The sequence below is a fragment of the Streptomyces sp. NPDC056361 genome, assembly GCF_042262805.1.
Lineage (GTDB): Bacteria > Actinomycetota > Actinomycetes > Streptomycetales > Streptomycetaceae > Streptomyces.
In genome coordinates this window covers 1-55,128 of sequence record NZ_JBHJQI010000006.1, presented here as the reverse complement: position 1 = coordinate 55,128, position 55,128 = coordinate 1, and the positions used below count along the sequence as shown (strand labels likewise).

Genomic DNA, 55,128 nt, shown 5'->3' with positions numbered 1-55,128 from the left:
TGGAGCCCGAGTTGTAGTCCTGGACGTGCAGCAGGGTGAGGTCGTCGCGGAGGGCGTGGATGACGGGCAGGTAGGCGCCGGCGCGGGGGTCCTGGCCGCCCCAGGGGCCGGAGCCGTAGTACTGGTAGCCGAGCTGGACGAAGAAGGTCTCCGGGGCCATGGTCAGGACGAACTTGGCGCCGTACTTGGCCTTGAGGGTCTTGACCGCCTGGATCAGGTTGACGATGACGGGGCTGGTCGGGTTCCTGAAGTCGGTGTCGCCGGTCTGGAGCGAGAGCGAGTGTCCCTCGAAGTCGATGTCGAGGCCGTCGAGGCCGTACTCGTCGATGATCTTCGAGACGGAGGAGACGAAGGTGTCGCGGGCGGCGGTGGTGGAGAGCTGGACCTGGCCGTTCTGGCCGCCGATGGAGATGAGGACCTTCTTGCCGGCGGCCTGCTTGGCCTTGACGGCGGCCTTGAACTCGGCGGCCGACTCGACGTTCGGGCACTCGGTGGCGGAGCAGAGGCTGAAGCGGATGTCGCCCGAGGTCACCGAGGTCGGTTCGCCGAAGGCGAGGTTGATGACGTCCCAGGAGTCGGGGACGTCGGCCATGCGGGTGTAGCCGGAGCCGTTGGCGAAGCTGGCGTGGAGGTAGCCGACGAGGGCGTGGGCGGGCAGGCCGCCGCCCCCTCCGCCGCCGCCGGAGGTCGTGGTGGCGGTGACGGCCGCGGACTTCGGTGACTCGCCGGCGGCGTTCACGGCGGTGACCTGGAAGGTGTACGGGGTGGAGGCGGTGAGTCCGGTCGCGGTGGCCGAGGTGCCGGCGACGGTCTGGACCTTGGTGGCGCCCTGGTAGACGTTGTACGAGGTGGCGCCGGAGACCGCGGCCCAGGTCAGCGGCACGGTGGTGGAGGTCGGGGAGCCTGCCGCGAGACCGGTGGGGGCGGTCGGGAGCTGGACGGGGTCGCCGCCGGGGCCGTACAGGGAGAGGTCGTCGGCCTGGTAGGCGGGGGTGCCGTACCAGCCGTGCGTGTAGATCGTCACCGAGGTGGTGGCGGCGCCGGTGGTGAAGGTGGTGGCGAGGCGCTGCCAGTCGGGGGCGGAGCCGGTCCAGGTGGAGACGTCGGTGGTGCCGGTGCCGGTGGCGCCGAGGTAGACGTAGCTGCCGCGGACCCAACCGCTGAGCGTGTACGAGGAGTTGGGCTTGACGGTGACGGTCTGGGAGCAGCGGGCGTTGTCGCTGCCGGCCGGGGTGGCCTGGAGCGCCTTCGTCCCGCCGTGGACGGGCGAGGAGACGGCGGCTCCGCTGCCCGCCGTGCAGGTCCAGCCGTCGAGGCCGGCCTCGAAGCCGCCGTTGCGGGCGAGTTCGGTGTCGGCGGCCTGGGCGGCGGGGGTGAGCGCCATGAGCCCGCCGGCGGCGAGGGCGCCCGCCAGTAGCAGGGTGAGGGGTCTGGTGCGGTCCACAACTGCCTCCGGGGGTGGGGGAATCGAGGTGGGAGCGCGCCACAGCATGGTCCAGACCAATCAAGTGGTCAAGACCTCTGCTCGTCGTTCGTTCGCGCCGGACGGTCCCCGAACTCCCTTTCACTCGCGCCGGATCCGCGCCCGAAGCAACGTTTCGCCCAGGTCGGACCGCACCCGAAGCGCCGCCCGTCCGCGTCAGATCGCGCCGGCCCCCCCTTCACCCCTGGCGAGCTGCCCCGCCGCCTCGTGCATCGCCAGCTCCAGGAGCGAGGCGTCGTTGAGGGTGCCCACGCCGTCCGGGGTGACCAGCCAGCGCACTCCGCCGGTCGACCGACCGGGGTAAGGGACCACGATCCAGGTGCCGGTGCCGGCACTGCGCACCCCGGTGCCGATCCAGCGGGCGGCGGTGCCCGCGGGGACGAAGAAGCCGATCCGGGATTCGCCGAAGTCGGCCAGGACGGGCCCCGGCCGGTCCACGAGGCGGGTCAGCACGTCGAGGGTGGGGTAGCCGAGTTCCGCCGGGAGGATCAGCACGTCCCAGCGCCGACCGGCGGGCAGCAGCGCGACCCCGTGCGGGTTGCGTTCCCACTCCCACCGGCAGGCGTCGGGATCGGGTGCGACCGAGGCCAGCCACTCCACCGCATTCTTGGCACCAGAAGCCCCCGTACCGGTCATCACAACGATCTCCTCTCCGTGTGGACGCGGTGTCCACACGGAGAGAGCGGGTACGGGGGCTCCTCTTACGCGGGTTCGGCTACCCGTCGGTTGTGACCTGCGTCACATGTCGGGCTCAGCTGTCGAAGCCGAGGCCCAGCCGGTCCATCGCCTTCAGCCACAGGTTGCGCCGACCGGCGTTCTCGTCGGCGCGGGCCAGCGCCCACTTGGTGATGCCGATGCCGGCCCAGGCGATCGGCTCGGGCGGGAACGGCAGGGGCTTGGAGCGGACCATGTCCAGCTCGGTGCGCTCGGTGCGCTCCTCCGCGAGCAGGTCGAGCATCACGTCCCCGCCGAAGCGGGTGGCGCCGACGCCGAGGCCGGTGAAGCCGGCCGCGTACGCCACCTTCCCCTGGTACGCCGTACCGAAGAAGGCGGAGAAGCGCGAGCAGGTGTCGATCGCGCCGCCCCAGGCGTGGCTGAAGCGGAGCCCCTCCAGCTGCGGGAAGCAGCGGAAGAAGTGCTCGGCGAGCTTGAGGTACGTCTCCGGACGGTGGTCCATGTCGGCGTTGAGCTTGCCGCCGAAGGGGTAGATCGCGTCGTAGCCGCCCCAGAGGATGCGGTTGTCGGCGGTGATCCGGAAGTAGTGGAACTGGTTGGCGGAGTCGCCGAGGCCCTGCCGGTTCTTCCAGCCGACGGAGGCGAGCTGCTCGGGGCTGAGCGGCTCGGTCATCAGCGCGTAGTCGTAGACCGGGACGGTGAACGGCCGGACGCGCTTGACCAGCGACGGGAAGACGTTGGTGCCGAGCGCGACCTTCCCGGCGACGACACGGCCGTACGGGGTGCGCACGCCCATGCCGGCGCCGAAGGAGACCAGCTCCAGACCGGGGGTGTTCTCGAAGATCCGCACGCCCAGGTCGAGGCAGGCGCGCTTCAGGCCCCAGGCCAGCTTCGCCGGGTTGAGCATGGCGACGCCGCGGCGGTCCCAGAGGCCGCCGAGGAAGGTCGGCGAGTCGACCTCGGCCCGGACGGCGTCCCGGTCGAGGAGTTCGAGGCCGTCCGCGAGTCCGAGCCGGTCGATCTCCGCGTACATCTCGGCGAGTTCCTCGACCTGGTGCGGCTCGGTGGCCACGTCGATCTCGCCGGTGCGCTCGAAGTCGCAGTCCAGGGAGTAGCGGGCGACCGCCTCCTCGATGCCGTCGAGGTTGCGCTCGCCGAGCTCCTCCAGCTTCGGCAGCTCGCCCGGCCAGCGGGCGAGCCCGTTGCCGAAGCCGTGGGTCAGGGAGGCGGCGCAGAAGCCTCCGTTGCGGCCCGAGGCGGCCCAGCCCACCTCGCGGCCTTCGATCAGTACGACATCCCGGGCGGGGTCGCGCTCCTTGGCGAGGAGCGCGGTCCACAGTCCGCTGTATCCGCCGCCGACCACGAGGAGATCGCACTTCTCGGTGCCGGTGAGGGCGGGCAGGGCGCCGGGCTTGCCGGGGTCTTCCAGCCAGAAGGGGACGGGCTGGGCGTCGGAGAGAGATTGTGCAGCGAGACGCATGGCGACTGGGGCCATGGTTTCCAACTCCTTCGGTGCCTGAGCGGCCTTCGCTCAGGCTGTTGCTGTTTTCTTGCGCCGGTTCGCGATGATCTGCCCGGCCACGACCATCAGTACCGCGAGGACGAACATCGCGGTGCCGATGACGTTGATCTGAACGGGGGTTCCGCGCTGCGCCGAGCCCCAGACGAACATGGGGAAGGTGACGGTGTCGGGACCCGCGTTGAAGTTGGTGATGATGAAGTCGTCGAACGAGAGCGCGAAGGCGAGCAACGCGCCGGCGGCGATGCCGGGTGCGGCGATCGGCAGGGTCACGCGCAGGAAGGTCTGGGCGGGGCCCGCGTAGAGGTCCCGCGCCGCTTCCTCCAGGCGGGGGTCCATGGACATGACCCGGGCCTTGACCGCCGTCACGACGAACGACAGGCAGAACATGATGTGGGCGATCAGGACCGTCCAGAAGCCCAGCTCGATCCCCATGTTGAGGAAGAGGGTGAGCAGCGAGGCGGCCATGACGACCTCGGGCATCGCCATCGGCAGGAAGATCAGCGAGTTGATCGCGCCGCGCGCCCGGAAGCGGTAGCGGACCAGCGCGAAGGCGATCATCGTGCCGAGGACGACCGCGCCGATCGTCGCCCAGGCGGCGAGCTGGAGCGAGAGCGAGAGCGACTCGCACATGTCGGCGACGCCGCAGGGGTCCTTCCAGGCGTCGAGCGAGAACCGCTGCCAGGAGTAGTTGAAGCGCCCGTTCGGCTTGTTGAACGAGAACACCATGACCACGATGTTCGGGACGATCATGTAGGCGAGCGTGAACAGGCCCGCCAGGACGACGAGGTTCTTTCGGAGCCAGCGCATCAGACCAGGTCCTCCGTTCCCGCCTTGCGGATGTAGAGGCTGACGATCACCAGGACGATCGCCATGAGGATGAAGGAGAGCGCGGCCGCCGTCGGGTAGTCGAGGACGCGGAGGAACTGCGACTGGATGACGTTTCCGATCATCTTGGTGTCGGTCGAGCCGAGCAGTTCGGCGTTGACGTAGTCGCCGCTCGCCGGGATGAAGGTGAGCAGGGTGCCGGAGACGACGCCGGGCATCGACAGCGGGAAGGTCACCTTGCGGAAGGTGGTGGACGGGGACGCGTACAGGTCCTGCGCTGCCTCGTGCAGCCGGCCGTCGATCCGCTCCAGGGAGGTGTAGAGGGGCAGGATCATGAACGGCAGGTAGTTGTACGTGAGGCCGCAGACCACCGCCATGGGCGTGGCGAGCACCCGCTCGCCGTCGGTCCAGCCGAGCCAGCTGGTCACGTCGAGGACGTGCAGGGCGTTCAGCAGGTCCACGACGACGCTGTCGTCGGCCAGGATCGTCTTCCACGCGAGCGTCCTGATGAGGAAGCTGGTGAAGAAGGGTGCGATGACGAGGACGAGGAGCAGGTTGCGCCAGCGGCCCGCCTTGAAGGCGATGAGGTACGCGAGCGGGTAGCCGAGCAGCAGGCAGAGCAGGGTCGCGGTGCCCGCGTACAGCACCGAGCGCAGGAGCTGCGGCCAGTACTCCGTGAAGGCGTCCACATAGGTCTGGAAGTGCCAGGTGACCTTGAAGCCCGCTTCCAGGCTGCCCTCCTGGACGGAGGTGGAGGCCTGGTAGACCATCGGCAGCGCGAAGAAGACGAGCAGCCAGACGATGCCGGGGAGCAGCAGCAGGTACGGGACGAGCCGCTTGCGGGTCGAAGGCTTGCGCAGAACCGGTTCCTCTATCGGAGGCGCTTCCTTCGTCAGCGTGGGAGTGCTCATCCGGCGTCCTCCACCGTCTCCACGCCCGCGTCGATGTCCTGCGTCGCGTCGAGCCCGAAGGTGTGGGCCGGGTTCCAGTGCAGGACGACCTCGGCGCCGGGGACCAGGCGGGTGTCGCGCTCGATGTTCTGCTCGTAGACCTGGAGTTCCGCGCCCGCCGGCGAGTTCACCACGTACTGGGTGGAGACGCCGATGAAGGAGGAGTCGGCGATCCGGCCGGTGACCCGGTTGCGGCCGTCGGAGATCGAGCCCGCGTCGTCGGCGTGCGCGAGCGAGATCTTCTCGGGGCGGACGCCGACGAGGACCTTGCCGCCCTGGCGGACGGCGGAGGTACAGCGGTCGCCGGGGATCCGGAGCTTGCCGCCGCCGGCCGTGGCGAGCACGTCCGAGCCGGTCTCCAGGACCTCGGCCTCGATGAGGTTGGAGGTGCCGAGGAAGTTGGCGACGAAGGTGGTCTGCGGGTTCTCGTACAGGTCGGCGGGGGCGCCGAGCTGCTCGACCCGGCCGCCGTTCATGACCGCGACCTGGTCGGCCATGGTCATGGCCTCCTCCTGGTCGTGGGTGACGTGGACGAACGTGATGCCGACCTCGGTCTGGATCCGCTTGAGCTCCAGCTGCATCTGACGGCGCAGCTTGAGGTCGAGGGCGCCGAGCGGCTCGTCGAGGAGCAGCACCTGCGGGTGGTTGATGAGCGCGCGGGCCACGGCGACGCGCTGCTGCTGGCCGCCGGAGAGCTGGTGCGGCTTGTGGTGGGCCTTGTCGCCGAGCTGGACGAGCTCCAGCATGTCGTCGACCTGCTTCTTCACCGACTTGATGCCGCGGCGGCGCAGGCCGAAGGCGATGTTCTCGGTGATGTCCATGTGCGGGAAGAGCGCGTAGGACTGGAAGACGGTGTTGACCGGCCGCTTGTACGGCGGGAGGTCGGTGACGTTCGTGTCGCCGAGGAAGACGGTGCCGGTGCTCGGGTCCTCCAGGCCGGCGATCATGCGCAGTGTGGTGGTCTTGCCGCAGCCGGAGGCGCCGAGGAGGGCGAAGAAGGAGCCCTGCGGGACGGTGAGGTCCAGCGGGTGGACGGCGGTGAACGAGCCGTACGACTTGCTGATCCCGGTGAGACGGACGTCGCCGCCGCCAGTGTTCTTTCCGGTGTGAGCAGTCTTGTCAGTCATGGGTTGCGGTCCCAGGGGAGTGAGAGAGGTGGACGACGTCGGGCTCAGGCGCCGATGAGCTTGGCGAACTTCTCCTCGTACGCCGTCTCCTCCGCGCTGGTGAGCGAGCGGAAGGCGTGCGACTTCTTGGCCATGGCCTTGTCCGGGAGGATCAGCGTGTTGTTCGCGAGCTCGGGGTCGATCTTGGAGAGCTCGTCCTTCACCCCGTCGACGGGGCAGACGTAGTTGATGTACGCGGCGAGCTGGGCGGCGACGGGGAGCTCGTAGTAGTAGTCGATGAGCTTCTCGGCGTTCGCCTTGTGCCGGGACTGCGCGGGGACGAGCAGGTTGTCGCTGGAGGTGATGTATCCGGCGGACGGGATGGCGTAGCGGATGTCCGGGTTGTCGGCCTGGAGCTGGATGACGTCGCCGGCCCAGGCGAGGCAGGCAGCCAGGTCGCCCTTGTCCAGGTCGGAGGTGTAGTCGTTGCCCGTGAAACGGCGGATCTGCTTCTTGTCGACGCCCTTCTGGAGGCGTCCGATCGCCGCGTCGTAGTCGGCGTCCGTGAACTTCCCCGGGTCCTTGCCGAGGTCGAGCAGGGTCATGCCGACGGAGTCGCGCATCTCCGTGAGGAAGCCGACCCGGCCCTTGAGGGACGGGTCGTCCAGGAGCTGGGTGACCGAGTCGACCTTCTTGCCGCCGGTCGCCTTGATGTTGTACGCGATGACGGTGGAGATGCCGGTCCACGGGTACGAGTAGGCGCGGCCCGGGTCCCAGTCGGGGCTGCGGAACTGGGTGGAGAGGTTCGCGTACGCGTGGGGCAGGTTCGAGGCGTCGAGCTTCTGCGCCCAGCCGAGCCGGATCATCCGGGCGGCGAGCCAGTCGGTGACGCAGATCAGGTCGCGGCCGGTGTCCTGGCCGGCCGCGAGCTGTGGCTTGAGCTTGCCGAAGAACTCGACGTTGTCGTTGATGTCCTCGGTGTACTTGACCTTGATCCCGGTGCGCTTCGCGAACGCCTCCAGGGTCGGGCGGGACTTCTCGTCCTCGCTGACGTCCATGTACTCGGTCCAGTTGGAGAAGGCGACGGTCTTCTCCTTGGCCGACACGTCGATGGACGCGGCGCCCTGGCCTTCCCGCTTGGCCGGCGGGATCCCGCAGGCGCTCAGGCCGGCGAGGCCGCCGACGGTGAGCGCGCCGACGCCACCCGCGCGCAGCATCGATCGACGGCTGAGGGCGCCCCGGCCGTTCGTCATGCTGCGCCGTATCGCCGCCAGCTGCGCTGCGGACAGGCTGTCGGGCTCGTACTGCTCCATGCGCTGTGCCCTTTCGGGATGGGTGGGCCGCTGGTCGGGCGGCGAGCTGCTATCGGTCCCCGAAGATCGTGCGGTGCCAATCCTTGGCCGCCACCGCCGTGTTGTCGAACATCACGTGCTTGACCTGCGTGTACTCCTCGAAGGAGTACACCGACATGTCCTTTCCGTAGCCGGATGCCTTGGTGCCCCCGTGGGGCATCTCGCTGATGATCGGGATGTGGTCGTTGACCCACACGCAGCCCGCCTTGATCTCCCGCGTGGCGCGGTTGGCGCGGTAGACGTCGCGGCTCCAGGCGGAGGCGGCGAGGCCGTACGGGGTGTCGTTGGCGAGCCGGATGCCCTCGTCGTCGCCGTCGAAGGGCAGGGCCACCAGGACCGGACCGAAGATCTCCGACTGCACGACCTCGCTGTCCTGCGCGGCGCCGGTGATCAGGGTCGGACGATAGTACGCACCGTCCTTGAGGTCGCCACCAGGGGCTTCGCCGCCGGTGACGACCGTGGCGTAGCCGCGGGCGCGCTCGACGAAGGCGGCGACGCTGTCGCGGTGGCGGTGGCTGACGAGCGGGCCGAGGTCGGTGTCCGCCGCGAAGGGGTCGCCGACGCGGACGGTCTCCATCAGTTCGGCGACCCGGGCGACGAAGGCGTCGAAGAGCGGGCGCTGGACGTACGCGCGGGTGGCGGCGGTGCAGTCCTGGCCGCTGTTGATGAGGGAGGCGGCGACGGCGCCGTGGGCGGCGGCCTCCAGGTCGGCGTCGTCGAAGACGACGAAGGGGGCCTTGCCGCCGAGTTCGAGGTGGAGCCGCTTGACGGTGGCGGTGGCGACCTCGGCGACGCGCTTGCCGACCGGCGTGGAGCCGGTGAAGGAGGTCATGACCACGTCGGGGTGGCCGACGAGGTGCTCGCCGACGACCCGCCCGGAGCCGCTGACGATGTTGATCACACCGTCGGGGATGCCGGCCTCCTTCGCCGCCTGCGCGAACATCAGCGAGGTCAGCGGGGTGAGCTCGGCGGGCTTGAGGACGATCGTGTTGCCGGCCGCGACGGCCGGGAGGATCTTCCAGGCCGCCATCTGGAGCGGGTAGTTCCAGGGGGCGATGGAGCCGATGACGCCGATCGCCTCGCGCCGGATGTACGAGGTGTGGTCGCCGTCGTACTCGGCGGCCGACTGGCCCTGGAGGTGGCGGGCGGCGCCGGCGAAGAACGCGGTGTTGTCGATCGTGCCGGGCACGTCGAACTCGGTGGTGAGCTTCAGCGGCTTGCCGCACTGGAGCGACTCGACCCGCGCGATGTCGTCCGCCCATTCGGCGAGGACGCCGGCGAGGCGGTGCAGCGCGTCGGAGCGCTCGCCCGGGGTGGCGCCCGACCAGCCGGGGAAGGCCGCCTTGGCGGCGGCGACGGCGTCGTCCACGTCGGCCGTGGACGCGAGCGCGTAGGTGTACACGCTGGCCCCGGTCGCCGGGTCGATCACGCTGTGTTCCTGACCGGAGGTTCCGGCCCGGAGCCGCCCGCCGATGTACTGTGCGCCGTCCGCGAAGCGGTCCGTCACCTGGAAGCGGTTGCCCATGACGCTCTCCGTTGTCCCAGCTCGAATTGAGTGCCGATCCTGACATGGGGAAAGTGCCTCAACAAGTGATTCCGTTGTTGCCTTTTGGTTACGCGACGGAATCGGTGGACCATGTGTCGAGGCAGCCGGAAAATCTCCGTACGGAATGTCCGTGGCGGCTGCCACACTCGCATGCATGAACAAGATCGACGAGCTGACACAGCAGGTCAACAGGGGTGACCGTCCGAAGTGGCTGCTCTTCTGGGGCCACCGCCCCCACCCGGACGGGCGCCTTTCCGCGAGCTGCCTGAGCCAGTGGTGGCCGGCCCCCTTCACGGTCGACGGAACGGCGTACGCGACGGCCGAGCACTGGATGATGGCGGCCAAGGCGCGCCTCTTCGGCGACGCCGACGCCGAGCGCGCCGCGCTGACCGCCCGTACCCCCGCGGAGGCCAAGAAGGCGGGCCGGCTCGTCCGGGGCTTCGACGACGCCGTGTGGGAGCGGGAGCGGCTCGGGATCGTCGTCGAGGGCAGCGTCCACAAGTTCTCCTCGAACGAGGCCCTGCGCGCGTACCTCCTGGGCACCGGCGACCGGGTCCTGGTGGAGGCCAGCCCGGTGGACCGCATCTGGGGCATCGGACTGGCCGCCGACGACCCCGGCGCCCACGACCCGGCCCGCTGGCGCGGCCTGAACCTCCTGGGCTTCGCCCTGATGGAGGCCCGGGACCGGCTGCACGGCGCCTGACCCGCGAAGGTCGCCGGGGGCACGCGCGACGGGCACCGGGCGCACGGAAGGGTTCCGCGGGCACACGCACAACGCCCGGGCGCACGCACGGCGCCCGGGCACGCGCGACGGGCGCCGCACGCGCGAAGGCCCCGTACCTCGGTGAGGTGCGGGGCCTTCGCGTGCCGTACGGGCTCGGCTCAGCGCTCGATCTCGAGCACCAGGCTCGACGAGAACGGGTCGTCGGTGCCGGAGTCGTCGTAGGACGAGGAGTCCTGGGCGATGGCCCAGATGATGAAGCCGAGGAAGACGGCGCTCACCACGGTGCCGATGGAGCCGAGCACGATGCCGGCGATGGCCATGCCCCGGTTCGTCGCCTCGCCCCGGTTGACCTTCTTCAGGCCTATGACGCCGAAGATCAGCGCGAGGATGCCGAGGATCATGCCCAGGCCGTACATGCAGAATCCGGCCACCGCGATGATGCCGAGCACCATCGCGGTCGTCCCCATGCCGTTGGACGGCGACTGCTGCCAGCCCTGCTGGCCGTACCCCGAGCCGTAGCCCGGGTACCCGTAGCCCGACACCGCCGGGGCCGTCGGCGCGACCGGCTGCGGGGCCGGGGCCGCCGGGTAGCCGTACGCGCCGGGCGTGGCCGGCGGGTAGCCGTAGGCGTCGGGCGTGGCCGCGGGGCCACCCGGGGCGACCGGCGGCGGCGGGACGTCGCCGCCGGGGCCGGTGGCGGCCGGCATCGACGTGACCGTCATCTGGTCGTGCACGGGCGGTGGCGTCGGCGTAGGCGTAGGCGACTTGCTCAGTTCCACCCCGTCGCGGTTCGGCGGAGCCCACGGGTCCGCCGGGTCGTACCCGCCCTGCGGCTGGTCTCGGTTGTCAGACATGGGCCTCCCCCATCGTGGTCACGCCATGCTACGACCTCCACCCTGCGGGGGACCCGCCCGGCCTACGATGATCCGATGACCGATCTCCACCCCTTCATCGCCGGCCTTCCCAAGGCCGAACTGCACGTCCACCACGTGGGCTCCGCCTCGCCGCGGATCGTCGCCGAACTCGCCGCCCGGCACCCCGACTCCAAGGTCCCCACGGACCCGGAGGCGCTGACCGACTACTTCACGTTCACGGACTTCGCCCACTTCATCGACGTCTACCTGTCCGTCGTCGACCTGGTCCGCACCCCCGAGGACGTCCGGCTGCTGACCTTCGAGGTCGCCCGGGACATGGCCCGGCAGAACATCCGGTACGCCGAGCTCACCATCACCCCCTACTCCTCCACCCGCCGCGGCATCGACGAGCGCGCCTTCATGGCGGCGATCGAGGACGCCCGCAAGGCGGCCGAGGTCGAGTTCGGCACGGTCCTGCGCTGGTGCTTCGACATCCCCGGCGAGGCCGGCCTCGCCTCCGCCGAGGAGACCGCGCGGCTCGCGACGACCGACGGGCTGCGCCCCGAGGGCCTGGTCTCCTTCGGCCTCGGCGGCCCGGAGATCGGCGTGCCGCGCCCGCAGTTCAAGCCGTACTTCGACCTGGCCCGCGCGGCCGGCCTGCACTCCGTCCCCCACGCGGGCGAGACGACGGGACCGGAGACGGTCTGGGACGCGATCCGCGACCTGGGCGCCGAGCGCATCGGCCACGGCACCAGCTCCGTGAAGGACCCCGAGCTCCTGGCGTACCTCGCCGAGCACCGGATCGCCCTGGAGGTGTGCCCGACGTCGAACATCGCGACCCGGGCCGTCGCCACCCTGGAGGAGCACCCGATCCGGCAGATGGTCGACGCCGGCGTCCTCGTCACGGTCAACAGCGACGACCCGCCGATGTTCGGCACGGACCTCAACAACGAGTACGCCGTCGCCGCCCGCCTCCTCGGCCTCGACGAGCGCGGTGTCGCCGCCCTCGCCAAGAACGCGGTCGAGGCCTCCTTCCTCGACACGGCCGGCAAGGCCCGGATCGCCGCCGAGATCGACACGTACACGAACGACTGGCTGGCGCGCTGACGGCGACGAGAATGGGGCCATGCGCTCCGTCACTGCCGTAGGCCATCGCGGCGACCCGTACCGCGTCCGTGAGAACACGCTCTCCTCGATCGCCTCGGCGATCGAGCGGGGGGCGGACGCCGTCGAGATCGACGTCCGGCTGACCGAGGACGGCGTGCCCGTCCTCCTCCACGACGACACCCTGAAGCGCCTGTGGGGCCACGACCGGCCCCTCGCCGCGCTCTCGTACGAGCAGGTGCGCGAGCTGACGCACGACGGGGTGCCGACCCTGCGCGAGGCGCTGCTCGCCGCCGGGGACCACCGGCTGATGCTGGACCTGCCGGGCGGGAACGAGGACTCGGTCCGCCGGATCGTCGGCACGGTCCGCGAGTGCGGCGCCGGTGAGCGGGTGTACTACTGCGCGGGGGCCGTCGCCATGCTCCAGGTGCGGGCCGCCGACCCGGCCGCCGAGATCGCCCTGACCTGGACGACGCTCGCGCCGCCCCGGCCGGTGCTGCTCGACGCGGTGCGACCCAGGTGGCTCAACTACCGCTTCGGACTGGTGAGTCGGGAGCTCAGCGAGCGGGTCCACCGGGACGGGCTGCTGGTCTCCTCCTGGACGGCGGACACCCGGCGCAGCATGCGTAAGCTGATCTTGAACGGGGTCGACTCCATCACCACGAACCGCGTCGACGCCCTCGCCGCCGTCCTGCGAAAGGCCTCCGCGTGAACGACCGAGAGAACGACCGCGCGAACGACCGCGTGATCGACCGCGTGATCGACCGCGCGAACGACCGAGCCCGAACCGTCGCCGCCCCCGGCCCCGGCTCCCGGGCGTGCGCCGTGAGTGCCGAGCGGTAATGGGCATACGGGGGGATCTGAGGAACCACTGGGAGCGCACCCGGAGTTGGGGTGCGGCGAACCCGTGGGCGGTGGACATCGGGATCGCGCTCCTGGTGCAGGCGGCGATGACGATGCCGTTCGTGGTGCCGCGCGGGCCCGAACTCGAACCGGCGACCTGGCCCGCGTACGGCCTGACGGCGCTCACCGTGCTGCCGCTGGTCTGGCGGCGGCGCGCGCCGCTCGCCGTCCTGCTCGCGATCCTGGCGGCCAGCGCGCTGTACAAGCTGGCCCTGGAGGGACCGGGTCAGCCGCTGCCGTACACCGGGCTCGTCAGCGTCTACACCATCGCCGCGCTCGCGCCGGCCTGGCAGCGGCTGACGACGGCGGCGCTGCTGGTGGTCGCGGTGCCGGCCTCGGTGTGGCTCAACACCCAGTCGGCGCGCGAACTGACCTTCTCGCTCTTCGTGTTCGGCGCCGCGTACGTCTTCGGGCGGCTCCAGGACGCCCGGCAGCGGGCCCACCGGATCGAGGCCGAGCAGGCCGCCGCACGCGAACGGGCCCGGATCGCACGGGAGATGCACGACATCCTGTCGCACGCGGTGAGCCTGATGATCGTGCAGGCCGAGGCCGGTCCGGTGGCGGTGCGGGCGGCGCCCGCGCGCGCCGAGGCCGCGTTCGAGGCGATCTCGGAGACCGGCCGCGAGGCGATGGCCCAGCTGCGCCACATGCTGGGGCTGCTGCGCGAGGGCGACGAGGGCGCGGCCCCCAGGGAGCCGCAGCCGGACCTCGGCGGCATCCCCGACCTGGTGGAACGGGTGCGGGCCAGCGGCCTCGCCGTCGGGTACGAGACGGAGGGCGGGGTGCGGGCGCTGCCGGCGGCGACCGGCGCGAGCGCGTACCGGATCGTCCAGGAGGCGCTGACGAACGTGGTCAAGCACGCCCAGGCCCGCGCGGCGGACGTCCGGCTGGCCTACGGGGACGGCGTCCTGCGCGTCACGGTGACGGACGACGGCCGCGGCCCCCGGCCCGGGTCCGGCGGGCACGGGCTCGTCGGCATCAGGGAGCGGGCCGCCGCGCACGGCGGGACGGCGGCGATGGGCCCGGGCCCGGGCGGCCGGGGCTTCGAGGTGCGGGTCCTGCTGCCCGTGCCCCCGGGAACGGACACGGTGGAGGTGGGGAGATGACGATCCGGGTGGTGGTCGCGGACGACCAGGAACTGGTCCGGAGCGGCTTCGCGATGATCCTGGACGCGCAGCCGGACATCGAGGTGGTCGCGGAGGCCGGGGACGGGGCCGAGGCCGTCGAGGCGGTGCGCCGGCTCGCGCCCGACGTGGCGCTGCTGGACATCCGGATGCCCCGGACGGACGGCATCGAGGCCTGCCGGGTGATCAGCGCGGAGTCCGGCTGCCGGACGGTGATCCTGACGACCTTCGACACCGACGCGTACGTGTACGAGGCGCTGCACGCGGGCGCGAGCGGCTTCCTCCTCAAGGACGTGCGCCGGGACGACCTGGTGCACGCGGTACGGGTGGTGGCGGCGGGCGACTCGCTGCTCGCGCCGTCGGTGGCCCGCAGGCTCGTGGAGCAGTACACGGCGGGCGGGCCGCGCGGGACGGCCCCGGGCCCCGACCCCCGGCTCGACGTGCTGACCGGCCGCGAGCGGGAGACGCTGCTGCTGCTCGCGCGCGGGCTGTCCAACGCGGAGATCGCGGCGGAGCTGGTGGTCAGCGACCACACGGTGAAGACGCACGTGGGCAACGTCCTGGCCAAGCTGGGGCTGCGCGACCGGATCCAGGCGGTGATCTGCGCGTACGAGACGGGTCTGGTCTCGGCGGGTTCTCCCCCGCCCGGGGGAGGCGGGTAGCCCGCTCCTCCCCCGTGTCGGCGAGGAACCGGCCCGCCGGAGACCACCGGTGCGGGCGATCCGCGGAGCGCCGCAGGTCAGCAGGATGGAGCCATCGAGAACAACGGCTCACACCACCGGAGTTGACCATGAGGAAGTCCACCCGCACGCTGCTCGCCGCCGCCCTGGTCCTGGGCGTCGCCTCCGGGCCGGCGCTCACCCCGGCCTTCGCGGCGGCACCCCCGGCGGCCGCGTCCCAGGCGGCCGCACCGGCCCCGTCGAGCCCGGACCTGAGCGCGGTGATCGCCGGGCTGCCGCGCGCCGACGCGACGGCCGCGCTGGTCCGGGTCGGCGGCTCCGAGGGCTCGTGGCAGGGCAGTGCGGGCGTGCACGACCTGGAGTCGAACGCCCCGGCGGACCCGGCGGCCCGCTTCCGGGCCGGTTCGGTGACGAAGGTGTTCACGGCGGCGACCGTGCTCCAGCTGGCCGCCGAGGGCCGGATCGACCTGGACCGCTCGGCCCGCTCGTACCTCCCGGACCTGATCCCCGGCCGGTACGCCCGGGTGACCGTGCGCCAGCTCCTGAACCACACCCACGGCATCCCGGCCGCCGACATGCCCGGTGAGACGGTGGAGGAGTGGTACGCGAACCGGTTCGTCGTCCACACCCCCGAGGAGATGGTCCGCTCGGCGACGGCCAAGCCCCGCGAGTTCCGGCCCGGCACCCGGCAGCACTACCTCAACATCGGCTACACGGTCGCCGGCCTGATCGTGGAGCGGGTCACCGGCGACTCGTACGCGCACCAGGTGGAGCGCCGGATCCTGCGGCCGCTCGGCCTGCGCGACACGTACTTCCCCGGTACCGCCGCCGGGATCACCGGGCCCTACAACCACGGCTACCAGACCATGCGGCTCGACGACGGCACGACCGGGCTCCGCGACGTCTCGGAGTGGGGGGCGACGGACGGCTGGGCCGCCGGCGACCTCGTCTCGACCACCGCCGATCTGGAGCGGTTCACCCGGGCCCTGTTCAAGGGCCGGGTGGTGCGGGGTCCCCTCCTGGAGGAGATGTTCACCCTGCCGAAGGTGACGGACCTGAAGTCCGGCGACCCGGCCGCGTACTCCGTCGGCCTGTCCATGAAGCGGCTCGGCGGGCGCGAGGTGTGGGGAAAGACCGGCGGCCGCTGGGGCTACAACACGGCCATCGCCTCGACCCGTGACGGTTCCCGCACCCTCGTCTACAGCGTCAACGCCACCGACGCCAAGGGCCAGGACATGAACCGCACCGCCCTGACCCTGATGGTGTCGGCCTACGGCCTCCCCGACTAGGCGGCGGGCACGACCCGCGGGGCGGCCGCCGCCGGAGCGGCCTCCAGGCGCTTGATCAGCCGGCGTACGTGGAGCAGCGGCAGGATGCCGATGACGCCGAACGACATGTCGATGACCGACCACCAGAACGGGATGCCCCGGACGGGGCCGCAGATCAGGGCGAGCGGGATGACGCCGACGCAGGCGATCATCCCGAACTCGACGACCCAGATGTTGCGGACGGGGTCGCGGTACACGCCGTAGAAGGCGACCGCGATGACGAGGTGCGCGAAGGCCAGCCAGTCGGTGCCGTAGAGGACGTACGGGGCCTGCGCGTCGGTTGCCTCAAGGCCGCCCCGCACCCGGTGGATCCACTCGGCGAGCCCGGGGAGCAGATCGGCCACGGGCGAGGCCCAGCCGGTCAGCGCGGAGTCCAGGAGCCGGAGTTCGGTCACGAGCGGGAAGGCGGTGGCCCCGCTCAGGACCAGGCAGACGACGAAGACGATCAGCCAGACGCGGATGCTCTTGAGAAGGGCTCTCGGCCCGTTCGTGTCGCTCACGGGAACAACGTACACCCCACTTGAACGTGTTCAGAAAAGCGGGGTGGTTGTTTTTGAGCATGTTCAGAAGTGTGGCGCGTTCAGAAGCGCGCGGCGACCCTGCGCCCCACGGCGTGCGAGACGACCGTCGCCCCGGCCGCGACCGCGAGCCCCGCCACCACTCCCCCGAGCCCGACGGGCCGCAGCACCCCGGCCCGGCGCAGCCGCCCGCGCGCCCACAGCGCGAAGGGGACGACGACGAGCGGCGAGGTCGCGGAGCCGGGGGTCCACCCCCGCACGGCGGCGGCCTGGGCGAGGTGGACGAGCCCGTGCAGTCCGAAGCCGTTCGCCGCCCCCTGGTAGAACGCGGACCGGCCCCCGGAGCGCGCCCCGGCGACCGCGGCCGCCCCGACGATGCCCGCCATCACCCCGACGGCGACGGCGAACTCCCGCTCGTCGACGGACTCGGCGGCCTTCCACACCGCCTCCGGCACTCCCGGGAAGCGCTCGCGCAGTCCCGGCAGGTTCTCCCGGAGCCAGCGCGGCCCGAGCGCCAGCTCCTCGGCGTCGTGCACGGCCCAGGCGAGGAACAGCCCGTAGGTGGCAAGGGGGTTCAGCTTCGATGCGGTCACATCCCGCTCAACTCACAGGCCGACGATCGCGTTCCACCTCTTCGCGAACTCCTGGCGCTCGTCCGCGCCGATGTCCCGGGCGATGGCGAGCCGTCCCCGCATGGCGGCGTCGGGGAAGATCAGCGGGTCCTCGGCGAGCGCGACGAGCTCCTCGTCGCCGGAGTCGGCGAGGACGGCCTGGGCCGCCGGCACGGGGCAGACGTAGTTGACCCAGGCGGCGAGTTCGGCGGCGACCTCGGGCTCGTAGTAGTAGTCGACGAGCTTCTCGGCGTTGCCCTTGTGCTGGGCGCGGTTGGGGACGAGCAGCGACTCGGCCCAGAGCTCGGCGCCCTCCTCGGGGACGACGAACTCGATGTCCGGGTTGTCGGCCTGGAGCTGGATGACGTCGCCCGAGTACGCCTGGCAGGCCAGCACGTCGCCGGTGGAGAGGTCCTTGATGTAGTCGTTGCCGGTGAAGCGCCGGATGTGCCGCGTCCGGACGAGGCCCTCGATCTGCTCGCACAGGGCGTGGAAGTCGTCGGCGGTCCACCGGGTCACGTCGACGCCGTTGCCCATCATGAGCAGCGCGAACGACTCGTCGAGCCCGGAGAGCAGGGTCACCTTGCCGCGCAGGTCGTCGGCCCAGAGCTCCTTGGTCGAGCGGAGTTCCCGGCCGAGCTTCTTCCGGTTGTACGCGATGCCGGTGATCCCGGACTGCCAGGGCACGCTGTGCAGCCGGCCCGGGTCGAAGGCGGGCGAGCGGAGCTGCGGGTTGAGGTTCCGCGCGACGTTCGGCTGGGCGGCGCGGTCCATCTCCTGGACCCAGCCGAGGCGGACGAAGCGGGCGGCCATCCAGTCGCTGACGACGATCAGGTCGCGGCCGGTCTCCTGGCGGTTCATCAGCGACGGGCCGATCTTGCCGAAGAACTCGTCGTTGTCGTTGATCTCCTCGGTGTACCGGACGGAGATCCCGGTGCGCTCCCTGAAGGCGTCCAGAGTGGGGCGCTTCGCCTTGTCCTCGTCATCGGTGTCGATGTAGAGCGGCCAGTTGGCGAAGTCGACCGTCCGGTCCCGGGCGGACAGGTCGCGGCCGGCCCGGTCGCCCTCGTCGACGTAGGCGGCGGGCACTCCGCAGCCGGCGAGCAGGGCCGCGGCCCCGACGCCGCCGGCGCCGCGCAGCAGGGACCGGCGGGACACGTAGTTGCTGACTGTCGCTCTCACCCGGCCAGCATCCCGGGCGTCCGTCACCTGCGGCAATGGACGGTCCGTCGAGCGACGGCGCGCGGCCCCGACACCCTGTCGATCAAGGGTGCCGGGGCCGCGCGGCGCGGGGCGGGGATCAGCCCAGCGAGGTCATGACGTGCTTGATGCGGGTGTAGTCCTCGAAGCCGTAGGCGGAGAGGTCCTTGCCGTAGCCGGACTTCTTGTAGCCGCCGTGGGGCATCTCGGCGACCAGCGGGATGTGGGTGTTGATCCACACGCAGCCGAAGTCGAGCGCCTTGGACATGCGCATCGCGCGCGCGTGGTCCTTGGTCCAGACGGAGGAGGCGAGGGCGTACTCGACGCCGTTCGCGAACTCCAGGGCCTGGGCCTCGTCCGTGAAGGACTGGACGGTGATGACCGGGCCGAAGACCTCGTTCTGGACGATCTCGTCGTCCTGCTTGAGGCCGGAGACGACGGTGGGGGCGTAGAAGTAGCCCTTGTCGCCGACGCGGTGACCGCCGGCCTCGACCTTGGCGTGGGCCGGGAGGCGCTCGATGAAGCCGGTGACCTGCTTCAGCTGGTTGGCGTTGTTGAGCGGGCCGTACAGCACGTCCTCGTCGTCCGGCTGGCCGGTCTTCGTCTCGGCGGCGGCCTTGGCCAGCTGCGCCACGAACTCGTCGTGGATCGACTCGTGGACGAGGACGCGGGTGGCGGCCGTACAGTCCTGGCCGGCGTTGAAGAAGCCCGCGACGGAGATGTCCTCGACGGCCTTGGCGATGTCGGTGTCCTCGAAGACCACGACGGGGGCCTTGCCGCCCAGCTCCAGGTGGACGCGCTTGACGTCCTTGGCCGCCGACTCGGCGACCTGCATGCCGGCACGGACCGAGCCGGTGATGGAGGCCATCGCCGGGGTCGGGTGCTCGACCATGGCCTTGCCCGTCTCGCGGTCGCCGCAGACGACGTTGAAGACGCCCTTGGGCACGATCTGCCCGATGATCTCGGCCATCAGGACGGTCGACGCGGGGGTCGTGTCCGAGGGCTTGAGGACGACGGTGTTGCCCGCGGCGAGCGCCGGGGCGAACTTCCACACGGCCATCATCATCGGGTAGTTCCACGGCGCGACCTGGGCGCAGACGCCGACCGGCTCGCGGCGGACGATGGAGGTCATGCCCTCCATGTACTCGCCGGCCGAGCGGCCCTCGAGCAGCCGGGCGGCACCCGCGAAGAAGCGGATCTGGTCCACCATCGGCGGGATCTCCTCGCTCGCGGTGATCCCGACCGGCTTGCCGGTGTTCTCGACCTCGGCGGCGATGAGCTCCTCGGCACGCTCCTCGAAGGCGTCCGCGATCTTGAGCAGGACCTTCTGGCGCTCGGACGGCGTGCTGTCGCGCCAGGCGGGGAAGGCGGCCGCGGCGGCCTCCATGGCGGCGTCGACGTCGGCCTGCCCGGAGAGCGGGGAGGTGGCGTACACCTCTCCGGTGGCCGGGTTGACCACCTCGATGGTGCGGCCGTCGGCCGCGTCGCGGAACTCCCCGTTGATGTAGTTACGCAGCCGGCGCAGCTCGGTGGTCACTTGCCACCCCTCCTGTCACGTTCTGTCTTCGCACGTCCTTGTGCGGCGTCCCGATGGGCGAGACACCTCAGCCTAGTCGCTCGACTGACGCTTTCAACAGCCCCGACCCCCCGCAACTTCGGATTCAGTGAGATCGAGGGCCGTACACAACGAATTTCATCGATCCGGGCTTGCACGACAGACAATCTCGGTGCACAGTGGAGGCGTGGCCAGTCGAAGCACAGACTCCAGAACCGGAACCGGTTCGTCCCCGACGATCGACGCCGTCTCCCTGGCGATCATCGAGCAACTCCAAGAGGACGGTCGCCGCCCCTACGCGGCGATCGGAAAGGCCGTGGGCCTCTCCGAAGCCGCCGTGAGGCAGCGCGTCCAGAAGCTGCTCGACCAGGGCGTCATGCAGATCGTCGCCGTCACCGACCCCCTCACCGTGGGTTTCCGACGGCAGGCGATGGTCGGCATCAACGTCGAGGGTGACCTGGATCCGGTCGCTGAAGCGCTCACGGCCATGGCCGAGTGCGAGTACGTGGTCATGACCGCGGGCTCCTTCGACCTGATGGTGGAAGTCGTCTGCGAGGACGACGACCACCTGCTCGATGTGATCAACAAGCGGATCCGCACCCTCCCCGGCGTGCGCTCCACCGAGAGCTTCGTGTACCTCAAGCTCAAGAAGCAGACCTACATGTGGGGAACCAGATAACCGTGACCCAGGACCTCTCCAAGACCGCCTACGACCACCTGTGGATGCACTTCACCCGCATGTCGTCGTACGAGAACTCGCCTGTTCCCACGATCGTGCGTGGTGAGGGCACCTACATCTTCGACGACAAGGGCAAGCGCTACCTCGACGGTCTCGCGGGTCTCTTCGTGGTCAACGCGGGACACGGCCGACGGGAGCTGGCCGAGGTCGCGTACAAGCAGGCCCAGGAGCTCGCGTTCTTCCCCGTGTGGTCGTACGCGCACCCCAAGGCCGTCGAGCTCGCCGAGCGCCTCGCGCACTACGCCCCGGGCGACCTGAACAAGGTCTTCTTCACCACCGGTGGCGGCGAGGCCGTCGAGACCGCCTGGAAGCTCGCCAAGCAGTACTTCAAGCTGCAGGGCAAGCACACCAAGTACAAGGTCATCTCGCGTGCGGTCGCCTACCACGGCACCCCGCAGGGCGCCCTGTCCATCACCGGTCTGCCGGCCCTCAAGGCCCCCTTCGAGCCGCTGGTCCCCGGCGCGCACAAGGTGCCGAACACCAACATCTACCGCGCCCCGATCCACGGCGACGACCCGGAGGCCTTCGGCCGCTGGGCCGCCGACCAGATCGAGCAGCAGATCCTCTTCGAGGGCCCCGACACCGTCGCGGCCGTCTTCCTGGAGCCGGTGCAGAACGCCGGCGGCTGCTTCCCGCCGCCGCCCGGGTACTTCCAGCGCGTCCGCGAGATCTGCGACCAGTACGACGTGCTGCTCGTCTCCGACGAGACGATCTGCGCCTTCGGCCGCCTCGGCACGATGTTCGCCTGTGACAAGTTCGGCTACGTCCCGGACATGATCACCTGCGCCAAGGGCATGACCTCGGGCTACTCCCCGATCGGTGCCTGCATCGTCTCGGACCGCATCGCCGAGCCGTTCTACAAGGGCGACAACACCTTCCTGCACGGCTACACCTTCGGTGGCCACCCGGTGTCCTCGGCGGTCGCGCTCGCCAACCTGGACATCTTCGACAAGGAAGGCCTGAACCAGCACGTCCTCGACCAGGAGGGCAACTTCTTCAACACGCTGAACAAGCTGCACGACCTCCCGATCGTCGGCGACGTCCGCGGCAACGGCTTCTTCTACGGCATCGAGCTCGTCAAGGACAAGGCCACCAAGGAGTCCTTCAACGACGAGGAGGTGGAGCGCGTCCTCTACGGCTTCCTCTCCAAGGCGCTGTACGACAACGGCCTGTACTGCCGCGCCGACGACCGTGGCGACCCGGTCATCCAGCTGGCCCCGCCGCTGATCGCCGACCAGGGCACCTTCGACGAGATCGAGGGAATCCTGCGCTCCGTGCTCACCGAGGCGTGGTCCAAGCTGTAGGACCCGCTGCACGGACCGACCGGTCACGCTCCCCCAGGACCGACCGGTCACGGTCCCCCCAGCATCACGCCGCCCTCACGGCGTGACCCCGGCCCGGGCATGCCGCCATCCGAGTGGATGGCGGCGGCCCGGGCCGCGTGCTGTCCGTATGAGCGGATCTGAATCCTTACGGTGCCGAGTGACCCACAGCCCCGTCTCCTCGTTCCCCCGTACGGGGGAACACATCAGATCCGACATCGAGGTGTACGCGATGGCCCCACCGGACAACGACGTGCTCTGGGCGCGTTCCCTGCACTGCTCCCTGGGCGGCACGGAGGCGCTCACCGGCGTCTCCCTCGGCGTCCGCGAGGGCGAGATCCTCGCCCTCGCCGGCCCGCGCGGCAGCGGCAAGACCACCCTCATGCGCTGCCTCTCCGGCCAGCTCGTCGCCCAGCAGGGCGAGGTCTGGTTCAACAGCAGCCCCGTGCACACGCTGAGCCCCACCCAGCGCGAACGGCTCCGCCGCGACCGCTTCGGCTGGATCGCCCCCGAACCCGGCCTCGTCCCCGAACTCACCGGCTGGGAGAACGCCGCCCTGCCGCTGCTGCTCCGCGGGGCCTCGCACCGGGCCGCGAAGACCGCCGCCCTGGAATGGCTCGACCGGCTCGACATCGGCGCGAGCGCCCGCAAACGGCCGCACGCCCTCACCCACCCCCAGCGCCAGCGGATCGCCATCGCCCGCGCCCTCGTCACCACCCCCTCGGTGCTCTTCGCCGACGAACCCACCGCCGCCCTGCACCAGGCCGACGGCGCGCAGGTCCTGCGCACGCTGACCGCCGCCGCCCGCTCCCACGGCATCACCGTGCTCCTCGCCACCCACGACGGCGAGGTCGCGGCGCTCGCCGACCGCACGGTCGGACTCCTCGACGGACGCAGGGTGGGCACCGTACCCCCGGCGTCAGGGGCGGAGGGCGTCGCCGCGTGCTCGCTCTCCGTCTAGCCCGCGGGACCCACCCCCTCGTCCTCACGCGGCGGCTCCTCGTCGCCGCCTCGGCCGCGGGGGTCGGCTTCCTCCTGCTCTGCACCCTCGGATACGCCGTCGGGCACCCGGTACACTCCTCGGCCTCGGTACTGCGGCTGCTGTGGTGCGTCCTGCCGCTCGCCGCCACGGTCCAGTTCGCCGTCGCGGTGGCCCGCACCGACCCCAGCACCCGGCCGCGCCCCGGCCTCTCCGCGGTCGGCCTCGGCCCCGCCCGGCTCACCGCCATCGCCGCCGCGTCCACGGCCGTCGCCTGCGCCCTCGGCTCGATGGTCGCCCTGCTGCTCTACCTGCACCTGCGCGGCGACATCACCGGTCTGCCCTTCGACGGGGCCGCCGCCGAACTGCTCGCCGCCGACCAGCCGATGCCGGTCGCGGCGGCCCTCACCCTCCTCGCCGTCCTGCCGGTCGTCGCCGCCACGGCGGCGGGCCTGGCGCTCCGGCCGCGCACGGCCGCCGCGGCCCCGGAGGGCGCGGAGGGCACGGAGCGGCCCGTGCCGTCCGGCCTGCCCTGGGGAGTCGCCCTCGTCGCGGTCGGCCTCGCGGTCGAGACGTACGCGGGCCGCGGCGGCGGGGACGGCGTCCCGATGCCCGGCCGCTTCGACGGCAGCCCGGCCGGCGTCCTCGTCGGCTGGATCCTCACCGCGGTCGGCCTCGCGATGGCGGGCCCGGGCCTCACCCACCTCAGCGGCCGCCTCCTCCAGGCCATCAGGCCCGGCGCCACCCGGCTCCTCGCCGGCCGCGTCCTCATGGACGAGTCCCGCCGCATCGGCCGCCCCCTCGGCGTCGTCAGCGCCGTGCTCTCCGGCACCCTCGCGGCCGCCGCGCTGTACGACGCGAACACCGGCCCCGCCGCCTTCGGCCCGCTCACCGGCCTCGGCGCGGCCCTCGTCCTGGCCTGCACCACCGCCACGCTCCTCACGGCGGCCCTGGAGTCCAAGCAGTGCCGCACCCACACCACCGAGGCCCTGCTCCGCCTCGGCGCACCGCCCACGGTCCTGCGCACGGCCGCCCTCCTGCGCGCCGGCGCCCTGCTCGCCGTCTTCCTGCCCCTCACCTGGGTGGTCGCGCGGCTCGCCGCCCTGCCGCTCACCGGCTGAGACGCCCTCAGGAGGGGCCGCCCCGCGCGGCGGCCCCTATCGTGGGCCCATGGCGACGCTCCCCCCGGCCCACCGCCCGCCCGGCCCGCGCGGGCACGGTCACGAGATCCACAGCCTCGACGAGTTCGACGCGGCACTCGCCCGACCGGGATCCCTCGGCGGCCTGCGGATCCAGTCGATCGACCTCACCGACCGGACCTTCGCCCTGCTCGCCGCGACCACCACCGACGCCGTCTTCCTCGGCTGCGCCATGGAGCCGGAGGCCGCCGCCAAGGTCCGCGCCGACGGCGCCCTCGTCTTCCCGCCCGTGCCCGACCTGCCCTTCGACCCCTACCGGGCGCGGCTCTACACCCCCGGGGAGCTCTACGACGGACTCGCCGACGAGGGGTACGAGGGGACCCCGGACGCGCGCGCGTACACCTGGTTCGGGCGGACCCGCGCGGACGGCGACATCTTCTCCTCGACGCTCCGCTCGCTCCACGACGACGCCGTCTCCGACGCCCTCGACGAACTCCTCGCCGGGGCGCGGGTCGTCGGCGTCATGGGCGGCCACGCGACGGGCCGGGGCACGGAGGCGTACGCGGGCGCCGCCCGGCTCGGCAGGTCCCTCGCCCGAGCCGGCCTCACCGTCGTCACCGGCGGCGGACCGGGCGCGATGGAGGCCGCCAACCTCGGCGCCTACCTGGCCCCGCTCCCCGACCCGGCCCTCCCCGAGGCCCTCGCGCTGCTCGCCGAGGTCCCGTCCTTCGTCCCCTCGGTCACGGAGTGGGCCCGCGCCGCCTTCCGCGTACGGGCCCGCCTCCCGCACGGCGGCGACTCGGTCGCCATCCCCACCTGGTTCTACGGCCACGAGCCGCCGAACCCCTTCGCCGCCCACATCGCCAAGTACTTCGCCAACGCCCTCCGCGAGGACGGGCTCCTCGCCCGCTCCACCGCCGGCGTCGTCTTCCTCCCCGGCGCCGCCGGCACCGTCCAGGAGGTCTTCGCCAACGCCACCCCCAACTACTACGAGTCCCTCGGCTCCCCCACCCCCATGGTCCTCGTCGACCGCGCCCACTGGACCGAACGCCTCCCCGCCTGGCCCCTCCTGCGCGCCCTGGCCGCAGGCCGCCCCATGTCGGCCCGCATCGCCCTGGTCGACTCGATCGACGAGGCCCCGGCGGCGCTGGAACGACTCGCGAAGGCCTAAGGCCTATCCGGAAGTCCCGCCTGGCTCCACTCCCGGACAGGGCCTAGGGGATGTCCTGCCGGTCAGGCCCTGCGTGCGACGCCTGACCGACGAGACACCCCCCTGCTCCGCCGCACGGCGGAGCAGGGACCAGCCCACGGGCCGACGCGTCCGGGGTCCCGGGCCGGAAGGCTCAGGCCATGACACCGAAGACGCTCCTGGCCGCGTGGCCGTCATGGGCGGGCCGTGCCGCGCTCGCGTGGTCGCTGCTGTACGCCACGGGGGCGGCCCTCGCCGCCGCCACCGGACCCGCGCTCGGCTACGCGCTGCTCGGCAAGGGCACCGGCACGGGACCCGAGGCGGGCGCGGCCGCGCTGTACGGGACCGCCGCCGTCCTCGCGTACGCGCTACTGCGCCGGCCGGACGTGCGGGGGCTGTCGACGGCCGCCCTGGCGGCCGTCGCGCTCTGCCTGACCTCGGGCTTCGCCGCCCTCCTCAGCCCCCTCCACCTGCTGTTCTTCCTGTCCCGCAACCAGCCACCGGTCGACTGGGCGGCCCTGGCCAACCAGTCCTTCGCCGTCCTCGGCGCGGTCCTCTGGACCTGCGCCGCCCTCGCCCACCGCCGCCACGCCCTCGGCACCTGCCCGCACTGCGGCCGCCGCCCCGCCCGTGTGCCCTCGGAGGCGTCCGCGCCCCCGGTGCCCGGACCCGCGACCCGCTCCGGCCTCGCCCCCCGCGCCGGCCTCGTCGCCGTCGCCGCCCTCGTCCCGTACACCGTCCTGAAGACGGCCTGGGCGCTGGGCCTCACGGCCGGGTACACGGGCACGGGACGCCCCGGCGTCGATCCGGAGTACACGAGCGATCTGGGCCTCCGGCTGTACGACCACGGCGTGGACGTCACCGCGGTCCTGGCCCTCCTCGGCATGGCCCTCGCGCTCGCCCTGACCCGCCCGTGGGGCCGGCGGCTCCCCCGGCTGCCGCTGCTCGCGCTCGGCTGGGCGGGGGCGGGCGCGCTCGCCCCGTTCGGGGTCTTCCTGGCCGCCGTCGGCATCCTGGCCTGGGCGGGCGCCGTCGACATCGACATGGCGGACCACGCCCCCTGGGTGGTCGCCGTCGCCTACGGCTCCTTCTCCTGCTACGGCCTCGCCCTGGCCCGCGCCACCCGCGCCCACCAGCGGGCCACCCGCAGGCCCTGCGAACGGTGCCACGGGGTGTCCTGAAAGTCCGGCCTGCTCGGCAGGACGGCCCCTGGGTCCGTGCCGGGCGCTGCGAGCCGGGCGGGACTTTCGGACAGGACCTAGCCGGCGTCCCCCGCGCCCGCCAGCACCACCACGTCCTCCACGCGGAACTCGACGGCGACCTCGGCCCCCTCCTCCGGCGCCTCCCGCAGCGGGAGTTCGGCCTCCAAGGCGGGGCCGTCCGCCGGGCGGAGGCGTACGGCGACCCGGTCACCGCGGAAGGTCCGGGACTCGACCGTCCAGGCCGGCCCGTCCCCCGCGAGCCGTACCCCGCCGGGGCGGACGAGCAGGCGCCGCTCCCCCTGCGGTGAGCCGTCCGGAACGGGAACCCGTCCCCAGGGCGTCTCCGCGACCGCGCCGGCCACCCGCGCGGCGACCACGTTGTCGAAGCCGAGGAAACGGGCGACGAACTCCGAGGCGGGGCGGGACCACACGTCGACGGGCGTGCCGGACTGCGCGATCCGCCCGTCGCGCATCACGACGACCCGGTCGGCGAGGGCGAAGGCCTCGCCCTGGTCGTGGGTGACGGCCAGGACCGTCGTGCCGAGCCGCCCGAAGAGCTGCCGCAGCTCGACGACGAGCCGTTCGCGCAGACCGCGGTCGAGCTGTCCGAGCGGCTCGTCCAGCATGAGCAGCCGCGGCCGCGGCGCGAGCGCGCGCGCGAGCGCCACCCGCTGCTGCTCACCGCCGGAGAGCGCGGCGACGGACCGCCGCTCGGCGCCGGGCAGACCGACGAGGTCGAGCAGCTCCCGCACCCGCTCGGCCTGCTCCGCCTTCGCGGCCCCCCGCATCCGCGGCCCGAAGGCGACGTTGCCGCCGACGTCCCGCTGCGGGAACAGCTGGTGGTCCTGGAACATCAGGCCGACGCCCCGCCGGTGCACCGGCACCCCGGCCTGGTCGGCGCCGCCGAGCAGCACCCGGCCGCCGTCCAGCTCCTGGAGCCCGGCGACGGCCCGCAGCAGCGTGGACTTGCCGCTGCCGCTGGGGCCGAGGACGCACACGATCTCGTGCTCGGCGACGTCCAGGTCCACGGCGTCGAGCACGGCCCGCTCCCCGAACCGTACGGTCGCGTCCTCGATCGAAAGCATCAGAACTCCCCGGAGGTCCGGTCGGTGCGCAGCCGTTCGAGCAGCAGCAGGGACACCGCGCACACCACCATCAGAATCGTCGACAGGGCCATGGCCTGGCCGTAGTTGAGTTCGCCCGGCCGGCCGAGCAGCCGGGCCACCGCCACCGGCAGCGTCGGGCTGTCGGGCCGGGCGATGAAGACGGTCGCGCCGAACTCGCCCAGCGAGACGGCGAACGCGAACCCGGCGGCGATGAGCAGCGCCCGCCGCACCAGCGGCAGGTCCACCTCCCGCCAAGCCCGCCACGGCGACGCGCCGAGCACGGCCGCCGCCTCCCGCAGTCGCTCGTCCACGGCCCGCAGCACCGGCAGCATGGTCCGTACGACGAAGGGGACGCCGACCAGCGCCTGCGCGAGCGGGACGAGGATCCAGCTGGCCCGCAGGTCGAACGGCGGCTCGTCGAGCGTGATGAGGAAGCCGAAGCCGACGGTGACCGCCGACACCCCGAGCGGCAGCATCAGCAGCGCGTCGAAGCCGCGTACGAGCCGTCCGGCGCGCCGCGTGAGGGCCGCCGCCGCGAGCCCGCCGATCACCACCGCGATGGCGGTCGCGGCCACCGCGTACCGCAGCGAGTTCCCGACGGCCTCCAGCGGCGGCACCAGGAACGTGCCGCTCTCGTCGAGCGAGCCCAGCGCCCGGTAGTACCCGAGCCCGTACCCGCCGGACCCGGCGAAGGAGCGCTCCACCAGGACGCCGAGCGGCAGCAGGATCAGCAGCGCCACGGAGAGGAGCACGCCCGCGAGCAGTGCCCACTGGCCGGCGCCGCGCGGTCGGCGCGCGGTCTGCTCGGGCGGTACGAGCCGCAGCGCGGTCTCCCGTCGCCGTACCGTCCAGGCGTGCACGCCGAGGATCGCGCCGACCGCGGCGAACTGCACGAGCGTGAGCACGGCGGCCGTCCGCAGGTCGAGCAGGCGTGCGGTCTGGCGGTAGATCTCCGCCTCCAGGGTGGAGTACGCGTCCCCGCCGAGGATCTGCACGACGCCGAACGAGGTGAAGGTGAAGAGGAACACCATCAGCGCCGCCGCCGACACCGCCGGCACCAGCGCGGGCAGCGTCACCGTCCGCCAGGCGGTCCAGCGCGAGGCGCCGAGGACCCGGGCGGCCTCCTCCTGGCGCGGGTCGAGCTGGGACCAGAGGCCGCCGACGGTCCGCACGACGACGGCGTAGTTGAAGAAGACGTGGGCGAGGAGGATCGCCCACACGCTGGTGTCGAGCCGCAGCCCCCACAGCTCGTCCGTCAGCCCGCCGCGTCCGACGACCGCCAGGAACGCGGTGCCGACCAGCACGGTCGGCAGCACGAACGGCACCGTGACGACGGCCCGCAGCACGTTCTTGCCGGGGAAGTCGAAGCGGGCGAAGACGTACGCCCCGGGCAGCGCCACGAGCAGCGTGAGCGCCGTCGAGGCGAGGGCCTGCCACGCGGTGAAGCCGAGCACGTCGAGGATGTCGGGCCGGCTCAGCGTCTCGCCGATCCGCCCGAGGTCCCAGGTGCCGTCGGGGCGGAGCCCGCGCTCCACGATGGAGGCGACGGGCCAGGCGAAGAGGACGCCGAAGAACGCGAGCGGCAGGGCCATGAGCCCCAGCCGCGCCGCGCTCCTCTTGACGTCGCGCCCTACTTCACGACGAGCGACGACCACTGCTGGATCCACGCGTCACGATTCTCGGCGATCTTCTCGGGCGCCATGGTCTCGGGCTTCTCGACGACCACGCCGTGCTTCGTGAACAGCTCGGGCAGCGCCGCGTCCTTCGCCACCGGGTTCACGAACATCTGGAGCGGCATGTCCTCCTGGAACTTCTTGGAGATCAGGAAGTCGATCAGCGCCTTGCCGCCCTCGGGGTTCTTCGCCCCGTTCAGCAGACCCGCGAACTCCGTCTGGCGGAAGCAGGTGCCGGTGGAGACGCCGGTGGGCGCCACCTTCGGCTGCGGCTCGCCGTACAGCACCTCGACGGGCGGGCTGGAGGCGTACGACACGACCAGCGGCCGGTCGCCCTTGGCCTGCTTGCCGCCGGCCGAGCCGGAGAACTCCTGGTTGTAGGCGAGCTCCCAGCTGTCGACGGTCTTCACGCCGTTGGCCTTGAGCCGCTTCCAGTAGTCCTGCCAGCCCTTGTCGCCGTACTTCTCGACCGTGCCGAGGAGGAAGCCGAGGCCCGGGGAGGACCGCTCGGGGTTCTCGACGACGAGCAGGTCCTTGTACGCCGGCTTCGCCAGGTCGTCGAAGGTCACCGGCGGCGCCAGCTTCTTGTCGGCGAAGTACTTCTTGTCGTAGTTGACGCAGATGTCACCGGAGTCGATCGGGGTGACCCGGTGCTCCTTGTCCAGCTGGTACGCGGCCGGGACCCGGTCGAGCCCCTTCGCCTCGTACGGGACGAAGATCCCGTTGTCGAGGGCGCGGGACAGCAGGGTGTTGTCGACGCCGAAGAAGACGTCGCCCTGCGGGGAGCCCTTGGTGAGGATCTCCTTGTTGACGGCCTCGCCGGCGTCGCCGCTCTTGAGGACCTTGACCGTGAAGCCGGTCTGCTTCGTGAACTCGGCCAGCACCTCCTTGGAGGCGTTGAACGAGTCGTGGCTGACCAGCGTCACGGTCTTCGGCGCGGGCGCGCCGGTCTTGCCGGCCGCGTCCCTGACGTCGTCGGTGCCGCACGCGGCGAGGCTGGTGACGCCGAGCGCCGCGACGAGCGCGACGGCGGCGGCCTTCTTGATGCCCACTGGTTTTCCTCCTGGGTGTGACCAGGAAGAGACGCGGCCCCGCCCACCCGGAGGTGGGCGGGGCGCAACAGCTCGAGTTACGACCGAACTTCCTACCCAGAATGACCTGGGCGAGGTTCAGAGGGTCTGCGGTCCTACGGTGACCGCACTCTCAGCGCTGTGGCGCTCCCCTGTCGGAATATGAAGATGTGTTCGAGCTCAGACTACAAGGTCAGCGCTCGGCCGCTGCCAGCTGTCCACAGGCACCGTCGATCTCCTGGCCGCGGGTGTCCCGCACGGTCACCGGCACGCCGTGGCGCGCGATGGCCTCCACGAACGCCTTCTCGTCCTCGGGACGCGACGCCGTCCACTTCGAACCGGGCGTCGGGTTCAGCGGGATCAGGTTGACGTGCACCCGCTTGCCCTTGAGGAGCTTGCCGAGCAGGTCACCGCGCCAGGCCTGGTCGTTGATGTCCCGGATGAGCGCGTACTCGATGGAGATCCGGCGCCCGGACTTCTCCGCGTACTCCCAGGCGGCGTCGAGGACCTCGCGGACCTTCCAGCGCGTGTTCACGGGCACCAGGGTGTCGCGCAGCTCGTCGTCCGGCGCGTGCAGCGAGACCGCGAGCCGGCACTTGAAGCCCTCGTCGGCGAACCGCAGCATCGCGGGCACGAGACCCACGGTCGACACCGTGATCCCGCGCTGCGACAGACCCAGCCCGTCCGGCTCGGGGTCCGTCAGCCGCCGGATCGCCCCCACCACCCGCTTGTAGTTCGCGAGCGGCTCCCCCATGCCCATGAAGACGATGTTGGACAGCCGCGCCGGTCCCCCGGGCACCTCCCCGTCCCGCAGGGACCGCATCCCGTCCACGATCTGGTGCACGATCTCGGCCGTCGACAGGTTCCGGTCGAGCCCCGCCTGCCCCGTCGCGCAGAACGGGCAGTTCATCCCGCAGCCGGCCTGCGACGAGATGCACATCGTCACCCGGTCCGGGTACCGCATCAGCACCGACTCGACGAGCGTCCCGTCGTGCAGCCGCCACAGCGTCTTGCGGGTGGTGTCGTCGTCGCACGAGATGTGCCGCACCACCGACATCAGGTCGGGCAGCAGCTCCCCCGCCAACTTCTCCCGCGCGGCGGCCGGAATGTCCGTCCACTCCGCCGGGTCGTGCGCGTACCGCGCGAAGTAGTGCGTGGACAGCTGCTTCGCGCGAAACGGCTTCTCACCGATCGCGGCAACAGCCTCCTTCCGCTCGGCAGGCGTGAGGTCGGCCAGGTGCCGCGGCGGCTTCTTGGCTCCGCGGGGGGCGACAAAAGTGAGTTCTCCGGGCTTGGGCATGGTGCTACCAGTGTCGCAGACACGCGGCGGTGTGCCGGCGCGTGGCGGGTGGGGGTGGTCACGGGGTGGGGCGGCCGGGTGGGGTGCGGGGGATGCGGGAGGTGAAGAAGAGGGCGAGGACGGAGGCGGCGGCGAGGATGGAGAGGGCGGCGCGGACGCCGTCGAGGCGGGCTTCGGCGTTGGCGTCGAGGGCGGCTTCGGTCACGGCGGGGCTGGTGCCGGCTTCGTCGAGGGCGTCGGTGAGCTGGGCGTCCGAGAGGAAGGGGATGCCGCTCTGGAGTTGGACGACGGCCTGCTCCTTCACCTCGGCGGGGACGGCCGGGTTCTGTTCGACGCTGGCGATGAACGAGGCGGTGAGCGCGGTGATCATGAGGGAGCCGGCGAGGGCGGTGCCGATGGAGGCGCCGAGGTTGGTGACGGAGTTCTGGATGCCGCCGACCTCGGCGCTCTGCTCGTCCGGCACGGCGGACACGGTGACGGCGCCGAGCTGGGAGGCCAGGGCGCCCATCCCGAAGCCGACGAGGAGCAGGGGGACGGTGACGACGGCGGCGTCGGCGTCCGCGTCGAGGGCGGCCATCAGCACGACGGCGCCGGCGAGCAGCGCGAGCACCCCGATGCGCACCACGCGGCGGGGGGACGCGTCGGGGAACAGCCGGGGGATGAGGAGCGCGGCGGCGAGCAGGGTCACCGACAGCGGGAGGATCCGGACGCCGGTGCTGAGCGCCGACAGCCCCAGCGCGACCGACAGGTAGAGCGGGACGACGAAGAAGACGCCCATCTGGACGAGGTACTGGAAGAAGAACATGGTGAGGCCGCCGGTGAGCTGCCGGTTGCGCAGCATGTCCGGGTAAATGAGCGGCTCGCGGTGGCGTTCGACGAGCTGGGACTCCCAGCGCAGGAAGAGCCAGAGCAGCAGCAGGCCCGCCAGCATCAGCCACACGACGAGCGACACCCCGAGCCAGGCGGGCGCGTCGGGCTTCGGCTGGAGCCAGCCCCACTCGCCCGAGCGGAGCACGCCGTACACGAAGATCCCCAGGCCGGCCGCGCAGAGCAGCGCGCCGAAGAGGTCGACGCGCGGGCGCTCCTCGCTGACGGCGTCGGCGATGCGGCGGGCGAAGACGAGGATCACCAGCACCACCAGGACCTCGCCGGCGAACACCCAGCGCCAGGAGAAGTACGTGGTGGCGATGCCTCCGATGAGGGGCCCTGCGGCGATGGCGACGGCGCCCGCGGCGGCGACGACGCCGTACGCCATCGGGCGGCGATCGGTGGGGAAGTTGCCGGCCACGAGGGCCACGATGGCGGGCATGATGAGCGCCGCCCCGACGCCTTCGAGGAACGACCAGCCGAACAGCAGCACCGGGAGGTTCGGGGCGAGGGCCGTGGTGAGGGAGCCCGCTCCGTAGATGCAGCAGCCGATCATGAAGGCCCGCTTGCGGCCGATCAGGGTGCCGACCTTGCCCCCGGGGATCATCAGCATCGCCATCACCAGCGTGTACGCGGTGATGGCGCCCTGGATGCCGGTGATGGTGGTGCCGACGTCCTCGGCCACCGTGGCGATGGAGACGTTCATGACGGAGCTGTCGAGCGCCATGAGGAACTGCCCCGCCGCGAGGGTCAGCAGGACCGAGAGGGCCCCGGAGGGCCGTTCGGCGGAGCGGGCCGTGGGTGCTGTCATGCTCGGCATCCTTCCCGCGCCGGGGCTTCGGGCCGCCGATCCGCCGCCCGCTTCCCCCACACGGCGGACACCGGAACGAGGACGGGCCCGCTGCCGTGAAGGCAGCGGGCCCGTCCCACGGAACGAACGGTTCAGCCGGTCCCGACGAACAGCGCGAGCAGCAGCCACACCACCGGCGCCGTCGGCAGCAGCGAGTCGAGCCGGTCCATGATGCCGCCGTGACCGGGGAGCAGCGTCCCCATGTCCTTGATGCCGAGGTCGCGCTTGATCATCGACTCGCCCAGGTCGCCGAGCGTCGCGCTCGCCGCCACCGCGAGACCGAGGATCAGGCCCTGCCACCAGGCACCCTCGTCGATCATGAACTCCATGCACAGCGCGCCCGCCGCCATGGCGAACGCCACCGCGCCGACCAGACCCTCGCGGGTCTTGCCGGGGCTGATGCGCGGGGCCAGCTTGTGCTTGCCGAAGCGCCAGCCGACGGCGTACGCCCCGGTGTCGCTGACCACCGTCAGGATCAGGAAGGTCAGCACCCGCTCCGGGCCGTCGTCGGCGGTCAGCAGCAGCGCCACGAACGTCGCCAGGAACGGCACGTAGAACGCGGCGAAGACGCCCGCCGTGACGTCCTTCAGGTAGCCCTCGGGGGGCTCCGTCATCCGCCACACCAGCACCGCGAGCGCCGTGAGCGCCATCGCCACCCAGGCACCCTCGGCACCCCGGACGTAGCCGGCGACGACCATCGCCGCACCGCCGACCGCGAGCGGCACCAGCGGGGCCTTGATGGCCTTGCGTTCCTGGAGGCGGGAGGTGAGCTCCCAGAGGCCGACGACCACGGCGACCGCTATCACGCCGATGAACGCCGGCGCCCAGATGTACAGCGAGGCGATGATGACGGCCCCGAGGCCGACCCCGACCCCTATGGCCGCGCCCAGATTGCGCCCCGCGCTCTTCTTCTGCCGTGGCGCCGTCGGCGCGGGCGGCGGAGGCGGGGTGGGGCTGGGCATGGGCTCCTGCGGGTGCTCGTGCGGCGTCTCGTCACGGAACAGGGGACCGCTCGGATGAGCGGCCCCCCGACCGTGACCGTCCTGGAATCCGCCGGCGGGAACGTCGGGCACGATGGGCATGGGCCGAGTCTGCGCCGCCTGATGCCGATCGTATGCGGGACCCGCCGGGGCGGGACCCTGGTCGGGTCCCCCACGGCCGGAACCGGCCGGGGCACCCCAGGAAGAGTCGTTCATCAGACCTCGAGCAGCTCGGCTTCCTTGTGCTTGAGCAGCTCGTCCACCTGCGCGACGTACTTCGCGGTGGTGTCGTCGAGCTCCTTCTCGGCGCGGCGGCCCTCGTCCTCGCCGACCTCGCCGTCCTTGACGAGCTTGTCGATGGTCTCCTTGGCCTTGCGGCGCACCGAGCGGATCGAGATCTTCGAGTCCTCGGCCTTGCCCTTGGCGACCTTGATGTACTCCCGGCGGCGCTCCTCGGTCAGCTCCGGGAACACCACACGGATGATGTTGCCGTCGTTGCTCGGGTTGACACCGAGGTCCGAGTCCCGGATCGCCTGCTCGATGTTGCGCAGCGCGCTCTTGTCGAACGGGGTCACCACGGCCATCCGCGGTTCCGGGACGGAGAAGGACGCCAGCTGGTTGATGGGGGTGATGGCGCCGTAGTAGTCGGCCACGATCTTGTTGAACATCGCCGGGTGCGCACGGCCGGTGCGGATCGCGGCGAAGTCCTCCTTGGCGACCACGACGGCCTTCTCCATCTTCTCCTCGGCCTCGAGGAGGGTCTCTTCGATCACCACATGCTCCTGCGTGTCGTCGCGTTGTGTCCTGCACGGTGTACGACCGGCAGGGCTCTGTCCATCCCCTTGCGGGGCGGTTCCCGGTTCGGGTGTCAGGCCCGGGTGCCCTGGTCGCTCACGAGCGTGCCGATCTTCTCACCCTTCACCGCGCGAGCGATATTGCCCTCGGTGAGCAGTTCGAAGACGAGGATCGGGAGGTTGTTGTCCCGGCACAGGGTGATGGCGGTGGCGTCGGCGACCTTGAGGTCGCGGGAGAGCACCTCGCCGTACTCGAGGGCGTCGAACTTGACCGCGTCGGGGTTGGCCTTCGGGTCGGAGTCGTAGACGCCGTCCACGCCGTTCTTGCCCATGAGCAGGGCCTCGGCGTCGATCTCCAAGGCGCGCTGGGCGGCGGTGGTGTCCGTGGAGAAGTACGGCATGCCCATGCCCGCACCGAAGATGACCACACGGCCCTTCTCCAGGTGGCGCACGGCGCGCAGCGGGATGTACGGCTCGGCGACCTGGCCCATGGTGATGGCGGTCTGGACGCGGGAGTCGATGCCCTCCTTCTCCAGGAAGTCCTGGAGGGCGAGGCAGTTCATCACGGTTCCGAGCATGCCCATGTAGTCGGAGCGGGCCCGGTCCATGCCGCGCTGCTGGAGCTCGGCGCCGCGGAAGAAGTTGCCGCCGCCGATCACCACCGCGATCTCGGCGCCGTCGCGGACGACCGCCGCGATCTCACGCGCGATGGCGTGCACGACGTTGGGGTCGACACCCAGGCCGGTACCGCCGGAGAAGGCTTCTCCGGACAGCTTCAGCATGTAGCGGCCGGCCTTTTTGCCGTTGTTGTCGTCGTCGCCCTGTACGGCGCCCTGGTTCATGGAGATCTCCTCGTGCACATACGAAGGAGGCCATTGCCTTGGGTCCTCGCGGTATCCCGTACGGCAATGGCCTCCTCGTCAGATCTGCGGTCGTCCTGCGCGGGCGCGGACGACTGCCTCAGACCCTACCGGGGTCCGGTGTCCGTCGCGTTCGCGTACGGACTCAGATGCCGACCTTGATGCGGGTGAAGCGCTTCAGGGTGACACCGGCCTCGTCCAGGATCTGCTGGACGGACTTCTTGTTGTCAAGGGCGTACGGCTGACCGAGCAGCGTCGCGTCCTTGAAGAAGCCGTTCACGCGACCCTCGACGATCTTCGGGAGCGCGGCCTCGGGCTTGCCCTCGGCGCGGGTGGTCTCCTCGGCGACGCGACGCTCGGTCTCGACGACCTCGGCCGGAACGTCCTCACGGGTGAGGTACTTCGGCGCGAAGGCGGCGATGTGCTGGGCGACACCCTTGGCGACGGCGGCGTCGGCCTTGTCGAACTCGACGAGGACACCGATCTGCGGCGGGAGGTCCGGCATCGTGCGGTGCATGTACGCGAAGACGAAGCCGTCGGCGTACTGCGCGAAGCGGTCCAGGACGATCTTCTCGCCGAGGTTGGCGTTGGCCTCGTCGACGAACGCCTGCACGGTCTTGCCGGCCTCGATCTCGGAGGCGAGCAGCGCGTCGATGTCGGCCGGAGCGGTGGCGGCGACGTGCGCGGCCAGCTGGTTGGCGACGGCCTGGAACTTGTCACCCTTGGCGACGAAGTCCGTCTCGCACTTCAGCTCGACGAGGACGCCGGAGGTGTTGTCGTCGGCGATGAGGGAGACCACGGCGCCGTTCTCGGCGGAGCGGCCCTCGCGCTTGGCGACACCCTTCTGGCCCTTGATGCGCAGGGCCTCGACGGCCTTGTCGACGTTGCCGTCGGCCTCGTCGAGGGCCTTCTTGCAGTCCATCATGCCGGCGCCGGTGAGCTCGCGGAGCTTCTTGACGTCAGCGGCGGTGTAGTTCGCCATGAGTCTGTTTCTCTCTCGAAGTCTGAAAGATCGGGCGGGTCCACGGGTGGACGGCGGGGGCTTCGTGGGCCCCCGCCGTCGTCACCCGAAGGTCCTGAAGGGTCAGGCCTGCTCGGCGTCCGCGGCCGGAGCCTCGGTGGCCTCGGCAGCGGCCTCGGCCGGAGCAGCCTCGGCCGGAGCGGCCTCGGCGGCGGGGGCCTCGACGGTCTCGTCGGCCTTCTTCTCGCCCGCGAGCAGGTCGCGCTCCCACTCGGCGAGGGGCTCGCCGGCGGCCTTCTCGCCCGGCTTCGAGTCACCGGTCGCGGCACCGGAACGGGCGATGAGGCCCTCGGCGACGGCGTCGGCGATCACGCGGGTGAGCAGGGTGACGGAGCGGATCGCGTCGTCGTTGCCCGGGATCTTGTAGTCGACCTCGTCGGGGTCGCAGTTGGTGTCGAGGATCGCGACGACCGGGATGTGGAGCTTGCGCGCCTCACCGACGGCGATGTGCTCCTTCTTGGTGTCGACGATCCAGACGGCGCTCGGCACCTTCTGCATCTCGCGGATACCACCGAGGGTCTTCTCCAGCTTGGCCTTCTCGCGGGAGAGGACCAGGAGCTCCTTCTTGGTGAGGCCGGAGGCGGCCACGTCCTCGAAGTCGATCTGCTCGAGCTCCTTGAGGCGCTGCAGACGCTTGTAGACGGTGGAGAAGTTGGTGAGCATGCCACCGAGCCAACGCTGGTTGACGTACGGCATGCCGACGCGGGTCGCCTGCTCGGCGATGGCCTCCTGGGCCTGCTTCTTCGTACCCACGAACATGATGGAGCCGCCGTGCGCGACGGTCTCCTTGACGAACTCGTAGGCGCGGTCGATGTACGACAGCGACTGGAGCAGGTCGATGATGTAGATGCCGTTGCGCTCGGTGAAGATGAAGCGCTTCATCTTCGGGTTCCAGCGACGGGTCTGGTGACCGAAGTGGACGCCGCTCTCCAGCAGCTCCCGCATCGTGACGACGGCCATGGCCATCTCCTTGGTTTTCTCGGTTGTGTTCCTGACGCCCCGGCGCGCCATGCCCACGAGGGACCGAAAGGCGCTGCCACGGCCGGTGAGGGCAGTGGCGGGGCGTGCGAAGTCGACCCGGTGACCCGGGTCGCCATAGGAAGTGTACGGGACCCCGGGAGCGACGGGTGACGACCCCGTCCACAACCGACGAGTAGTCCACAGAAACCGTCGCGGAACCGTCTGAACCGGTCAGCCGGTGAAGCCTTTCCCCATGCACCTCACCGCACTGCTCCTCGTCCTCGGGCTGCTCTGGCCGGTGGGCCCCCCGCCGCCGGAGATCGTCCGCGGCTGGCAGCCGCCGCCCGGCCCCTACGCGGCCGGCCACCGGGGCGTCGACCTCGCCGCCGCACCGGGCGCGCCGGTCCTCGCCCCCGCCTCGGGGACGATCTCCTTCGCGGGCCCGGTCGGCGGCCGCGGGGTCCTCACCCTCACGCTGCCGGGCACGGGCACTCCCCCGCTCCGGACCACCTTCACCCCGGTCGTCCCGCTGCTGGGGGCGGGCGCCCGGGTCCGCGCGGGCACCCCGATCGCCCGGGTCGCGCCCGGCACCCATTGCCCGGAGTCGTGCCTCCACTGGGGGCTGCTGCGCGGCGGGACGTATCTGAACCCGCTGCTCCTGACCGACCGGCCGCCCTCACGGCTGCTGCCGCTCGGGGAGAGACGGGTCAGGCCGTGGCGCCGTTGACGCCGTGGAGGGCCATCGAGACCGCGGCCTCGGCGATCTCCTCGGGGTTCTCGGCGGCGCCGAGCTCGATGCGGCGGACGGCCGCGTCGACGACACCCTGGAGGAGCATCGCGCCGAGGCGGGGCTGCGGCTGGCCGAGGGCGGCGAGGGCTTCGACGATCATGGCGACGAGTCCGCCGTGGGCGGCGCGGATCTTCTCGCGGGCTCCGTCGTCGAGCTCGCTCGCGGAGATGGCGACGACGGCCCGGTGGCGGCGGTCCCCGACCAGCTCCAGCTGCTTGCGGACGTAGGCCTCGACCTTGCCGCCGGGCGTCGCGGCACCGGCCATCGCGGCCTCGACCTCGGCGGCCCACACGGGGAAGTCGACGGCGCAGAGCTCTTCGACGACGGCCGCGCGCGACCGGAAGTACTCGTACACGGAGGAACGGGCGAGGCCCGTGCGCTCGGCGAGGGCGGGGAAGGTCAGCGCCTCCGTCCCGCCCTCGGACAGCAGGGATCGCGCGGCGTCCAGGAGGGCGCCGCGCTGCATCGTCCGGTGCTCGGCCACCGAGGCCGCTCGAATCCTGGGCACGGCTCCACTGTACGACCGGCCCCGGACGCTCAGCGTCCGACGTCGGCCAGCTTGGCCCGCAGTTGCAGGACGGATTTGGTGTGGATCTGGCTGACGCGGCTCTCGGTGACGCCGAGGACGTTCCCGATCTCGGCGAGGGTGAGGCCCTCGTAGTAGTAGAGGGTGACCACGGTCTTCTCCCGCTCGGGGAGCGTGTTGATGGCGCGGGCGAGCAGTCGGCGCAGCTCGCGGCCCTCGGCGACCTCGACGGGGTTGTCGGCGGCCGTGTCCTCCAGGGTGTCCATCAGGGAGAGCCGGTCACCCCCCTCGCCGCCCACGTGCAGCAGCTCCTCCAGGGCCACGACGTTCGCCAGGGACAACTGGCTGAAAACCGCGTGCAGTTCCTCCAGCGTGATGCCCATCTCCGCGGCCACCTCGCTCTCCGAGGGGGTGCGCCGGAGCTGGGCCTCCAGGGTGGCGTAGGCGCGCTCGACGTTGCGCGCCTTCTGCCGGACGGAGCGCGGGATCCAGTCCAGCGCCCGGAGTTCGTCGATCATCGCGCCGCGGATACGGGTGATGGCGTACGTCTCGAACTTGATCGCCCGCTCGACGTCGAACTTCTCGATGGCGTCGATGAGGCCGAAGACCCCGGACGAGACGAAGTCGGCCTGTTCCACGTTGGACGGCAGACCCACGCTGACGCGTCCGGCAACGTACTTGACGAGCGGCGAGTAGTGCAGGATCAGCTGCTCCCGCAGCCGCTCGTCGCCCGTGTCCTTGTACGACCGCCAGAGTTCGTCGAGCGACGTCGGTGCGGGCGGTCGCACGGTGCCCCGAGCTGCTGGGGGCACCGCAGCGCGGTCAGACCCGGAGGTGTGCTGGGGCATGCGTTGCCTTGAGCCGTTCTGCTGTCGGGTGTGTCGGTGTGGGTGTCCTGGTGGGAATTCTGGTGAGCGTAGCGTGAGTGCGCTGTCGCGGTGCGCGAACATCGGCGGATCGCGCCGCTCCGGGTGGACGCCGTCGGTCGCATCTTCGAACCCGGGCCGTGGCGCGTGTCGGCCCCTCGGGTGCGGCCGAGAGAACTCGATTGTTCATCGCCTCAACCCTTTCACCCGAATGCTCCAGGTCAAGTACCGCCTCGCCGCGCGTTCGACGGCGGAGTGGTCCCGTTCGTCAACCTCCAGCCCTCTCCCTGACGTTCGACGAAGCCGAGCGAGTGGAGTTCGTACAGCTTGGCGAGGGTGTCGTCGGGGGTGGTTCCCGCGCGGTGGGCGATGACGGCGGCGGGGGTGGGACCGCGGGCGGGTACGGCTTCCAGGACGTGCGCCGCGGCGGGGGCGAGGAGGTCCCTGGGCAGGACGGGGCCTCGGCGGGCCGGGGCGAGCTGGCCCATGTCGCCGACGAGTTCGATGATCTCGTCGGCGTCGGTGACGAGGGTGGCGTCGCCGCGCAGCAGTTCGTGGACACCGGCGGAGAGGGCGCTGGTGACGGGTCCCGGTACGCCCATGACGTGGCGGCCGAGCCGGGCGGCGGCGCGGGCGGTGACGAGCGAGCCGCTGCGGTGCTGGGCCTCCACGACGACGGTCCCCCGGGTGAGGGCGGCGATGACGCGGTTGCGGAGGATGAAGCGGCTGGGGGTCGGGTGACTCTCGGGCGGCAGCTCCCCGATCACGAGTCCCTGCTCCGCGACGCGGCGGATGAGCCGGTCGTGGCCCCGGGGGTAGGGGGTGTCGACCCCGCAGGCGAGGACGGCGGCGGTGGCCCCGCCCGCGGCGAGGGCGCCGCGGTGGGCCGCGCCGTCGATGCCGTAGGCGGCTCCGGAGACCACGACCCAGCCGTGCCGGGCGAGGCCGGTGGCGAGGTCGGCGGCGGTGTGCGCGCCGTACGGGGTGCAGGCGCGGGCGCCGACCAGGGCGACCGAGCGCAGGGCCCAGGCACGCAGGTCGGCGGGCCCCCGGACCCAGAGCCCGACGGGCCGCGCGTCGCCGAGGTCGTCGAGTTGCCTGGGCCATTCGGTGTCGCCGGGGATGACGAAGCGGCCGCCGAGGCGGTGCACGGTGTCGAGGTCCCTGGCGGGCTCGGCCGCGCCGACGCGGCGCCGCCAGCCGTCGACCCGCCGCGCGCCGGTGCCGGGGAACAGGCCGTCCCCGGCCGCGTCGCCCGGGACACCGAACAGGGCGTCGCCCTGCACTCCGCCCCGCACGCCGTCCCGCGCTCCGTCTCGCACGGCGTCCCGGCACCCGTCCGAGTGTTCGTGCGCGCGCTCGGCCGGGTGCTCGATCCGATAGTCAGCCGGACACTCGGACCGACGCTCGGCCAGGTATTCGGACCGATGCTCAGGCCGTTGCCCAGGCGGCCGGTGCTCAGGCGGCCTGTGCTCGGCCGGGCACACGGGCCCGTGCTCGGGCCGGCGCTCGGCCGCGTACTCGGCCCGGCGCTCGCCCCGGCACTCACCCCGGCCCTCGGGCCCGTAGTCGGCCGGGTGGAGGAGGCGGTCCAGGAAGGCGGGGGCGCCGAGGAGGCGGAGCCAGCGGCCGGCGTGCTCGTCGCCGGGTTCGACGGCCCGGGTGAGGGCGGCCCGCGCCATGCGCTCGTCCGTGGTGGTCACGCGTACTCCCCCGCTCCCACGGGCACGCCGCGCGCGATGCCGGTGCGCAGTTCGAGGGCGAGGGCGATGTCCTGGCTGTCGGGCCGGTCGTGCCCGACGAGGTCGGCGACGCTCCAGGCGACGCGGAGGACCCGGTCGAGGCCGCGGGCGGTGAGGAATCCGCGCTCGATGTCGCGCTCGGCGGTGGCGAGCGCGCCGGGGGCGGCGAGGTAGCGCGTACGGAGTTCGTGTCCGGGGATCTCGCTGTTGACGTTCCAGGGGGTGTCCGCGAGGCGGGCCGCCGCACGGTCCCTCGCCTCGCGGACGCGGTCGGCGACGGTGGCGGTCGTCTCGCCCCGGCAGCCCTGGCCGAGGAGGTCGGCGCGGGTGACGGGTTCGACCTCGACGCGCAGGTCGACGCGGTCGAGCAGCGGCCCGGAGAGCCGCGCCTGGTAGCGCCGGATGAGAGCGGAGGGGCATTCGCAGCCGGAGCCCTGGAGGGTGTGGCGCCCGCAGGGGCACGGGTTGGCCGCGAGGGCGAGCAGGAAGCGGGCCGGGAGCCGGACGACGCCGGCGGCGCGGGCGATGACGACGTGCCCGGATTCGAGGGGTTGGCGGAGCGCGTCGAGGACCTTGCCGGAGAACTCGGGTGCCTCGTCCAGGAACAGGACTCCGCGGTGGGCGAGGGAGACGGCGCCGGGCCTGGGCAGGCCGTTTCCGCCCCCGACGAGGGACTGCGTGGTGGCGGAGTGGTGGGGCGCGCAGTAGGGGGCGCGGCGGACGAGGGGCTCGCCGGGCGGGAGGATGCCGGCGACGGAGTGGACGGCGGTGACTTCGAGGGATTCCTGTCGGGTGAGGGGCGGGAGGATGCCGGGCAGCCGTTCGGCCAGCATGGTCTTACCGGCGCCCGGTGGGCCGGAGAGCATGAGGTGGTGGCTGCCGGCGGCGGCGATCTCCAGGGCCCGGCGGGCCCGGTGCTGGCCCGCGACGTCGGCGAGGTCGGGCCCTTCGGCGGGGTCGGCGGCGAGTCCGGTGCCGATGCCGGCGCCGGGGACGAGCAGTCCGGCGAGCATGGCGTCGGGCCTGCCCTCCTCGGTGGTCTCCTCCTCCGGCACGGGTTCGTCGGTGAGGACGGCGATGAGCTGCCTGAGGCTGCGGACGCCGAGGACGGAGATGCCGGGGACGAGCGCGGCCTCGCCGGCGGTCCGCTCGGGGACGACGACCTGCCGGTAGCCGGCGTCGGCGGCGGCGAGGACGGCGGGCAGGACGCCCCGGACGGGCCGGACGCGTCCGTCGAGTCCGAGTTCGCCGATGAGGACCAGGTCGGCGATGGCGCGCGGGTCGATGCGCTCGGCGGCGCCGAGCACCGCCGCGGCGACGGCGAGGTCGAAGCCGCTTCCGCCCTTGGGGACGGAAGCCGGGCTGAGTCCGACGGTGAGCTTCTTCTGGGGCCATTCGGCACCGGAGTTGACGACGGCGGCGCGGACGCGGTCCCGGCTCTCGCTGAGGCTCTTGTCGGGGAGGCCGACGAGGGTGAAGGCGGCGACACCGGGTTCGAGGTCGGCCTGGACCTCGACGACGACGCCTTCGACGCCGACGAGGGCGACGGAGCAGGTGCGGGCGAATCCCATCACGCCACCCCCTGGGCGTGGGTGAGGACGGGGCCGCCGCGCCGGGGCAGGACGATGCCGACGAGGTCGATGCGGACGCCGCCGGCGGGGGCCGGGGTGCCGCTGCGGTCGAGCCAGCAGTCCGCGAGGCGGCGGAGCCGGTCGGCCTTGCGGGGCGTGACGGCGGCCATCGGGTGTTCGTACGCGCCGTGACGTCGGGTCTTGACCTCGCAGATGACGAGGGTGTCGCCGTCACGGGCGACGATGTCGATCTCGCCGGTGCGGCCGCAGCGCCAGTTGCGGGCGAGGATCTGCATGCCGGTCGCGGTGAGCCGGCGGGTCGCCAGCTCTTCCCCGTACCGTCCGAGGGCTTGGGTCTTGTTCATGCGGTACCACCTCCGTCACCGACTGTGACGGAGTGCGGCGGACCGCGTGGGGCGCTGTGGACGGCCGGGGGGCTGTGGAGAACGGCGTCACTCCCGAGGGTGATGTCCCGCCCTCCGGCGTGCGCCGTCCGCTTCTCGTGGGTTCAGCTGCCGGGGAGTTCGAGGTCGCTCTTGTTGAGCTCCTCGATGTTCACGTCCTTGAAGGTGAGGACGCGGACCTGCTTGACGAACCTGGCCGGCCTGTACATGTCCCAGACCCAGGCGTCGGCCATGCTGACTTCGAAGAAGACCTCGCCCTGGACCGAGTGCACCTGCATCTCGTAGTCGTTGGTGAGGTAGAAGCGCCGCTCGGTCTCGATCACGTATTTGAACAGCCCGACGACGTCGCGGTACTCCCGGTAGAGCTTCAGCTCCATCTCGGTCTCGTACTTCTCGAGGTCCTCGGCGCTCATGGCATGTTCCCCTTCAGCCGTGCGTCCCCCTATTGTGCGCCAGCCGTGCGCGCCCCTAAACGATTTCCGGGGCGAGAACCACCGGTGCACTCGGAGGTCCCTCGTCGAGCAGCCTGTGCAGCAGTTCGGCGAGCCTGGTCGGGTACACCGTCTCACGCGCCGCCGACAGTTCGGCGGATGTCCACCATCTCAGGCCCGCCAGACTGCGGGTCTCCAGCTCCGTGAGGGCCTGCGGCCCGGGCACGGGCCCGGTCCCGCGGGTGCGGGCGAGGTAGTACCACTCGTCCTGGTCCCAGCGGCGCCCGTCGAAGGGGAAGGAGCAGTACCGCTTCCACAGCACCGGGCCGAGCTCGACGTCGGTGATGCCGGTCTCCTCGGCGAGCTCGCGCAGCGCCGCCTGCTCCCGCGTCTCCTCGCCCTCCAGGCCTCCGCCCGGGGTGAACCACCAGGTGTCCGCCGGGTCGTCCGGCTCGTACCCGTGCATGAGGAGGATGCGGTCGTCGGGGTCGAGCAGCACGACCCGCGCCACCCGCCGCGTACCGGCGCCTCCGTCCGTCTCCGCGTCCGCACCGCGTTCCGTCACGCGCCCACCTTCTCCCGCTCGGCGGGCCGTCCTCCGGCCGGCCGCCGGGCCAGCCGCCGGGCCACCGGCCCGTACGCCGCCCCCGCGAGGATCAGTACACACCCGGCGACGATCGCCGTGAAGAGGGCCTCGAAGGGGCCCGGCCGCGAAATGCCGCCGGGGAGGTCCGCGTAGCCCTTCGGGGGCTCCAGGAGGCCCTTGGCGGGCCAGACGACCGCGTCGACCCTGCCGATGACGGTGGAGCGCGGCACGGTGCCCTGGCCGGCCTCCTCCAAGTGCGTGCGGGAGTCGAGCGAGGTGTGCCGGTCGTCGCCGAGGAGGAACAGGCTGCCCTCCGGGACGGTCACGGAGAACTCCTTGTCCGAGGCGACCGCGCGCCCGCTGATCCCCGGCCTCAGGTACGGCTCGACGACCGGCTTGCCGCCGACGGTCAGCCGCCCGTCCGGGTCGCAGCAGGCGACGGTGTCGCCGCCGACGGCGGCGACCCGCTTGACCATGGGCGAGTCGCCCCAGAGGGGGTCCTTGAAGACGACGACGTCGCCGCGGCGCACCTCGTCGCCGTCGATGCGCTCGGCGAGGATCTTGGACCCGACGTCGAGGGTCGGCGTCATGGAGTCGGTGGGGACGGTGTACGGCTGGTAGAGCAGCGCTCCGCCGACGAAACCGCCGAGGAACAGCAGACAGCCGACGGCCACGGCCAGCCCCGACAGCACGCTGCCGAGGCGGCCGCGGCCGCCCTGGGTCCCTGATTTTCCGCTCATGTGCAACCCCAGATGGTCTGTCGACGGTCCGGGACGGCACCCTACCCGCGGGTTGCTACTCGGCGGTATGCCCCGAGGTGCGCTTCTTCCGGCGCCACAGCACCAGCGGCAGCGCTCCGGCCAGGCTCGCCGCGCCGACGGGGGCGGCGGCCAGGGCCTGGTTGAGGGCGGGCTGGTCGAAGATGTCCGGGACGGGGAGCGTGGCCCAGCGGGTCACCGGCCAGGCGATGACGACGGCACGGCCGACGACCTCGTCGTTGGAGACGGTGCCGCCACCCGGCAGCTGCTGGTGGAAGCGCGAGTCCAGCGAGTTCTGCCGGTTGTCGCCCATGACCCAGATCCGGCCCTCGGGGACCTTGATCGGACCGAACGAGTCCTGGCAGGGCACGGAGCCCGGGTAGAGGTACGAGGTCTCGTCCAGCGCCACGCCGTTGAGGACGACCTTGCCGCCCTCCTTGCAGGACACGGTGTCACCGCCGACGGCGATGACGCGCTTGATGAGGTCCTTCTCCTCGGCGGACGGCATGAGGCCGATGAAGCTGAGGAACTTCTGCACGACGTTGGGCTTGGGTGCCTCCTGGCCCTCCAGCCAGCCGCCCGGGTCGTGGAAGACGACGACCTCGCCGCGCTCGGGCTCGGAGCCGAACCAAGGGGTCAGCTTGTCGACGAGAACCCGGTCGCCCTTCTGGAGGGTGTTCATCATCGACTCCGAGGGAATCGAGAACGCCTGCACCAGGAAGGTCTTGATCAGCAGGGCGAGCACCAGGGCGATGCCGACGAGGAGCGGCAGTTCCTTCCAGAAGGAACGCTGCTTCTTCGGGCCCCTGGGCCCGTCCGCCGCGTCGTCGTCGTCGTGCGACACCTCGTCACCCGTCACGTCGTCACCCGTCACACCATCGCCGGTGGCCTCGTCGGCCCTCTTCTCGGGCTCATCGTGTCCGGATCGTGCGCCGACGGCCAAATCCCCCACATCCACTCCTCAATCCGTGCGAACGCCTGCCCCGGAACAGGGACAGGCCCACCACTCCCATAACGAGCAGAAGTTCCGCAGGGGTCGGGAGCCCGGGCAATCCGTTCAGATTCCGCTGGGACACACTATGCGACAGACCGAGCGTCGACTCGGAACTCGCACTGGTGTCCGCCCCGGCATCCGGCACCGCGCTGAACGTCTGCCGCTCCTCCAGGCGCCGCCAGTGCGCGAAGGGCCAGGCGATCACCACGGCGCGCCCCACGACCTGCTCCTCGGAGACGGTGCCGTGGCCCTCCTCGTCCAGGTGGAAGCGGGAGTCGGCCGAATCGGACCGGTGGTCGCCGAGGACGAAGATCCGCCCCTGCGGGACCTTCACCTCGAAGGGGATCTCGGACGGCTGGTTCCCGGGGTGCAGGTACGGCTCGTCCAGCGGTACGCCGTTGACGGTGAGCCGCCCGTCCTTGTCGCAGCAGCGGACGGTGTCGCCGCCGACCGCGATGACCCGCTTGATGAGGTCCCGGTCGTCGGCCGAGGGCAGCAGTCCGATGAAGGTCAGCGCCTGCTTGGCCTGCTTGATGCCGATCGGGTCGTCGGCGGGCGGCGCGGCGTCGTGCTGGAGCCAGGTGCCGGGGTCCTTGAAGACGACGACGTCGCCGCGCTCCGGGCGGGAGCCGAACCACGGGGTGAGCTTGTCGACCAGGACCCGGTCGTCGATCCGGATCGTCTGCTCCATGGAGCCGGAGGGGATGACGAACGCCTGGACCAGGAAGGTCTTGAGGACGAGCGCGATGAGCACGGCCACCGTGATCAGGACGGGGATCTCCCGGATCGCGGAGCGCTGCCGGCGCCGCTTGACCTTGCGGGCGAGCTTGCGCCGCTCTGCGCGGCCGGGCAGGGCCGGGCCCTGGGCGGCGTCTCCGCCGCGGGCGGATCCGCCGGCGGGACGGCCGCGGCTACCCATGGGCCCCCGCCCCGTGTCCGCCGGCCGGCGGGGCCGGTACGGCACCGAAGGCGCCCGTGTCGGGCAGGGCGGACCAGCGGCCGAAGGGCCAGGCGATCCAGCCGGCGCGTCCGACGACCTTGTCGACCGGGACCATCCCGCCGCCGGGGTTGCCCAGGTGGTCGCGGGAGTCGCTGGACTGGCTGCGGTGGTCGCCCATGACCCAGAGCCTGCCCGGGGGGACGACGATGTCGAAGGCCACGCTGGACGGCTGGTCGCCGGGCATCAGGTAGCGCTCCTGGACGGCGACGCCGTTGACCGTGATCCGGCCGTCCGCGTCGCAGCAGACCACCCGGTCGCCGCCGGTGCCGACGACCCGCTTCACGAAGTCGGTCTCGGCGGGCTCGGCGAGCCCGAGGGCGGCCCCGGCGCCGCGCAGGAGTCCGGTGACCGGATCGCCCTCCGGTTCCTCCCGTACGAAGGAGCCGGTGCCGTCGAAGACGACGACGTCGCCCCGGCTCGGCTCGGTGCCGAAACGGTACGCCAGCTTGTTGACCAGGATCCGGTCGCCGACCTGGAGCGTCGGTTCCATCGAGCCGCTGGGGATCAGGAAGGGCTGCATCACGAAGTGGCTCAGGAGCAGCAGGAAGGCCATGCAGGCGGCGCCCACGGCGGCCGTCCGCCGCCACGAGGGCGCGGTCCTGGAGTCCTCGGAAACGCGCGCGGAGCGCGACCCCTCCTCCGTGTCGGAAGAGGGGTCGCGCTCCGGGTGCTGTGCTTCGGTGTCCATCGCTGGCAGAGCCTATCCGGCGAGCCTGTGCGCGGACCGGGAAGCGTCGAGCGTGCCGGGAGCCGAAGCTCAGCGGTCGCGCTTCTCCTTGATCTTGGCAGCCTTGCCGCGCAGCTCACGCAGGTAGTAGAGCTTGGCGCGACGGACGTCACCGCGGGTCACGAGCTCGATCTTCTCGAAGATCGGGCTGTTCACCGGGAAGGTGCGCTCGACGCCGACGGAGAACGAGACCTTGCGGACCGTGAAGGTCTCGCTGACGCCCGAGCCCTGGCGGCGGATGACGACACCCTTGAACTGCTGGATGCGGGAGCGGCTGCCTTCGATGACGCGCACGTGGACGTTCACGGTGTCGCCGGGGCGGAAGGCGGGGAGGTCGGAGCGGAGCGCGGCCGCGTTGACCTGGTCGAGCAGGGAGGCCATGGAGGTCTCTTTCCTCGCTGATGCCACAGGTCATCAGCGGTACGTTCGGATGATCGGGGTGCCGTACGTCTCTGGCGGCGTCGTTCCCCCTGTGGCAGGGGCGCACGCCGGACGGACGACAGCGGCCTATTCTTCCACGTCTTCGAGCCTGCGCCAAAATCGGCCGCCGGGCTCGGGCGCCCACCCCATCATCGAGAGGATCTCGCGGTCCTTCTTGTCGAAGGCCGCCGGATCGCAGCGCTCGATGAGGTCGGGCCGGTGGGCGGCGGTGCGCCGGAAGGCCTCGTCGCGCCGCCAGCGGGCGATCTTGCCGTGGTGCCCGCTGAGGAGGACGTCGGGGATGCCCCGGCCGCGCCACTCGGGGGGCTTGGTGTAGACGGGGCCCTCCAGGAGGTTGGCCATGGCCCCGGGCGCGAAGGAGTCGTCGCGGTGGGACTCGGCGTTGCCGAGGACACCGGGCAGGAGGCGGGCGACGGCCTCGGTGACGACGAGGACGGCGGCCTCTCCGCCGGCGAGGACGTAGTCGCCGATGGAGACCTCGTAGACGGGCATCCGGGTCGCGTACTCGTCCATGACGCGGCGGTCGATGCCCTCGTAGCGGGCCGGGGTGAAGATCAGCCAGGGCCGCTCGGAGAGCTCGACGGCGAGCTCCTGGGTGAAGGGCCGGCCGCTGGGGGTCGGGACGACGAGGACCGGGCCGCGGGCGCCGCCCTCGTAGCCGTCGGCGAGCGCCTGGTCGAGCGCGTCGCCCCAGGGCTCGGTCTTCATGACCATGCCGGGGCCGCCGCCGTACGGGGTGTCGTCGACCGTGTTGTGCCGGTCGTAGGTCCAGTCGCGCAGGTCGTGGACGTGGACGTCGAGCTGCCCGCGCGCGCGTGCCTTGCCGACGAGGGAGACGTTCAGCGGTTCGAGGTACTCGGGGAAGATCGTGACGACGTCGAGCCTCATGCGTCGTCACCCTGCTCGGCGTCGCGGGAGGAGACGATCTCGGCGCGGTCGTCGATGAGGCCGGGCGGCGGGTCGATGACGGCCCGCTGCTCCTCCAGGTCGATCTCGGTGACGATCTCGGAGACGAAGGGGATCATCAGCTCGGTGCCGTCGGGCCGCTCGACGATGAAGAGGTCCTGGGACGGCAGGTGGGAGATCTCGGTGATGCGGCCGATCTCGGTGCCGTCGGCGAGGACGACGTCGAGGTCCATGAGCTGGTGGTCGTAGTACTCGTCCTCCTCCTCCGGCAGTTCCGCGGGGTCGATCTCGGCGATGAGGAGGGTGTTGCGCAGGGCCTCGGCGGCGTTGCGGTCGCGGACGCCCTCGAAGCGCAGCAGCAGCTTGCCGCTGTGGACCTTGCCGGACTCGATGGTCAGCGGCCCGGCGGAGGCCGGGTCGGTCAGCAGTACGGCTCCGGGGCCGAGCCTGAGCTCGGGCTCGTCCGTCCGCACCTCGACGGTGACCTCGCCCTTGATCCCGTGGGCGCGGCCGATCCGCGCGACTACCAGCTGCACTGCTCCACACTCTCCTGTCACACAGCTCGTACGACGAAAAACGACAACGGGCCGGGGCGGGCTCGTAAGCCCTCCCCGGCCCGTGCCGGCACATCATTCAACCGATGTGGCCGACTTGCTCAGCGGACCTGGTCCACGTCGACGAGGTCGACTCGGATTCCACGGCCGCCGATGGCGCCCACGACGGTACGCAGCGCGCGTGCGGTGCGGCCGTTGCGGCCGATCACCTTGCCGAGGTCGTCGGGGTGCACCCGGACCTCAAGCACGCGGCCACGACGCAGGTTGCGCGAGGCGACCTGCACATCGTCGGGGTTGTCGACGATGCCCTTCACGAGGTGCTCGAGAGCCTCCTCGAGCATGCTCAGGCCTCGGTCGACTCGGTCGACGCGGCCTCGGCCTCGTCAGCCTTCTTGTCGGCCTTCTTGGCCTTGGGGGTGATGGCCTCACCCTTGTCGTCGCCGCCCTCGAGGGTCTTCGCGAACTCGTCGAACGAGGCGCGCTTCGCCTCCTTCGTCGCGGGGACGAGCAGCGCCTTCTCGGGGGCCGGCAGGCCCTTGTGCTTCTGCCAGTCGCCGGTGAGCTTGAGGATGGCGAGGACCGGCTCGGTCGGCTGGGCGCCGACGGACAGCCAGTACTGCGCACGCTCGGAGTCGACCTCGATACGCGACGGGTTGTACGTCGGGTGGTAGAGGCCGATCTCCTCGATCGCGCGACCGTCGCGGCGGGTGCGCGAGTCGGCGACGACGATGCGGTAGTGCGGCTGGCGGATCTTACCGAGGCGCTTGAGCTTGATCTTGACTGCCACTGGAGTGGTGTCTCCTGGTCTTGACGTGGTTGGGCACTTGAGATGCCACGTGGGGTTGCGGTACTCGGATGCCCGATGGACGCGTCAGCCGGAGGAGAGAGGGGTCCTATGCGACTGTCGAGTACAGCTAGCCATTGTGCCACACGCCGCCGGGTCAGGTGGCGGCGCCCACCGTCTCCGGGATCCGGAAGGGCTTGCCGCAGCCGCCGCAGACGATCGGGGCCTGGGCCAGCACGGACGGCACCACGCGCACGTTCCGTCCGCAGTCGCAGACGGCCTTGACGCGCACGCCGCCGCCCGAGGAGCCGTGCCGGGCGGCCGGTCCGCGGAAGGAGCGCTTGGTGTCGGCCGCGGTGGCGACCGTGTGGGCCTTCAGGGCCCGCTGGAGCCGCTCGATGGTCGGCCGGTAGCGGCGCCTCGCCTCCGGGTTGAGCGTGACCAGGGAGAAGCCGCTGCTCGCGTGCGGCTCCTCGGGGTGGTCGAGGCCCATCTCCTCGGCGATCGCGAGGAATCTGCGGTTGTGATAGCGGCCGGCGCGGGAGGTGTCGCGGACCCCCCGGGCGGCGGCGATGCCGTGGACTGCCTCGTGGAGCAGTCGTTCGAAGGAGAGTTCGGCGCCGCAGGCGGACGAGGACTCTCCGATCAGGGACTCGGGCGCGGCAAGATCCGGCAGCTCGGGGTGGTGCCGCTGAATGTCGGCCCACGCCTGTGCCAGCTCTGCGGCGAGAACAGGTGGTGTCGTGCTCACGTCGCGTACAACGAGCCGAAGTGCCCCCGGGTTCCATTCCGGGGCATCCCAAATATTTTGCACGTACCCGTCAGTTGCCGTTGATGCGTCCTGACGAGGGCCAGTGCGCCGATCTGCGGAGAAGCCGCGCAGGGAGCGTCAAGCTGGTGCGTAGTAGCGCATACGCCCCGGCGCGTAGCCGCGGTACGTGCGCCCCCCGGAAGCGCCTCTTCGGCCCCGGTCCCGAACCCGGACCGCGTCCGGCCCGGAGTGTTGCAGGGACATTACCGGGTCCGGGTGCGGGACCGCGCACCGCCCCTCCCCGGCCCCGCCCCCGGGCGAATCGGTCCGGCGCGAGCACTGGACGCCGCCCGGGATGCGCAGTTCCCTGACTACGGGGGGCTGTCGTCCAGGCACGGATTGGGGCTCTTTCCATGACACCTACGCTCGTCCCGCACCACCCCGCGCGCGACTGGGCCGAGATCCAGGAACGCATGCTCGTCCCGCTCTACGAGGCGGTGTACGAGCGCCTCGGCGTGGGAGCCGGCTCCCGCGTCCTCGGCCTCGGCTGCGGCTCCGGCCTGGCCCTGCTGATGGCGGCGGCCAGGGGCGCGCGGGTGGCCGGAGTGGACCGGGACCACGCGCGCGCGGAGCTCGCCAGGGAGCGGCTGCCGGAGGACGTCGTGGTCGCGGAGGACGTGCCCGAGGACCTCCCGTACGACGTCTTCACGTTCTTCCACGCGACCGACGGGATCCTCCCGGAGCTGATCGCCCTCACCCGTTCGGCGCAACCGGGCGCGACGGTCGTCCTCGGCGGCTGGGGATCTCCGGAACGGTGTGCCACGGAGCCGGTCCTGCGGGTCGCGGCCCGCCTCGCGGACCGCCCGCCGGGGTTCCGGGCCGACCTGGACGGCCTGGCGGCCGCCGCGGGGCTGCGCCAGGACGGCTCCGGCCGGGTGGCCTGCCCCTTCGGGTACGCGAGCGAGGGCAGCGCGGTGCGCGGGCTGCTCTCGACGGGCGCGTTCGACGAGGCCGTACGCGCCACCGACCTGTCGCAGGTCGAGAAGGAGATCGCGGAGGCGCTCGCGCCGTACGTCCGCGCGGACGGGACGGTCTGGATGCCGACCGTCTTCCGCTACGTCGTCGCCAGGGTGCGATGACGCGGCGGCTCAGGACTCCTTGCGCAGCCGCGTGATCCCCGCCGCCCGGTAGGCCGCGTCCTCCTCCAGGGTCTCGTTCGCGAGGAGGGCCTCGGCCAGGGCGTCCAGCTGGTCGCGGTGCTCACGGAGCTGCCGTACCGCGCTCTCGTAGCACTCGTCGACGATCCGGCGCATCTCCTCGTCCACCGTGTCGAGGGTCGCGGGGGCCGCCGACAGGCCGTACGCCTGCTGGGCGTCGCTCGGGATGGCGGTGAGGCGGCCGACGCGCTCGCTCATGCCCCAGCGGCCCACCATCCCCCGGGCGATGTTGGTGACCTGTTCGAGGTCGTTCTCGGCGCCCGTGGTGATGACGCCGAACACGACCTGCTCGGCCGCCATGCCGCCGAGGGCGCCGATGATCCGGCCGCGCAGGTAGTCCTCGGTGTACGCGTACTTGTCGGAGTCCGGGGTCGACAGGGTGACGCCGAGGGCCCGGCCGCGCGGCACGATGGTGATCTTGCGGACCGGGTCGGCGCCCGGCTGGAGCATCCCGAGCAGCGCGTGCCCGCTCTCGTGGTACGCGGTCCTGCGCCGCTCCTCCGCCGGCATCACCAGCGGCCGCTCCGCACCCAGCTGCACCTTCTCCAGGGCGTCGGAGAGATCGGACTGGGTGACCGCCTCCTGCTCGCGCTTGACCGCGAGGAGCGCGGCCTCGTTGGCGAGGTTGGCGAGTTCGGCGCCCGTCATGCCCGGCGTCGTCCGGGCCACGTGCTCCAGGTCGACGTCCCGCGCGAGCGGGATCTCCCGGGTGTGGATCCTGAGGATGGCCTCGCGGCCGCCCCGGTCGGGCGGGTTGACGTGGACGATCCGGTCGAAGCGGCCCGGCCGGGTGAGGGCGGGGTCGAGCACGTCGGCGCGGTTGGTGGCGGCCAGGACGATCACGCCCTCGGACCCGGTGAAGCCGTCCATCTCGGTGAGGATCTGGTTGAGGGTCTGCTCGCGCTCGTCGTGCCCGCCCATCCCGGAACCGCCGCCGCGCGCCCGGCCGATGGTGTCGATCTCGTCGATGAAGATGATCGCGGGCGCGACCTTGCGGGCCTCGGCGAACAGCTCGCGGACCCGGGAGGCGCCGACGCCCACGATCATCTCGATGAACTCGGAGGCGGAGGCCGAGAAGAACGGCACCCCGGCCTCGCCCGCGACGGCCCGGGCCAGCAGGGTCTTGCCGGTGCCGGGAGGGCCCGCGAGGAGCACGCCCCGCGGCATCTTGGCGCCCATCTCGCGATAGGCCTGCGGGTTCTTGAGGAAGTCCACGACGTCGTTGAGCTCGCCCTCGACCTCGTCGATGCCGGCGACGTCGGCGAACGTCGTGCGCTTGCCGCCCTCCAGCTCCACCGGCTTGGGCGGGGTCTTGCGGCCGAGCATGCCACCGGCCCCGCCGCCCATGCCCGCGCTCATCCGCCGGGCGATGAACACCCACAGCACGATGAGCAGCAGCATCGGGGCGAGCGAGATGAGCAGGTTGGCGAGGAAGCTGCGCTCCTTGACGACCGGCTCGGCGGTGACCACCACGTTCTGCTTGGTCAGCTGCGCCCACAGGTCGTCGTCGGCGAACGCCGGCCGCTGGGTGGTGAACTTGGTGTAGTCGCCGTCGCCGTCGGGGACGGGCTGCTTGTTCTTCAGCTGCCCCTGGATCGCGTCGCCCTTGGAGTAGATCTTCGTGACGTTCCCGGCCGCGACCTGCTTGTCGAACTCGGTGTACGAGATCGTCGGCCCGTCGCCGTCGTTGAAGAACGACAGGACGATGTTGGCCAGCAGGTACACGACGAGCGCGGTGAGGATGAGGCTGCCCCAGCTCCCCGGCATGCGCTTCTTCGGCGGCGGGGGTGGCGGGGCCCCCTCCGAGCGCCAGGGCTGATCGGTCCGGTCGCGCGGGGGTACGGGGTTGGCCACGTGGCTCTCCTCGGGGCGGCAGTGGCCCCAGTATCGAAGAGCGGGACGAACCCGGCATCGCGGGCGGTCCGCGGGGGTGAAAAGGGGCCCGGGGCGGTTTCGCACCGCCCCGGGC

General features: G+C 71.7%; 55 protein-coding genes and 1 riboswitch (1 of these 56 only partly in view). Of the genes, 14 read left to right on the top strand and 41 right to left on the bottom strand.

The window, feature by feature from the left end:
• The 8 genes from ACFCY7_RS03370 to ACFCY7_RS03335 form a co-directional block, all read right to left on the bottom strand.
• On the bottom strand, positions 1 to 1,384 hold the 5' portion of the coding sequence (locus ACFCY7_RS03370) for a chitinase (RefSeq protein ID WP_376480959.1). Its footprint begins 359 nt before the window's first position; the window shows 1,384 of its 1,743 coding nt (coding positions 1–1,384); its start codon is at positions 1,382 to 1,384; the stop codon falls past the left edge of the window.
• A 255-nt stretch (positions 1,385 to 1,639) separates the two neighbouring features.
• Positions 1,640 to 2,119, bottom strand: a complete 480-nt coding sequence (locus ACFCY7_RS03365) for a hypothetical protein (protein WP_376480882.1) — start codon at positions 2,117 to 2,119, stop codon at positions 1,640 to 1,642.
• 115 nt (positions 2,120 to 2,234) lie between these two features.
• Positions 2,235 to 3,653, bottom strand: a complete 1,419-nt coding sequence (locus ACFCY7_RS03360) for an NAD(P)/FAD-dependent oxidoreductase (RefSeq protein ID WP_376480880.1) — start codon at positions 3,651 to 3,653, stop codon at positions 2,235 to 2,237.
• Between the two features lie 36 nt (positions 3,654 to 3,689).
• Positions 3,690 to 4,487 (bottom strand): ABC transporter permease, encoded by a 798-nt coding sequence (locus ACFCY7_RS03355; protein WP_376480878.1) that lies wholly within the window; start codon positions 4,485 to 4,487, stop codon positions 3,690 to 3,692.
• Positions 4,487 to 5,416: an ABC transporter permease gene (locus ACFCY7_RS03350; protein ID WP_376480876.1), complete on the bottom strand. Its 930-nt coding sequence runs from the start codon at positions 5,414 to 5,416 to the stop codon at positions 4,487 to 4,489. The genes ACFCY7_RS03355 and ACFCY7_RS03350 overlap by 1 nt, the downstream gene beginning before the upstream one ends.
• Positions 5,413 to 6,582 carry an ABC transporter ATP-binding protein gene (locus tag ACFCY7_RS03345; RefSeq protein WP_376480875.1) on the bottom strand — a complete coding sequence of 390 codons (1,170 nt, stop codon included), beginning with the start codon at positions 6,580 to 6,582 and terminating at the stop codon, positions 5,413 to 5,415. Before ACFCY7_RS03345 ends, ACFCY7_RS03350 begins: the two co-directional genes overlap by 4 nt.
• Before the next feature lie 44 nt (positions 6,583 to 6,626).
• Positions 6,627 to 7,874 (bottom strand): PotD/PotF family extracellular solute-binding protein, encoded by a 1,248-nt coding sequence (locus ACFCY7_RS03340; protein WP_376480873.1) that lies wholly within the window; start codon positions 7,872 to 7,874, stop codon positions 6,627 to 6,629.
• Positions 7,875 to 7,923: 49 nt separating this feature from the next.
• Positions 7,924 to 9,438: a gamma-aminobutyraldehyde dehydrogenase gene (locus ACFCY7_RS03335; protein ID WP_376480871.1), complete on the bottom strand. Its 1,515-nt coding sequence runs from the start codon at positions 9,436 to 9,438 to the stop codon at positions 7,924 to 7,926.
• A gap of 175 nt (positions 9,439 to 9,613) precedes the next feature.
• On the opposite strand from ACFCY7_RS03335, the gene ACFCY7_RS03330 reads away from it, so the two are divergent.
• Positions 9,614 to 10,162 (top strand): NADAR family protein, encoded by a 549-nt coding sequence (locus ACFCY7_RS03330; RefSeq protein ID WP_376480870.1) that lies wholly within the window; start codon positions 9,614 to 9,616, stop codon positions 10,160 to 10,162.
• A 179-nt stretch (positions 10,163 to 10,341) separates the two neighbouring features.
• Here the strand turns inward: ACFCY7_RS03330 and ACFCY7_RS03325 are convergent, their stop codons facing one another.
• Entirely contained in the window at positions 10,342 to 11,037 is a 696-nt protein-coding gene (locus tag ACFCY7_RS03325) for a DUF4190 domain-containing protein (protein WP_376480868.1), read from the bottom strand.
• Between the two features lie 75 nt (positions 11,038 to 11,112).
• Here ACFCY7_RS03325 and ACFCY7_RS03320 point away from each other — a divergent pair, with 75 nt between their 5' ends.
• The 5 genes from ACFCY7_RS03320 to ACFCY7_RS03300 all read left to right on the top strand — a co-directional run bounded on the left by ACFCY7_RS03320 (position 11,113) and on the right by ACFCY7_RS03300 (position 16,137).
• Entirely contained in the window at positions 11,113 to 12,144 is a 1,032-nt protein-coding gene (locus ACFCY7_RS03320) for an adenosine deaminase (protein ID WP_376480866.1), read from the top strand.
• Between the two features lie 19 nt (positions 12,145 to 12,163).
• Entirely contained in the window at positions 12,164 to 12,853 is a 690-nt protein-coding gene (locus ACFCY7_RS03315) for a glycerophosphodiester phosphodiesterase (RefSeq protein WP_376480864.1), read from the top strand.
• A gap of 130 nt (positions 12,854 to 12,983) precedes the next feature.
• A complete protein-coding gene (locus ACFCY7_RS03310) occupies positions 12,984 to 14,150 on the top strand; it encodes a sensor histidine kinase (protein ID WP_376480862.1) in 1,167 nt (388 codons plus the stop codon).
• Positions 14,147 to 14,830, top strand: coding sequence for a response regulator (locus ACFCY7_RS03305; RefSeq protein ID WP_376480860.1), 684 nt, complete (start codon positions 14,147 to 14,149; stop codon positions 14,828 to 14,830). Before ACFCY7_RS03310 ends, ACFCY7_RS03305 begins: the two co-directional genes overlap by 4 nt.
• 128 nt (positions 14,831 to 14,958) lie before the next feature.
• Entirely contained in the window at positions 14,959 to 16,137 is a 1,179-nt protein-coding gene (locus ACFCY7_RS03300; protein WP_376480858.1) for a serine hydrolase domain-containing protein, read from the top strand.
• Here ACFCY7_RS03300 and ACFCY7_RS03295 read toward each other — a convergent pair.
• The 4 genes from ACFCY7_RS03295 to ACFCY7_RS03280 form a co-directional block, all read right to left on the bottom strand.
• The gene (locus ACFCY7_RS03295; RefSeq protein ID WP_376480856.1) at positions 16,134 to 16,676 is read right to left on the bottom strand and encodes a hypothetical protein; all 543 of its coding nucleotides are present in this window, start codon (positions 16,674 to 16,676) and stop codon (positions 16,134 to 16,136) included. The genes ACFCY7_RS03300 and ACFCY7_RS03295 overlap by 4 nt on opposite strands.
• Positions 16,677 to 16,756: 80 nt before the next feature.
• Positions 16,757 to 17,287 carry an HXXEE domain-containing protein gene (locus ACFCY7_RS03290; RefSeq protein WP_376480855.1) on the bottom strand — a complete coding sequence of 177 codons (531 nt, stop codon included), beginning with the start codon at positions 17,285 to 17,287 and terminating at the stop codon, positions 16,757 to 16,759.
• Between the two features lie 12 nt (positions 17,288 to 17,299).
• A complete protein-coding gene (locus tag ACFCY7_RS03285) occupies positions 17,300 to 18,463 on the bottom strand; it encodes a spermidine/putrescine ABC transporter substrate-binding protein (protein WP_376480958.1) in 1,164 nt (387 codons plus the stop codon).
• Between the two features lie 142 nt (positions 18,464 to 18,605).
• Positions 18,606 to 20,042: a gamma-aminobutyraldehyde dehydrogenase gene (locus ACFCY7_RS03280; protein ID WP_376480853.1), complete on the bottom strand. Its 1,437-nt coding sequence runs from the start codon at positions 20,040 to 20,042 to the stop codon at positions 18,606 to 18,608.
• 205 nt (positions 20,043 to 20,247) lie between these two features.
• Between ACFCY7_RS03280 and ACFCY7_RS03275 the strand changes: the two genes are divergently transcribed.
• From ACFCY7_RS03275 to ACFCY7_RS03250, 6 genes are all read left to right on the top strand, one after another.
• On the top strand, positions 20,248 to 20,739 hold the full coding sequence (locus ACFCY7_RS03275) for an Lrp/AsnC ligand binding domain-containing protein (RefSeq protein WP_017235908.1): 492 nt from the start codon (positions 20,248 to 20,250) through the stop codon (positions 20,737 to 20,739).
• Positions 20,724 to 22,103 (top strand): aspartate aminotransferase family protein, encoded by a 1,380-nt coding sequence (locus tag ACFCY7_RS03270; RefSeq protein WP_376480850.1) that lies wholly within the window; start codon positions 20,724 to 20,726, stop codon positions 22,101 to 22,103. Before ACFCY7_RS03275 ends, ACFCY7_RS03270 begins: the two co-directional genes overlap by 16 nt.
• Before the next feature lie 250 nt (positions 22,104 to 22,353).
• On the top strand, positions 22,354 to 23,082 hold the full coding sequence (locus ACFCY7_RS03265) for an ABC transporter ATP-binding protein (protein WP_376480956.1): 729 nt from the start codon (positions 22,354 to 22,356) through the stop codon (positions 23,080 to 23,082).
• A complete protein-coding gene (locus tag ACFCY7_RS03260; RefSeq protein WP_376480849.1) occupies positions 23,064 to 24,221 on the top strand; it encodes a hypothetical protein in 1,158 nt (385 codons plus the stop codon). The genes ACFCY7_RS03265 and ACFCY7_RS03260 overlap by 19 nt, the downstream gene beginning before the upstream one ends.
• A 49-nt stretch (positions 24,222 to 24,270) precedes the next feature.
• Positions 24,271 to 25,410 carry an LOG family protein gene (locus ACFCY7_RS03255; protein WP_376480848.1) on the top strand — a complete coding sequence of 380 codons (1,140 nt, stop codon included), beginning with the start codon at positions 24,271 to 24,273 and terminating at the stop codon, positions 25,408 to 25,410.
• A gap of 179 nt (positions 25,411 to 25,589) precedes the next feature.
• Positions 25,590 to 26,609: a hypothetical protein gene (locus ACFCY7_RS03250; protein WP_376480847.1), complete on the top strand. Its 1,020-nt coding sequence runs from the start codon at positions 25,590 to 25,592 to the stop codon at positions 26,607 to 26,609.
• Positions 26,610 to 26,686: 77 nt separating this feature from the next.
• On the opposite strand, the gene ACFCY7_RS03245 is transcribed toward ACFCY7_RS03250, so the two are convergent.
• The 10 genes from ACFCY7_RS03245 to rpsB all read right to left on the bottom strand — a co-directional run bounded on the left by ACFCY7_RS03245 (position 26,687) and on the right by rpsB (position 38,111).
• Positions 26,687 to 27,715: an ABC transporter ATP-binding protein gene (locus tag ACFCY7_RS03245; RefSeq protein ID WP_376480844.1), complete on the bottom strand. Its 1,029-nt coding sequence runs from the start codon at positions 27,713 to 27,715 to the stop codon at positions 26,687 to 26,689.
• Positions 27,715 to 29,328 carry an ABC transporter permease gene (locus tag ACFCY7_RS03240; protein WP_376480954.1) on the bottom strand — a complete coding sequence of 538 codons (1,614 nt, stop codon included), beginning with the start codon at positions 29,326 to 29,328 and terminating at the stop codon, positions 27,715 to 27,717. The genes ACFCY7_RS03245 and ACFCY7_RS03240 overlap by 1 nt, the downstream gene beginning before the upstream one ends.
• A gap of 38 nt (positions 29,329 to 29,366) precedes the next feature.
• Complete coding sequence (locus ACFCY7_RS03235) at positions 29,367 to 30,461, bottom strand: thiamine ABC transporter substrate binding subunit (protein WP_376480843.1); 1,095 nt, start codon at positions 30,459 to 30,461, stop codon at positions 29,367 to 29,369.
• 71 nt (positions 30,462 to 30,532) lie between these two features.
• Positions 30,533 to 30,643: riboswitch (TPP riboswitch) on the bottom strand.
• Between the two features lie 29 nt (positions 30,644 to 30,672).
• On the bottom strand, positions 30,673 to 31,779 hold the full coding sequence (gene rlmN / locus ACFCY7_RS03230; RefSeq protein WP_376480841.1) for a 23S rRNA (adenine(2503)-C(2))-methyltransferase RlmN: 1,107 nt from the start codon (positions 31,777 to 31,779) through the stop codon (positions 30,673 to 30,675).
• 58 nt (positions 31,780 to 31,837) lie between these two features.
• Positions 31,838 to 33,457: an MFS transporter gene (locus ACFCY7_RS03225; RefSeq protein ID WP_376480840.1), complete on the bottom strand. Its 1,620-nt coding sequence runs from the start codon at positions 33,455 to 33,457 to the stop codon at positions 31,838 to 31,840.
• A gap of 131 nt (positions 33,458 to 33,588) precedes the next feature.
• A complete protein-coding gene (locus tag ACFCY7_RS03220) occupies positions 33,589 to 34,692 on the bottom strand; it encodes a phosphatidate cytidylyltransferase (RefSeq protein ID WP_376480838.1) in 1,104 nt (367 codons plus the stop codon).
• Positions 34,692 to 35,249 carry a ribosome recycling factor gene (gene frr, locus ACFCY7_RS03215; RefSeq protein ID WP_026057589.1) on the bottom strand — a complete coding sequence of 186 codons (558 nt, stop codon included), beginning with the start codon at positions 35,247 to 35,249 and terminating at the stop codon, positions 34,692 to 34,694. The genes ACFCY7_RS03220 and frr overlap by 1 nt, the downstream gene beginning before the upstream one ends.
• A 95-nt stretch (positions 35,250 to 35,344) precedes the next feature.
• Positions 35,345 to 36,112 carry a UMP kinase gene (pyrH, locus tag ACFCY7_RS03210; RefSeq protein ID WP_376480836.1) on the bottom strand — a complete coding sequence of 256 codons (768 nt, stop codon included), beginning with the start codon at positions 36,110 to 36,112 and terminating at the stop codon, positions 35,345 to 35,347.
• 163 nt (positions 36,113 to 36,275) lie between these two features.
• Positions 36,276 to 37,112, bottom strand: coding sequence for a translation elongation factor Ts (gene tsf, locus ACFCY7_RS03205; RefSeq protein ID WP_376480834.1), 837 nt, complete (start codon positions 37,110 to 37,112; stop codon positions 36,276 to 36,278).
• 102 nt (positions 37,113 to 37,214) lie between these two features.
• Positions 37,215 to 38,111, bottom strand: coding sequence for a 30S ribosomal protein S2 (gene rpsB / locus ACFCY7_RS03200; RefSeq protein ID WP_376480832.1), 897 nt, complete (start codon positions 38,109 to 38,111; stop codon positions 37,215 to 37,217).
• A gap of 253 nt (positions 38,112 to 38,364) precedes the next feature.
• Between rpsB and ACFCY7_RS03195 the strand changes: the two genes are divergently transcribed.
• Positions 38,365 to 38,838, top strand: coding sequence for a murein hydrolase activator EnvC family protein (locus tag ACFCY7_RS03195; RefSeq protein ID WP_376480830.1), 474 nt, complete (start codon positions 38,365 to 38,367; stop codon positions 38,836 to 38,838).
• On the opposite strand, the gene ACFCY7_RS03190 is transcribed toward ACFCY7_RS03195, so the two are convergent.
• From ACFCY7_RS03190 to ACFCY7_RS03110, 17 genes are all read right to left on the bottom strand, one after another.
• The gene (locus tag ACFCY7_RS03190; RefSeq protein WP_376480952.1) at positions 38,819 to 39,385 is read right to left on the bottom strand and encodes a TetR/AcrR family transcriptional regulator; all 567 of its coding nucleotides are present in this window, start codon (positions 39,383 to 39,385) and stop codon (positions 38,819 to 38,821) included. The two genes, ACFCY7_RS03195 and ACFCY7_RS03190, sit on opposite strands and share 20 nt — an antisense overlap.
• A 53-nt stretch (positions 39,386 to 39,438) precedes the next feature.
• A complete protein-coding gene (gene whiG / locus ACFCY7_RS03185; RefSeq protein WP_376480828.1) occupies positions 39,439 to 40,275 on the bottom strand; it encodes an RNA polymerase sigma factor WhiG in 837 nt (278 codons plus the stop codon).
• Between the two features lie 239 nt (positions 40,276 to 40,514).
• Positions 40,515 to 41,579, bottom strand: a complete 1,065-nt coding sequence (dprA, locus tag ACFCY7_RS03180) for a DNA-processing protein DprA (RefSeq protein WP_376480950.1) — start codon at positions 41,577 to 41,579, stop codon at positions 40,515 to 40,517.
• 413 nt (positions 41,580 to 41,992) lie between these two features.
• Positions 41,993 to 43,606: a YifB family Mg chelatase-like AAA ATPase gene (locus tag ACFCY7_RS03175; RefSeq protein WP_376480826.1), complete on the bottom strand. Its 1,614-nt coding sequence runs from the start codon at positions 43,604 to 43,606 to the stop codon at positions 41,993 to 41,995.
• Positions 43,606 to 43,971: a YraN family protein gene (locus tag ACFCY7_RS03170; RefSeq protein ID WP_376480824.1), complete on the bottom strand. Its 366-nt coding sequence runs from the start codon at positions 43,969 to 43,971 to the stop codon at positions 43,606 to 43,608. The genes ACFCY7_RS03175 and ACFCY7_RS03170 overlap by 1 nt, the downstream gene beginning before the upstream one ends.
• Before the next feature lie 143 nt (positions 43,972 to 44,114).
• Positions 44,115 to 44,423, bottom strand: coding sequence for a DUF2469 domain-containing protein (locus tag ACFCY7_RS03165; RefSeq protein WP_005311352.1), 309 nt, complete (start codon positions 44,421 to 44,423; stop codon positions 44,115 to 44,117).
• Between the two features lie 55 nt (positions 44,424 to 44,478).
• On the bottom strand, positions 44,479 to 45,006 hold the full coding sequence (locus ACFCY7_RS03160; protein WP_376480822.1) for an NUDIX hydrolase: 528 nt from the start codon (positions 45,004 to 45,006) through the stop codon (positions 44,479 to 44,481).
• Complete coding sequence (lepB, locus tag ACFCY7_RS03155; RefSeq protein ID WP_376480820.1) at positions 45,003 to 45,767, bottom strand: signal peptidase I; 765 nt, start codon at positions 45,765 to 45,767, stop codon at positions 45,003 to 45,005. Before lepB (ACFCY7_RS03155) ends, ACFCY7_RS03160 begins: the two co-directional genes overlap by 4 nt.
• Before the next feature lie 55 nt (positions 45,768 to 45,822).
• The gene (gene lepB, locus ACFCY7_RS03150; protein WP_376480948.1) at positions 45,823 to 46,728 is read right to left on the bottom strand and encodes a signal peptidase I; all 906 of its coding nucleotides are present in this window, start codon (positions 46,726 to 46,728) and stop codon (positions 45,823 to 45,825) included.
• Complete coding sequence (lepB, locus tag ACFCY7_RS03145; RefSeq protein WP_376480818.1) at positions 46,697 to 47,698, bottom strand: signal peptidase I; 1,002 nt, start codon at positions 47,696 to 47,698, stop codon at positions 46,697 to 46,699. Before lepB (ACFCY7_RS03145) ends, lepB (ACFCY7_RS03150) begins: the two co-directional genes overlap by 32 nt.
• Complete coding sequence (gene lepB, locus ACFCY7_RS03140) at positions 47,691 to 48,467, bottom strand: signal peptidase I (protein ID WP_376480816.1); 777 nt, start codon at positions 48,465 to 48,467, stop codon at positions 47,691 to 47,693. Before lepB (ACFCY7_RS03140) ends, lepB (ACFCY7_RS03145) begins: the two co-directional genes overlap by 8 nt.
• A 69-nt stretch (positions 48,468 to 48,536) precedes the next feature.
• Positions 48,537 to 48,887 (bottom strand): 50S ribosomal protein L19, encoded by a 351-nt coding sequence (rplS, locus tag ACFCY7_RS03135; RefSeq protein ID WP_017235933.1) that lies wholly within the window; start codon positions 48,885 to 48,887, stop codon positions 48,537 to 48,539.
• Between the two features lie 126 nt (positions 48,888 to 49,013).
• Positions 49,014 to 49,835 carry a tRNA (guanosine(37)-N1)-methyltransferase TrmD gene (gene trmD, locus ACFCY7_RS03130; RefSeq protein WP_376480813.1) on the bottom strand — a complete coding sequence of 274 codons (822 nt, stop codon included), beginning with the start codon at positions 49,833 to 49,835 and terminating at the stop codon, positions 49,014 to 49,016.
• Positions 49,832 to 50,389 (bottom strand): ribosome maturation factor RimM, encoded by a 558-nt coding sequence (rimM, locus tag ACFCY7_RS03125; protein ID WP_362572502.1) that lies wholly within the window; start codon positions 50,387 to 50,389, stop codon positions 49,832 to 49,834. Before rimM ends, trmD begins: the two co-directional genes overlap by 4 nt.
• 119 nt (positions 50,390 to 50,508) lie before the next feature.
• On the bottom strand, positions 50,509 to 50,748 hold the full coding sequence (locus tag ACFCY7_RS03120) for an RNA-binding protein (protein WP_005311361.1): 240 nt from the start codon (positions 50,746 to 50,748) through the stop codon (positions 50,509 to 50,511).
• Between the two features lie 2 nt (positions 50,749 to 50,750).
• A complete protein-coding gene (gene rpsP, locus ACFCY7_RS03115) occupies positions 50,751 to 51,194 on the bottom strand; it encodes a 30S ribosomal protein S16 (protein ID WP_015036470.1) in 444 nt (147 codons plus the stop codon).
• Positions 51,195 to 51,348: 154 nt separating this feature from the next.
• Entirely contained in the window at positions 51,349 to 51,942 is a 594-nt protein-coding gene (locus ACFCY7_RS03110; protein ID WP_033204778.1) for a hypothetical protein, read from the bottom strand.
• Positions 51,943 to 52,355: 413 nt separating this feature from the next.
• Here ACFCY7_RS03110 and ACFCY7_RS03105 point away from each other — a divergent pair, with 413 nt between their 5' ends.
• Positions 52,356 to 53,081: a class I SAM-dependent methyltransferase gene (locus ACFCY7_RS03105; protein WP_376480809.1), complete on the top strand. Its 726-nt coding sequence runs from the start codon at positions 52,356 to 52,358 to the stop codon at positions 53,079 to 53,081.
• A 9-nt stretch (positions 53,082 to 53,090) separates the two neighbouring features.
• Here the strand turns inward: ACFCY7_RS03105 and ftsH are convergent, their stop codons facing one another.
• Positions 53,091 to 55,013 (bottom strand): ATP-dependent zinc metalloprotease FtsH, encoded by a 1,923-nt coding sequence (gene ftsH / locus ACFCY7_RS03100; protein ID WP_376480807.1) that lies wholly within the window; start codon positions 55,011 to 55,013, stop codon positions 53,091 to 53,093.
• Positions 55,014 to 55,128 lie beyond the last annotated feature (115 nt).

Bases quoted from the DNA above. Each gene is read 5' to 3' on its own strand.
- ACFCY7_RS03365 (WP_376480882.1), bottom strand. From the start codon at position 2,119: ATGACCGGTACGGGGGCTTCTGGTGCCAAGAATGCGGTGGAGTGGCTG.
- ACFCY7_RS03360 (WP_376480880.1), bottom strand. From the start codon at position 3,653: ATGGCCCCAGTCGCCATGCGTCTCGCTGCACAATCTCTCTCCGACGCC.
- ACFCY7_RS03355 (WP_376480878.1), bottom strand. From the start codon at position 4,487: ATGCGCTGGCTCCGAAAGAACCTCGTCGTCCTGGCGGGCCTGTTCACG.
- ACFCY7_RS03350 (WP_376480876.1), bottom strand. From the start codon at position 5,416: ATGAGCACTCCCACGCTGACGAAGGAAGCGCCTCCGATAGAGGAACCG.
- ACFCY7_RS03345 (WP_376480875.1), bottom strand. From the start codon at position 6,582: ATGACTGACAAGACTGCTCACACCGGAAAGAACACTGGCGGCGGCGAC.
- ACFCY7_RS03340 (WP_376480873.1), bottom strand. From the start codon at position 7,874: ATGGAGCAGTACGAGCCCGACAGCCTGTCCGCAGCGCAGCTGGCGGCG.
- ACFCY7_RS03335 (WP_376480871.1), bottom strand. From the start codon at position 9,438: ATGGGCAACCGCTTCCAGGTGACGGACCGCTTCGCGGACGGCGCACAG.
- ACFCY7_RS03330 (WP_376480870.1), top strand. From the start codon at position 9,614: ATGAACAAGATCGACGAGCTGACACAGCAGGTCAACAGGGGTGACCGT.
- ACFCY7_RS03325 (WP_376480868.1), bottom strand. From the start codon at position 11,037: ATGTCTGACAACCGAGACCAGCCGCAGGGCGGGTACGACCCGGCGGAC.
- ACFCY7_RS03320 (WP_376480866.1), top strand. From the start codon at position 11,113: ATGACCGATCTCCACCCCTTCATCGCCGGCCTTCCCAAGGCCGAACTG.
- ACFCY7_RS03315 (WP_376480864.1), top strand. From the start codon at position 12,164: ATGCGCTCCGTCACTGCCGTAGGCCATCGCGGCGACCCGTACCGCGTC.
- ACFCY7_RS03310 (WP_376480862.1), top strand. From the start codon at position 12,984: ATGGGCATACGGGGGGATCTGAGGAACCACTGGGAGCGCACCCGGAGT.
- ACFCY7_RS03305 (WP_376480860.1), top strand. From the start codon at position 14,147: ATGACGATCCGGGTGGTGGTCGCGGACGACCAGGAACTGGTCCGGAGC.
- ACFCY7_RS03300 (WP_376480858.1), top strand. From the start codon at position 14,959: ATGAGGAAGTCCACCCGCACGCTGCTCGCCGCCGCCCTGGTCCTGGGC.
- ACFCY7_RS03265 (WP_376480956.1), top strand. From the start codon at position 22,354: ATGGCCCCACCGGACAACGACGTGCTCTGGGCGCGTTCCCTGCACTGC.
- ACFCY7_RS03255 (WP_376480848.1), top strand. From the start codon at position 24,271: ATGGCGACGCTCCCCCCGGCCCACCGCCCGCCCGGCCCGCGCGGGCAC.
- ACFCY7_RS03250 (WP_376480847.1), top strand. From the start codon at position 25,590: ATGACACCGAAGACGCTCCTGGCCGCGTGGCCGTCATGGGCGGGCCGT.
- ACFCY7_RS03245 (WP_376480844.1), bottom strand. From the start codon at position 27,715: ATGCTTTCGATCGAGGACGCGACCGTACGGTTCGGGGAGCGGGCCGTG.
- ACFCY7_RS03240 (WP_376480954.1), bottom strand. From the start codon at position 29,328: ATGGCCCTGCCGCTCGCGTTCTTCGGCGTCCTCTTCGCCTGGCCCGTC.
- rlmN (WP_376480841.1), bottom strand. From the start codon at position 31,779: ATGCCCAAGCCCGGAGAACTCACTTTTGTCGCCCCCCGCGGAGCCAAG.
- ACFCY7_RS03225 (WP_376480840.1), bottom strand. From the start codon at position 33,457: ATGACAGCACCCACGGCCCGCTCCGCCGAACGGCCCTCCGGGGCCCTC.
- ACFCY7_RS03220 (WP_376480838.1), bottom strand. From the start codon at position 34,692: ATGAACGACTCTTCCTGGGGTGCCCCGGCCGGTTCCGGCCGTGGGGGA.
- pyrH (WP_376480836.1), bottom strand. From the start codon at position 36,112: ATGAACCAGGGCGCCGTACAGGGCGACGACGACAACAACGGCAAAAAG.
- tsf (WP_376480834.1), bottom strand. From the start codon at position 37,112: ATGGCGAACTACACCGCCGCTGACGTCAAGAAGCTCCGCGAGCTCACC.
- rpsB (WP_376480832.1), bottom strand. From the start codon at position 38,111: ATGGCCGTCGTCACGATGCGGGAGCTGCTGGAGAGCGGCGTCCACTTC.
- ACFCY7_RS03195 (WP_376480830.1), top strand. From the start codon at position 38,365: ATGCACCTCACCGCACTGCTCCTCGTCCTCGGGCTGCTCTGGCCGGTG.
- whiG (WP_376480828.1), bottom strand. From the start codon at position 40,275: ATGCCCCAGCACACCTCCGGGTCTGACCGCGCTGCGGTGCCCCCAGCA.
- ACFCY7_RS03175 (WP_376480826.1), bottom strand. From the start codon at position 43,606: ATGGGATTCGCCCGCACCTGCTCCGTCGCCCTCGTCGGCGTCGAAGGC.
- ACFCY7_RS03170 (WP_376480824.1), bottom strand. From the start codon at position 43,971: ATGAACAAGACCCAAGCCCTCGGACGGTACGGGGAAGAGCTGGCGACC.
- ACFCY7_RS03165 (WP_005311352.1), bottom strand. From the start codon at position 44,423: ATGAGCGCCGAGGACCTCGAGAAGTACGAGACCGAGATGGAGCTGAAG.
- lepB (WP_376480820.1), bottom strand. From the start codon at position 45,767: ATGAGCGGAAAATCAGGGACCCAGGGCGGCCGCGGCCGCCTCGGCAGC.
- lepB (WP_376480818.1), bottom strand. From the start codon at position 47,698: ATGGGTAGCCGCGGCCGTCCCGCCGGCGGATCCGCCCGCGGCGGAGAC.
- lepB (WP_376480816.1), bottom strand. From the start codon at position 48,467: ATGGACACCGAAGCACAGCACCCGGAGCGCGACCCCTCTTCCGACACG.
- rplS (WP_017235933.1), bottom strand. From the start codon at position 48,887: ATGGCCTCCCTGCTCGACCAGGTCAACGCGGCCGCGCTCCGCTCCGAC.
- trmD (WP_376480813.1), bottom strand. From the start codon at position 49,835: ATGAGGCTCGACGTCGTCACGATCTTCCCCGAGTACCTCGAACCGCTG.
- ACFCY7_RS03120 (WP_005311361.1), bottom strand. From the start codon at position 50,748: ATGCTCGAGGAGGCTCTCGAGCACCTCGTGAAGGGCATCGTCGACAAC.
- ACFCY7_RS03105 (WP_376480809.1), top strand. From the start codon at position 52,356: ATGACACCTACGCTCGTCCCGCACCACCCCGCGCGCGACTGGGCCGAG.